This window comes from Pedobacter sp. KLB.chiD, from assembly GCF_047040275.1.
Classification (GTDB): domain Bacteria; phylum Bacteroidota; class Bacteroidia; order Sphingobacteriales; family Sphingobacteriaceae; genus Pedobacter.
The window spans coordinates 4,035,786-4,093,456 of record NZ_CP178207.1; the positions used below are offsets into that span (position 1 = coordinate 4,035,786).

Consider the following 57,671-nt stretch of genomic DNA (forward strand, 5'->3'; position numbering starts at 1 on the left):
AGCAGATGAAAGTTTATTAATTCCCACTCTTCAAACAATACCAACCAACCTGAACGGCAAAGAGATTGACCTTAATGTAACAATGGGTTTTGCTTTGTCAACCTCCAGTATTTTTGGTTTGATTGATTTGTGGTTGGCGAGTCAGCTGGAGATTTTACAGCGCGATAAAGTAAGTTACAAAAATGTAGAAGCTTTTTTAACCCATCCCCTAACTGGTCTTACCCAAAAAATGCGTGATAAAATTTTAACCGCACTGCTGGAAGAAAATCAGGTAGAGATTGATCATCAACGGCTGTTACGTCAGAGCGGCCTATTTGAGGCTTTTTATAAAAAAACCGACGATCCACAACATGTGGTTACCAATCTGTTGGATGTACTGGATTATGTACTCACCCGATTATCAAATGCAAAAACGCTCAAAAAAATCGATGCGGAACTGTTTGTAAAAACCATTCAGGAGTTGAACCGTTTGCACGATACTTTTAGCAACCACATCGGTAAAGAAGAAATTCCGTTTGTCATTTATCTTGTTCAAAAATCAATGCAGGCCATTGCGGTACCACTTTCAGGCGACCCTTTGAATGGAATCCAGGTAATGGGATTGCTGGAAACCCGGAACCTGAATTTCGACAAAGTGGTAATTTTAGGTTTTAATGAAGGCATTATCCCGAAATCATCTATCGGTAACAGCTTTATTCCAGATTCAATACGTCGTGTTTATGGATTGCCGGTTCTTGAAAATCTCGATGCCATTTCTGCTTATATGGTATACCGTCTATTACAGCGGGCCAAGAATATCAATTTTGTCTATAACAGCCTGACAGACGAATCTACCTCGGGCGAAGCCAGCAGAATACTAAAGCAACTGGAGTATGAAAGTGGTTTCGAATTCACTTATAATGAACTAAATCTTGAAGTAAAAACGGAACCCTTTAAAGAAGTAAAGATCGAGAAAACAAATAATGCCTTCATTCAGGCAACACTCCAAAAATACCTTGATAAGAAAAAGGTGCTTTCCCCTTCAGCACTCACCCAGTACATTTCCAATCCGATAGATTTCTTCTTCAATTACATTGCAGGCATTAAAGAACCGAAAGAAATCAGTGCAGTGGTAGAAGCTAATGAGATCGGTTCGATTTTGCATAAAGTGATGGAATATTTTTACGAAGATTTAAGATCTGATGAAATTACTATAGCGCGTATTAAAGAAAAACGCAAACAGGTTCCTAAACTGATACAAAAAGCCTTTAACGCGGTGATGTTCAAAAATCCTGATATGATCATGGAATATAAGGGCATGCAAAAAGTTATCTTATCCATTGTAGAGGCCTATGTAAATATCATTTTAAATCAGGATGAAGCGCAAACCCCTTTCACCATTATCAGTCTCGAACAAAAGGTAGAGGCCGAGATCAGTTTCCCGCTAAGGGGAAAAGAAGCCAGTATCAAAATTTTTGGTTTTATCGATCGTGTTGATGTAAAGGATGGCGTAACCAAAATTATTGATTATAAAACCGGTAGCGATAAGCTCACGTTCAAAGATATTCCTGAGTTGTTCAATTCTGATGGTAAACACATCAATAAAGCGTTGATCCAGACCCTATTATACACCTATGCCTATGAACAGTTTTCGGGCAAAAGTTTTGTAGAACCAAATCTATACGTAGTAAAAACCATGAGTGCAGATGGTGTCTGGTTTAAATCAGGCAGGCAAAACCTTTCAGGAGCCTATTTAGAAGAAATTAAACCGGAATTTCTTGCCGAATTGAGAAGAAAACTGACTGAACTTTTCGAAGCACCCTATTTTATGGCCAGCAAAGTGGAGGAGAATTACAAATATTCTATTTATAAAACTTTATTTGGAAAATAGTAGTGACCGCAAAAAAGCGAACTAACCTTAAAGGGCGCTAAATCTGCAATAAAAATAACCAGCGGGCAAACTGAGGAAAAAGCACAGCAGAAGCCGAGCTTCATTAAAACTTAGCTTAATCACCCTCTGCGTAAATCGCTGTGTTTCCTCCGGTGAAACAAAACTTTCCATACATTGCGAAAACATTGCATGCTTTGCAGTTAATCTCTTAAATTTAAAAATGCTAACCTTAAATTTTACAAATTTCCCCGTACTCGAAACCGAGCGTTTGATCCTGCGCGAACATGATCTTGCCGATGCCGAAGCACTCTTTGCCATGCGGACCAACGAAACTGTAATGAAATATATCGACAGGGAAAGACCGAACGATATTTTTGAAGTCAAAGACTTTATTTCCCGAATTAGAAATAGCTATGAAAATGGAGATAGCCTCGCCTGGGTAATTGCCTTAAAGGATAAGCCTAAGCAAATGATTGGTTCAATCGGATACTGGCGTACTGATTTTGCCAATCACCGCGCAGAGATAGGTTATATGCTACATCCTGATTATTGGCGGCAGGGAATTATTTCAGAAGCCCTAAAACGGTCAATTGATTTTGGTTTTAATGAGGTTAACCTGCATACCATCAGTGCCAACATTAATGTAGAAAACAATGCTTCCAGACAGATACTGATCAAACACGGCTTTGTAAAAGAAGCACATTTCAAAGAGGATTATTATTTTAGGGGCCAGTTTCTGGATAGTGAAATTTATGGATTGTTGAACCCGAATCACTAAATCTAAACAAGCAGATCATCCAACTCGACTGAAACGAAACGGGATGCCCGCCTGTGCTGGCAGAGAGATCTAAATAGATTTAACGAAGCACCGAATGGTTCTTGACTTCGTAGCTCCACGCGAAATCAAAGCAGGTGGATGGGGTGGCTATATTTCGGAAAAAGCACAGGCATTAACATAAAACGCTTAACAAAAACTCAATTGCCCAATAATATTTCTCCTTACAAGGAATTAACAAAAAATTACGCTTAAAAAAACGTTAAATAATCAGGCAAATCACTTATAATTATTACAAAACATAGGCATTTTAGCCTTTGGTTTCAAAGCGATTAATAATTATATTTGCCACCGTTATTAAAATTTACAATGAGAGAAATCCAATTTAGAGAAGCACTTCGCGAAGCCATGAGCGAAGAAATGCGTAAAGATGACCGCGTTTTTTTATTAGGTGAAGAAGTAGCAGAATATAACGGTGCGTACAAAGTAAGTCAGGGTATGCTTGATGAATTTGGTGCAAAACGAATTATCGATACCCCAATTGCCGAATTAGGTTTCGCCGGTATTGCAACTGGTGCAGCTACAGCTGGACTTATTCCGATTGTAGAGTTCATGACATTTAACTTCTCTTTAGTTGCGATCGATCAGATTATCAACGGAGCGGCTAAAATCTTATCAATGAGCGGTGGTCAGTTTTCATGCCCGATGGTTTTCCGTGGCCCAACAGGTAACGCAGGACAGTTAGGTGCACAACACTCTCAAAACTTCGAGAACTGGTACGCTAACACTCCCGGCTTAAAAGTGGTAGTTCCGGCTACACCTTACGATGCAAAAGGTTTATTAAAGCAATCAATCCTTGATCCCGATCCGGTAATTTTCATGGAATCGGAAGTAATGTATGGTGATAAAGGCGATGTTCCGGCAGAAGAGTATTATATCGAACTTGGTAAAGCTAAAGTAACCAAAGAAGGTACAGATGTAACCATTGTAACTTTTGGCAAAATGTTAACCCGCGTGGTAAATCCTGCGGTGGAAGAGTTAGCCAAAGAGGGAATTAACGTTGAAGTGATAGATTTACGTACTGTACGCCCTATCGATTATGCGACTATTATCGAATCAGTTAAGAAAACAAACCGTTTGGTTGTGGTAGAAGAGGCCTGGCCATTGGCTTCGCTTTCTGGCGAAATTGCCTTCATGGTACAAAAACATGCATTCGACTATTTAGATGCACCAGTTTTACGTATTACCTGTGCAGATGTTCCACTTCCATACTCACCAACTTTAATCGCAGCAAGCTTACCTAATGCGGAGCGTGTAGTTAAAGCGGTAAAAGAAGTAATGTACGTTAAAAAATAAAATGTCATCCGATAGTTATCGGATCTGAGCATAGCGAAGATGCTTTTTAGATATCAATCCTCCAAAGTAATTTGGGGGATTTTTTATTCCCATACTATGGAGTGGTACCCTAAAATGTTGCAATGTACAGATACTAAAAACCGTAGAAAATCAAAAAAAATGAAGCTATAATATTTCTGTTTTTTATATGATACATGTGGTCAGTTTGTAGAAAATAACTTAGTTTAACATGTGCTTGGTAAAACCTGAAAAATGATTGAACGCTGATCATTGGCTCTTTTTTTTCAAAAACTTACTCACAAATTTCGGTGGAAAACTTCATGTTAAAAATCATTAAATCCCACAAATCCTGATTAGCTTTGCTTCCTTTATTTTACCCTTTAGGATATGTTAACCCACCATAAAATAATTGCAGCAGAACTAAAAGTTGCAGAGAAACAAGTAACCGCAACCGTAACCCTGTTGGATGAAGGCGCAACCGTTCCGTTTATTTCCCGTTACCGTAAAGAGGCAACCGGTAGTTTAGATGAGGTTGAGGTAGCCGCCATCCGCGATCGGGTTTTGCAATTACGCGATTTAGATAAACGCCGTGAAGCGATTTTAAAATCGATGAACGAACTCGGTAAATTAACGCCCGAACTGGAAAAAAAGATCAGTGAAGCAGAAAGCATTTCGCTTTTAGAAGACATTTACCTTCCATTTAAACCCAAGCGTAAAACACGTGCATCGGTTGCAAAAGAAAAAGGCTTGGAACCTTTGGCGCTGCAGATATTTGAGCAGCACAGTTTCGACCTTGCGGATGAGGCTGATAAATTTATCGATGCCGAAAAAGGTGTAAACTCGCCTGACGAAGCTTTGGCCGGGGCAAGGGATATCATTGCCGAACTGATTTCTGAAAATGCAGAGGCCCGTAACAAAATGAGAACCTATTTCCAGGAAAAAGCCGTCTTTAAATCGGAAGTGATCAAAGGAAAAGAAGAAGAAGGGATTAAATATAAGGATTATTTTGAATGGAGCGAGCCGGTCAAAACAGCTGCATCTCACCGTGTACTGGCCATGCGCCGTGGCGAAAAGGAACTGATTTTAAGATTAGATGCACTTCCACCTGCAGATGAGGCCATTGCTATACTGGAAAATCAGTTTATTTTAGATAATAATGCGGCTTCTAAACAGGTTCAGCAGGCTTTAGAAGACAGCTACAAGCGCTTATTGGAGCCAGCAATGGAAACCGAACTCCGTGTTTTTACCAAACAAAAAGCAGATGAAGAAGCCATCCGGGTTTTTGCCGAAAATGCACGTCAATTGTTACTAGCGGCTCCAATGGGGCAAAAAAATGTACTGGCCATCGATCCGGGATTCCGTACAGGCTGTAAGGTGGTTTGTTTAGATAAGCAGGGTCAGCTGTTAGAAAATACTGCCATTTATCCGCATACCGGACAGGGTAATATTAAAAATGCTGAATTTACGATCCAACAGCTTTGCGAGAAGTACGAAATTGAAGCCATAGCTATTGGTAACGGTACTGCCGGTAGGGAAACTGAAGCTTTTGTGCGCGCATTAAATTTACCACACATTACGATTGTAATGGTTAACGAAAGTGGTGCGTCAATTTATTCCGCATCAGAAGTGGCCAGAGAAGAATTTCCCATGCATGATATTACTGTGCGTGGAGCTGTTTCAATTGGTCGCCGTTTAATGGATCCATTGGCCGAATTGGTTAAAATTGATCCAAAATCTATCGGTGTTGGCCAATATCAGCACGATGTTGATCAGAATAAATTACAGGCAAGTTTAGACGATACCGTAATCAGTGCAGTAAATTCGGTAGGGGTGGAATTAAATACGGCTTCAAAACAGATCCTGGCTTACGTTTCTGGTTTAGGACCAACTTTAGCGAAAAACATTGTCGATTATAGGAACACACATGGTGCTTTTAAAAACCGCGAAAGCTTAAAAAAAGTACCTCGTTTGGGCGATAAAGCATACGAGCAGGCAGCAGGTTTCTTACGTATCCGCAATGCCGAAAACGTTTTGGATACCAGCGGTGTACATCCTGAACGTTATGCCGTAGTGGATCAAATGGCTAAAGACCTGGGTACTACCGTTTCTGCGCTAATGAAAGACACACAATTGCAAAAACAGATAAAACTACAGCAATATGTAACAGAGGAAATCGGCTTGCCAACATTGAATGATATTTTAAAAGAACTGGCGAAGCCCGGCCGCGATCCACGGGAACAGTTTGAGGCTTTCAACTTTACCGATGGTGTGAATGAAATTTCTGATTTAAGAGTGGGTATGAAACTACCGGGAATTGTAACCAATATTACCAATTTTGGAGCCTTTGTTGACATTGGCGTACATCAGGATGGTTTAGTCCACACCAGTCAGCTGGCTAACCGTTTTGTAGCTAATCCAAATGACGTGGTGAAAGTGCATCAAAAGGTAGAGGTTACGGTAATGGAAGTTGACGTGACCCGGAAAAGGATTTCCTTATCGATGAAAACTGAGGTGGGTCCGAAGTCTGAAGTCCGCAACCGGGAGTTGAAAGAGCAGAAACCCAGGCAGAATTTTAAACCGAATAACAATAACAAACAAAACTTCAAGCCGCGTAATGAACCAAAAGATGCAGATGGCGATTTACAGGAAAAATTGGCAAAGCTTAAAGGGATGTTTAAATAATATGGTTAATGAGCGGCACAGGTAAACTTGTGCCGCTTTCATTTAGGAAATTACCAGAGCGCGAATTAATAATCAAATTGATGGGTATAATCTTTATTAACGTCGACGGTAACACCATCATCATTGGTAACCACTTTACCATCTATCTCCGCTTTATAGCTGATCTGATAGCTGGCATTAAAGTTAATGCACTGCGCGCTAGCCGTAATTACATCAACTGGTAATATCGTCTCAATTACATAAGTTTTGGTACTTCCGGTAAAATCGTCTTTCCCTAAAGAAATAGCAGCTTCATTGTTCCTGGTCACACCATTTACCTTCCAGATGGTTTTAGTACCTTTAGTATCACCCCCTACAATCACGAACGAAACGTAGTCATCAGTTGCATTCACGCCGTTTGCAGTGATGGTAAATTTTGCAGTTTTACCACTTTTTGAAGGAGTAGTTTCCGAATCTTTTTTACAAGAAAATAATAGCGAAAAAACGAGAGCAAGAGATAATAATGTTGAAATTTTTTTCATAGATTTTTTATCATTTTCTTAGCACATATGCGAATAAAATGCCAAAACCAGTAGCTATCATTAAAATACTATATTTCAGGTAAACAGAACTACCTGTTTTTAAGTAGTTTTTAGATTGTATTTCATTTTTTAATGCCTGCTATGATAAACAATGTCCTAATTCTTGTTTTCAAGAAAGATTTAAAGAAAAGATAACATTTCCAAAGTCCTTAATCTTACCTTACAAATTGGATAGCGGCTTAGCTTTATTAGATTGTGGCTACTACGAACCCTCAAACCTGTCTCTGAGTTCAAATCTTTTTTTCGGTAAACTATCAGGATAGTTATTCTGAATAAATGCAATCATAGCTTCTCTCACGTAACACCTCAAATCAAAAGCTCTTGATGAATTGGAGGCGCTCATCAGAAAACGCACCTCAATGTTCCCATCTTTAGTACTGTCTGTAACCTGTACCACATTTACCCTTTTATCCCATAAGGGGTTTGCATTCAACAATCTGGTTAATTCCTGTCGCATAGGTTCAATAGGAATAGTATAATCAAGATATAAAAAAACTGTCCCAAGCAGATCAGCAGAAACACGTGTCCAGTTTTGGAAAGGCTTTTCAATAAAATAGGTAATCGGCAAAATCAAGCGTCTTTGGTCCCAAATATTAACAACTACATACGTTAGCGTAATTTCCTCTACCTTACCCCACTCGCCTTCCGCTATCAGCACGTCGTCAATTCTGATCGGCTGTGTAAAGGCAATCTGAAAACCCGCCAGTAAATTGCCAAGTGATTTCTGCGCAGCAAAACCGATGATAATCCCTCCTATGCCGACACCGGTAAGCAGCCCCGCTCCGATTTTACGCATACTTTCGAAACTCAATAAAATAATGGCAACAGTAATTAAAATAATGAGCGAAACAATAAATTTTCGAACAAATTGCAATTGTGTTCTGATTTTACGCTCTTTAAGATTGTTTTCTTTATTTAAATCATATTTCAGGTAGAAATAATCTTCCAAAACGTTAATCACACGCACTAAAATAAACGCAAAAACAATCGTTAAGGCTATTTCCAATGCTTTGCTTATTGGAAGTCGATATGTTGGAGACATTTCCATCAGCGTTAAAGAGAAGTTGAGGAACAATAAAGGTATTAAAAAAGCAATAGGCCTCCGCAAGTGCTTAACTGTCGATTTTATAATGATAAAATCCCACCACCGGGAAAGCAGGATAAAAGTTTTGTGAATGATGAACCTAACAAAAATACCAAGAGATATCGCTATCAAACCAATAATGAGGTTCTTAAAAAACAAAGGAATAGGATAACCGAAAATCTGGTCGAGATATTGCATAAAAGAAATTTGCTGGTTACTGAATGTGGCGCTTGGCCATTTGACATTTTAATAACAGCTATATTTTTGGATTGTTTGCCGTTAGAAAACCAATAGATGAAAATAAATTATTTACATTAGCATTTATACGTTACCAATAAATACACATGGATTTTTTCGATGCTCAAAGTATATTTTTCATAGCTCTTGGCTATAAAATGAGTTATTTGGAATTCTTTGCTGTAATTACAGGGATTATTTCAGTAATACTTTCTGCAAAAGCCAGTATTTGGAGCTGGCCCATGGGTATCGTAAATGTATTTTTATCAGCTTTTTTATATTATCAAAATCAGCTCTACCCAGATATGTTTTTAATGGCTTTCTTTTTTGTAACCAACATCATAGGCTGGTGGCGATGGACAAACCCAAAGTCGGGAGAGGAAGATAAAAATAAAGAGCTTAAAATCAGTTTTATGCCGTTAAGGCAATTTCTGTATTTATTATCTATTGGCATTATTGGTACATTATTGATCGGTACTCTGGCCGCTCGGCTCCACAACTGGCTGCCCCTATTATTTAATTTACCGAGTGCCTATCCTTTTATTGATTCATTTATTTTTGTAATGAGCATAATCACCACTTTTTTAATGATTCAGAAAAGAGTAGAATGCTGGATAATCTGGTTGATTATTGATATTGTAGCTACTTATCTCTATTTCCTAAAAGGAATTAAATTTATGGGAGTCGAATATTTCATTTTTACCATTATTGCAGGCTTTGCCTTATGGAACTGGATTAAGGAATACAAGGGTTACAGTAAAACAATATCGAATACTGAAGATTTATAGATCTGATTTCGACTTACAAAACATTTTTTTATCTTTAACTTAGATCCTAAATGATATGACAGCGAAACAGATGCTTCCTATCATCCCTGATAATATAGTACTTAATAAAATTTACGGGTTAAGAGGCCTAAAAGTGATGCTGGATAGTGATCTGGCGGAGTTGTATGGCGTAGAGACTAAACGTGTCAATGAGCAGGTTGGTAGAAATCCTGATCGGTTCCCAGAAGATTTCATGTTTCAACTGACTGATGAAGAGTGGTTAAACTTGAAGTCGCAAATTGCGACTTCAAGTTGGGGCGGTAGAAGAAAACTTCCTTTTGTTTTTACCGAACATGGCATACTGATGCTGTCAAGCGTATTAAAATAGCAAGCAGGCTATCCAGGTAAATATCCAGATTGTCAGGATTTTCTCCCGAATACGGCAATTTATTATTGACAGCGGTGAACTTAAACTTGAAATCGAAGAAATTAAGCAAAAAGTAAGCAATCAGGATAAAAACATCGAACTGGTTTTTACCTATCTGGATAAACTCATTGATAAGAAAATCGAGCCAAGAAAAAGAATTGGATATATGCCGGATGATCTGTAAGCGATAACATGACATCTATTCACTTTACACATAACCTTTAATAATTGTTCTAACCAGTTTTCTAACGGAATTAAGCGATATCCTTTTAAATTCTCAACAGCTTTACTCACAATGTGATTCCAAGAGGTAATTTATTTATAAAATCGATATAAATGACAGTAGAATTTAATGTGAAAAATCTCCCCAGGGACAATCATTGCAAGAAGGCTTTTTCTGCCAATAGCCCGCCCCGTTTCTTGTGGAAGCAATCTTTAGAGCAAAGAAAACGAGCATGATAGATTGCTTTACCCAAGCTTGCGGATTCCTCCTTGCAATGACGACCTTTTTTAGGAAGGTCTGTCCATCTTATGCATGAAAAATATACAGCCGATGAACCTATTGCTTGCTACCTCAACATCATAACTGCATTTAAACGGTATAAAAACTGGATTGAAGCCCCTGGAAGAATTGCAGGTTTTACTTTACAAAAAAGCAATAATCAGATTGCCTCATCGCTACGCTCAGCGCAATGAAAATATTTTATGCCAAAAATTTCACCACAACTATTTGATAATAAAAGTATTCTATCTATCTTTGCAGTCCCAAATTTAATGGGAATAATAAATTGTTTAATAAATTAAATACAAGCAAGTGAATACGTTAAGTTACAAAACTGTCTCGGCCAATGCTAAAACTGTAAACAAACAGTGGATTGTTGTTGATGCGGAAGGCGAGATTTTGGGGCGCTTGTCATCGAAGATCGCTATGATCATCCGTGGTAAAAACAAGCCTGAGTACACCCCACACGTAGACTGCGGTGATAATGTAATTGTTATCAATGCAGACAAGGTTAAATTGACAGGAAACAAATTCGGCGAAAAGCAATATGTTTCTTACACTGGTTATCCAGGTGGTCAACGTTTTATTTCTCCTAAGGAGTTAATGGCGAAACACCCTCAACGTGTAATCGAGAAAGCGGTACGTGGTATGTTACCGAAAACTAAATTGGGTAAAAAATTATACACCAATCTTTTTGTGTATGCTGGTGCAAACCACCCTCATGCAGCTCAATCTCCAAAAACCATTAAACTTTAAGAAATGTCAGTTACTAACACTTCAGGAAGAAGAAAAACAGCTGTTGCACGTATCTACTTAAAAGATGGTGCTGGCGCAATTACCGTTAACGGTAAAGATCATAAAGAATATTTCCCTACTTTACCTTTACAATATATCGTAAACCAAAGTTTAGAAGTTGCTGAACTTGCTGGCCGTTACGATATCACTGTAAACGTACAAGGTGGCGGAGTAAAAGGACAAGCAGAAGCTGTTCGTTTAGCTATTGCTAAAGCGATTGTTGAACTAGATGCGGAGAAAAAACCTGCATTACGTGCTAAAGGCCTGATGACGCGTGATATGCGTATGGTTGAGCGTAAAAAACCAGGACGTGCTAAAGCCCGTAAGAAATTCCAATTCAGTAAACGTTAATCACAGGAGGCAACAACAATGGCAAGAACAACTTATCAAGACTTATTGGATGCAGGTGTACACTTTGGTCACCTTACCCGTAAATGGAATCCAAAAATGGCTCCTTACATTTTCATGGAGCGTAATGGTATTCACATTATAGATTTAAATAAAACTTTAACTAAAACTGAAGAAGCTGCGGCTGCGATTAAACAAATCGTAAAATCAGGTCGTAAAGTATTATTTGTTTCAACCAAAAAACAAGCAAAAGGAATCGTAGCTGAACAAGCTAAAAAAGTAAACATGCCTTTCGTAACCGAGCGTTGGTTAGGTGGTATGTTAACTAACTTTGCTACTGTTCGCAAGTCAATCAAAAAGATGTCTAACATCGATAAAATGACTAAAGACGGTACTTATTCGATCTTATCTAAAAAAGAGCGTTTAATGATTCAACGTGAGCGTATTAAATTAGAGTCACTTTTAGGTGGTATTGCTGATTTAAACCGTTTACCTGCAGCTTTATTCTTAATCGACGTTAAGAAAGAGCATATCGCGGTAACTGAAGCGTTAAAATTAAACATTCCTACTTTTGCGATGGTTGATACTAACTCTGATCCTTCTAACATCGATTTCCCAATTCCTGCGAATGATGATGCTACAAAATCTATCTCTTTAATTACTGATGTAATTATCAAAGCGATTGAGGAAGGTTTGGAAGAGCGTAAACGCGAAAAAGATGATGAGGCGGAAAAAGAAGCAGTAGCCGCTAAAGCAGCAGCTGATGCTCCTGAATCAAAAGAGCCTAGACGTAAAAAAGCTGCCGAGGCAGAAGTTGAAGCGTCAGCATCAGAAGAAACTAAAACAGAAGAATAGTAATATTTTTTAATTGCAGGTTACTGGTTTCAGGTTTTAAGTTGGCTTAACATGAGTTTAACTTGGCGCTTGTAACTTGTAACCTGTAATTGTTATAACAAGATTGTAAAATTTAAAAAAGGAAATAAAATGTCTACAGTACAAATTACTGCCGCAGATGTAAATAAACTACGCCAACAAACTGGTGCTGGTATGATGGATTGCAAAAAAGCACTATTAGAAGCTAATGGCGATTTCGAAGCTGCTGTTGATTTATTACGTAAAAAAGGTCAAAAAGTATCTGCTGCCCGTTCTGGTAACGCTACTTCTGAAGGCTTGGTATCAATCGCTGTTTCAGCAGATGGCACTAATGGAAAATTAGTTGCTTTGGCTTGCGAAACTGAACCAGTTTCTAAAGTTGAAGATTTCCGTAATTTAGCTCAGGCTGTTTTAGCTGCAGCAGTGGCCAACAATCCTGCTACTACTGAAGAATTATCAGCGATTACCTTGGAAGACGGACGCACAGTTGCTGAAACCATCACTGAATTAACCGGCAAAATCGGAGAGAAAATTGTGATTCAGGAATATGCAAATATCTCTGGCGAAAAAATCGTTTCCTATATCCACTCTAACGGTAAAATGGGTGTTTTAGTAGTATTTGAAGGTGCTAATGGTGCTGATATTACTGAAGCGGGTAAAGATGTTGCCATGCAAATTGCTGCAATGAACCCGGTTGCTGTTGATAAAGACGGTGTTGATCCGGCTACTATCGAACGCGAAATCGAGATTGCTAAAGATGTTATCCGTCAGGAAGGCAAACCAGAAGAAATGGTGGAAAAAATTGCTGCCGGTAAATTGAATAAATTCTACAAAGACAGCACTTTATTAAACCAGGAATTTGTTAAAGATAGCTCAATGGATGTGCGTAAATTTTTAGATAATACTGCTAAAGGTTTAACCGTATCTGCTTTCAAACGTGTACAATTAGGTGCATAAGCATTTATAAAAACATATTTAGAAGCCTCAAGAAATTGGGGCTTTTTTTATGCATTGTAATTTCAAATGGCGCATATCAACCGGCTAATAATTGTGTTCAAGGTTACCATCAGGAATTAAAAGCCTCATTATTTCGTTACAATATTTAACTTTGACCGTATAAGCTTACTCTATTCAAACATTTTGATATGCCGAAAGTAATCTCTAACGCCTCTTATTTTAAAGACAATAGCTTGGTAAAAAATCAAGACATCGCAATCGATGGAGCGATCATTTCAGGCATTAACGAAAGTAGTAATCAAGAAAACGAATCTTCGCTGGTTTTGCCTGGTTTTATTGATTTACAGATTTATGGTGCAGGCGATAGGTTATTCTCTGCAGATCCGACAGCAGAATCATTAACCATCATTGAAGATGACCTGCTTAAAAAAGGGACCACAGGTTTTCTGGCCTGTATGGCAACAAATTCTCAGGAAGTTTTTGATGAGTGTATCAAAGCAGCCAAAGCACATCGGTCAACTGCAAAAAATTGCCTGGGACTACATCTGGAAGGGCCATTTTTGAATCCAAAACGCTTAGGCGCACATGTGCCTGCGTTCGTACGGAAGGCATCGCTTGATGAGATTAAGAAATTAATTGATTTTGGAGATGGTGTAATCAAAATGATCACCATTGCACCCGAGCTGCAGGATGATGAAGTAATTCAATTCCTGCTAGATAATGGCGTAATTATTTCACTTGGCCATAGTAACGCAACATTCGATGAAGCTACTGCGGCCTATAACAAAGGTATTCAGACCACTACACATCTTTTTAACGCCATGAGTCCGATCCATCACCGTGAACCAGGCATACCTACTGCTGTTTTTAATCATGATAAGGCAATGGCCAGTATCATCGTCGACGGGCAGCACGTAGATTTTGAAGTTGTTAAATTTTCACACAAAATATTAAAAGAACGTTTGTTTCTTATTACGGATGCTGTTACAGCCTGTTCCATAGGGCCATATCAACATCTTAAAAAAGGGAATAAATTTGTGATGCCTGATGGTACACTATCAGGTTCCTCACTGACGATGTTGGAGGCCGTTAAAAATTGTGTATTGTATTGTGGTATCAGCTTAAATGATGCAATAAAAATGGGAACACAATATCCGGCCAAATTAATTGGCGTCGAAAACCTAACCGCAAGCATAGCAATTGGGCAACAGGCAAACTTATTGATCATTGATGATCATTTCAACTTAAAAGAGGTTATTTTTAAAGGTGAAACGATATAATTTATCCAACATGTTTAGAAGAATTCTTACGGCATTCATCTTATTAACGGTATACGTCATTAATCTTCGGGCACAGGAAACAAAAGAAGCCTTTAATATCATTCCGCTCGGCGTAAAAGGTGGCGATGATGAAAGCAATTTATCATCTTATATGATTGCTCCAAAGGGAAGTGATAACTACGTGTGCCTTGACGCTGGCACCATCAATGCCGGCATCCAAAAAGCAATCGACCATCAATCGCTAAAGGGCATAAGTGAAACAGTTCAACGTAAACAGATTAAAGGGTATTTGATTTCGCATGCGCATTTAGACCATGTAGCTGGTTTAATAATCAATTCGCCAGCTGATACCGCAAAAAACGTCTATGGTTTGCCTTCCGTGCTCAATATATTACGGGACAGATATTTTACCTGGGATGCCTGGGCTAATTTTGCCAATGAAGGCGAAAAACCACAGTTAAAAAAATATACTTATTTTCCATTGCCCGAGGGAAACTCCTATCCGCTTGAGGGCACAGAAATGAAGGTAAAAGCTTTTGAATTGAGTCATGGCAATCCCTATAAAAGCACTGCTTTCCTCATCAGCCATGACGATAGTGATGTACTTTATCTGGGAGATACAGGTGCCGATGAAATTGAGCATTCAGACAAACTCTTTAAGTTGTGGCAAACAATAACACCGCTTATCAATTCGGGGAAGTTAAAAGCTATATTTATGGAGGTATCTTTTCCGAATGAACAGCCCGACAAACAATTATTCGGACACCTAACACCTAAACTTTTCTTTAGCGAACTGTCCCGACTGGAATCTTTAACCAATAAACAGGCACTTAAAAAAGTTTCTTTTATTGTAACTCATATCAAACCTCCAGAGCATCAGGCAGAAAAAATAAAACAACAGCTGCTTTCCGGGAACCTGAAAAACCTAAAATTAATCTTCCCGGAGCAAGGGAAGCGCTTAACAATCAATTGAAATTGGGGGCAACATTTAAACGTATTGTTCCTTTCTCATAAAATCAGTATATCTATTTAAATATTTACATCAATTATTAAAAACCATAGCCAGGTATTAAAAAATTGTTAATATTTTTGGGGCCATGAAATATAAACGCATCCTACTTAAGCTTAGTGGAGAATCACTAATGGGCGACAAACAGTATGGGATTGATAATGAACGCGTTAAACAATACGCTGAAGATATTAAGACTGTACACGATAAAGGCTTAGAAATCGCAATCGTAATTGGAGGAGGAAATATTTTTAGAGGCCTGAGTGCCGAAAAAAGTGGGATGGACAGGGCACAGGCTGATTATATGGGCATGTTAGCTACTGTAATCAATTCTATGGCCCTGCAAGATGCTTTAGAGAAAGTTGGCATTAAAACACGTTTACTAACTGCCATCAAAATGGAACAAATCTGTGAGCCATTTATCCGCAGAAGAGCTGTTCGACATTTAGAGAAAGGCCGTGTGGTTATTTTTGGTGCAGGAACCGGAAACCCATATTTCACAACCGATTCTGCTGCAGCTTTACGCGCTATTGAAATCAAAGCTGACGTGGTGCTGAAAGGAACGCGTGTTGATGGAATTTATACGGCAGATCCTGAAAAAGATCCATTGGCCACTAAATATGAGGAAATTTCTTTTAGAGAAGTTTACGATAAAGGGCTTAATGTAATGGATATGACAGCCTTTACCCTATGTGAAGAAAACCAATTGCCAATTATTGTGTTTGACATGAATAAACACGGCAATTTCATGAAAATCGCAAGTGGTGAACCTATCGGAACCCTGGTTAAATAAGGAATAAAATTTATTATTTTTGTAGAAATACACACAATTATGAACGACCTCATACAATTACAATTAATGGATGCGCAATCTGCAATGGAAAGAGCCATCGATCATTGTGAATCTGAATTGACTAAAATCAGGGCTGGTAAAGCATCAGCTGGAATGTTGGATGGTATTTTCGTAGATTATTATGGCACAGCTACAGCATTATCACAAGTAGCCAGTATCAATACCCCCGATGCCAGAACAATCGTTATCCAACCTTGGGAGAAATCACTTTTAACGGCAATTGAAAAAGCTATACAGGTAGCAAATATAGGTATCAACCCACAAAATGATGGTATTGTTATCCGCCTGGTTGTGCCACCTTTAACTGAAGAACGCCGAAGAGAATTAGTAAAAAAAGTAAAGGAAGAAGCGGAAAGAGGGCGAATTACCGTTCGAAATATCCGTAAAGATGCCAATACCAAAATTCAAAAATTAAAAGGAGAAGGCGTTTCTGATGACGAAATTAAAACAGGTGAGGGCGAAGTGCAAAAATTAACTGACGCTTATATCATCAAGGTTGACAAACATGCCGAGGCTAAAGAAAAAGATGTCATGACAGTTTAATCTGTATAATATAAAAAATCAGGGAATAGACTTCTGCTATTCCCATTTTAATGTTCTTATTTTTTTGCGCTTGAACCTCTAACGTTTAATATGGTAGGTAATGAAACCTGCATATTTCCGATAGACTTACCACCCTTTTTAAGTTTGCTCAATAAAATTTTCATCACGTTTTCTGCAATGGCCTCCAGAGGCTGAGCTATAGCCGTAACCGGAGGCTCGCAAAATTCAAGAATTTCAAAATCATCAAAGGAGACAACGGCTATGTCTTTGTGGATTTGAATACCCGATTTTCTAAAAGTTCTCAGTCCATCCAAACAAATATAGTTAGCTGCAAACACCACGGCATCAAGCTGCTGCTCCGTTTTGAAAAACTTGATCATTTCCTCAATTGATTCGGCAGAGCTCACATATTTTATTTTCTTTACAATTGCCGGCAGTTTATATTTTTCGATAGCCTTTTCATAACCAGTAAGGCGGTCAACCATCTGTTGCTGAGCGGTATCAATAGTTACGAAGCCTATATTTTTATAATTATTTTTGATGAGGTGTTCAGTGGCCTTATATGCGCTGTTCTGATTATCGATGATAACATAATCTGTTTTAACATCCTGTACGTACCGATCAAATAATACTACGGGAGCTTCTGTTTGAATCAATTTTTTAACCTCTTCTTCCAATCCTTCCGGCAAGGCCATGATATAGCCATCAACATGCCTGTCTTTAAAGATATGCAGCAATTCTATTGCTTTTTCGGTATCGTTTCTGGTGCTGCTGAACAGGATTTTATAACCAAGGCTCGAAGCAATTTCATCAATGCGGCGTGCTATTCCAGCAAAAAAAGGCTCAGAAATATCATCAACCAAAAAACCTATGATTTTCGTTTTTCCTGTTCTTAAACTTTTGGCAAGGGCATTGGGTTGGTAATTTAGTTCAGCCACAAGATCTAAAACCTTTTTGGTAAGCGATTCACTGATATTCTTTTCTCTTGCCTTTCCATTAATTACAAAAGATACTGTGGTGATGGAGATATCTAATTGTTTAGCGATATCTTTAATTGAAATGCGTTTCTTTATCACAGGCTTTAGACGAATAAATTTGATGGGTAATATAATAATATATCATATAAAAAATAGTCCTAAAATAAAAAAGAGCAACCTATCCAGGATTGCTCGATTAACTAACTTATTATTCATAAAAAATGCTGTTGGGGAAGGAGTCGAACCTTCAAGGGGTAGTTAGCTACAGTTCAAAAAATTAATTTGTGGTCAACCCAATAAACTGCGTTTGTCCCATTATTCCCCACCACCGAGACAAGGAGGCGTGTCTGCCAATTTCACCACCCAACATTTTAGTCTTCAGTCCAAAGTCTGCAGTCGTAAGTCTACTGAAGACCATTGACTCGTGACTTAAGACTAAAGCCGCTGTAGGGGAAGGAATCGAACCTTCAAGGAGTGGTTAGTACCGAAACCGGTATATTCCCATTATTCTCCGCCACCGAGACAAGGAGGTGTGTCTGCCTGTTTCACCACCCTACAGTATGTTCAACAATTTTGAAAGAACGTTTCCTTTTTGTTAATTGCTTGATACAAATGTAAAGGAACAACCAATACCTTGCAAATATTTTAAACAATTAATTTTATTTTTATAATATTGATAAATTTTATTAAATTCGCTTATCATAATTCAAAAATATGCTTAAAAAAGACAATTCCAATTTAGAAATTGACAACCTTGATATCGATATATTAAAGCAATTGATGCAGGATGCCACTAAACCATACACAGAAATCGCGAAGGATTTAATTGTTTCTGGCGGAACGATACACGTTAGGATGAAGAAACTGCAGGAAATGGGCATTATAAAAGGCTCTCACCTCATCATTGATCCACAAAAGGCGGGATATGATATTTGTGCGTTTTTAGGTATTTACCTTGAAAAAGGAATCCAGTATAAAGATGCAGTTGCGCAGTTGAGCAAAATTAAAGAGGTGGTAGAATTACATTATACTACCGGGGCCTACAGTATGTTCGCCAAAATTATCTGCAGAGACACCAATCACCTCCGCCATGTGTTAAACGAAGAAATACAGGCAGTAAACGGCATACAGCGTACCGAGACTTTGATATCACTGGAAGAAAGTATCAAGCGGCAGATCGAGCTGGGATAATCGAAATGATTAGGGTGAGAAACCAGGATCTTGGCAGTCATAACCGAGCTTGGATGAGCGTACATGTCTTACATAGTAAAGTGATCTTTTTTACTTGAAATTAATGCTCAATAGGATTTCGGGAACAGCAGTCCCGTTATCCGCTATAGTCCCGATGAAAAATCGGGAACTGCCACTACTACCGGGTTTAGAAACAAAGGTCTATGCAATAAACTGTAATGTCGCCTATTGATTCCCTCGACTACGCACAGGGCGACATAACCGCGTAGATGTAAAGATTCCGGGAGAGAATTTATCTTTTAGATTTGGCTCCGCTGAGCACTGCGTGGTTCCCGACTTCGTTGCACTCCGTTCAAAATGACATACTTATTTATTTATTTCAGCAACTGATAAGCAAGCAACGCAGCAACATAAGCCATAGCTGTCATGTAAGCCAACTGGATTATCGGCCATTTCCAGCCTTTGGTTTCACGGTAAACGATCGCAACTGTACTCATGCACTGCATAGCGAAAGCATAAAAAAGCATCAGCGAAATACCAGTGGCAAAAGTATAAACGGGCAAACCAGTTCGGTTATTAACCGAGGCCGACATACGTTCTCTTATCGTTGAGGTATCTTCATCACCACCATCAACGCTGTAAATGGTGGCCATTGTACCAACAAAGGCTTCACGGGCCGCAAATGAGGTAATTAAACCAATGCCAATTTTCCAATCATAACCTAAAGGGCTGATGGCTGGTTCAATCCAATGCCCGAGAATACCCACATATGAGTTTTCAAGTTTCTCGGTAGCTATAAGGGTGTTAATATGATCGGTATTTTTTGTCGTATCTGCCAGAGCGGATTCGTATTTTTTTTCAATGCTTTCAAAGCGGTTGCCCGGTCCGAAAGAAGCCATTACCCAAAGGATGATGGAAATGGCGATAATTACTTTACCCGCTTCGAACACAAAGGTTTTCGATTTTTCGTACATGGTGTAGAATACATTTTTCCACCTTGGCATGCGATAAACCGGCAACTCCATAATAAAATAAGATCTTTCCCTGGTTTTAATGATAAATTTCATTACCCAAGCTACAAGTACCGCAGCAATAATACCCACCAGATACATTACCATTAGCGCTAAACCCTGCAGGTTAAAAACGCCAAGGACAGTTTGGGAAGGGATGATTAAGGAAATGATTAAAATATATACCGGGAGCCTTGCCGAACAGCTTACCAATGGCGTAACCATGATGGTAATCATTCTGTCTTTCCAATTTTCGATGTTCCGGGCAGCCATAATAGATGGTACGGCACAGGCTAAACCACCGATCATCGGTACTACCGATTTACCGTTAAGGCCAACCTTGCTCATAATTTTATCCATCATAAAGGTAACCCGGGCCATATAGCCCGTATCTTCCAGAATAGATATAAATGCGAAAAGAATAGCAATCTGCGGGATGAAAACAAAAATACCGCCCAAACCTGCAATTACGCCATCCAACAATAAATCGGTAAGCATACCTGCGGGCAAATACTCATGTCCAATGCTGGTGATAAAACCAAAACCGGTTTCTATCCATTCCATTGGATAGGACGACCAGGCAAATATCGCATTGAAAATGACAAAAAGAATCAGCAGGAAAATGGCAAATCCCCAAACTTTATGGGTTAAAACGGCATCTAATTTATCACTGAATGAAAATTTCTTTTCAGTGCTTTTGTCGATAACCACGTCAGCTAAAATGGTGCTGAGATGTTTATATCGGGCAATGGTTTCTGCCGCTTGAATTTTAGAAGATTCAAAATGGTGAGCCTGCTCGATATTTTCAATTTCTTCCTGTTCTTTTTCGGTAAAGAAGGTTAAGTGTTCATGCTGATGCAGCACCTGTAGTGCATAATAATCGTTGTCGGATTCAAGCTTGGTTTTTATGGCATTAATTGCTTCCGGAGCCAGAAAGTTCACATCTACATCCCGATACTGCGTGGCAATTTTATTGGTATGGGCAATAGCCTGTTTTAGCTTATCAATTCCGATGTTGTTCCTCGCCGAAATGGAAACCACCTGGATACCCAGTTTTTCAGACAGCTTGTCCAGGTTGATCTCAATCCCCTGCTTAGCGGAAAGATCAATCATATTGAGCGCTAAAACGATCGGGATTCCTAAGTCTGCCACTTGCGAATACAAAAGCATGTTGCGCTTTAAATTCGAAGCATCAGCGATGAGTACAATCACATCAGGATGGCTGTTATTTTTTTTATCGGCAAGCACCTGAAAAACGATGCTTTCATCAGCACTTTTCGGATACAAGCTATATGTTCCGGGTAAATCGATGATCTCGGCTTCTTTGCCATTTGCAAGTTTTGTAAAACCTGTTTTCTTATCAACAGTGATACCTGGAAAGTTTCCAATTTTTTGATTTAATCCTGTTAAACGATTAAATAAAGTAGATTTACCTGTATTGGGATTACCAACTAATGCGACTTTAATATCCAAACCCAGTTTTTTTATTGAATAATAACAACATCAGCTTCACTTTTACGCAAACAAAGCTGATAACCAGCCACACGGATCGCCATAGGATCGCCGAGCGGAGCAAAACGTTCTACCTCTACTACCTCCCCCGGTAAGCAGCCCATTTCCATTAACTTTACAGACATATCTAAATCTGTAAAGGCTACAATTGTTCCCTTTTCTCCGACTTTTAGGTGCGACAGCTTCATGTGCTAAATTTGGCGCAAGTTAACCTTTCTTTAGATTTATTCCAAATAAGATAACCGGTATGGAAGATAAATGATATAGCTTTACCGAAAAATGATTTAATTCCTTTGTCTGCCTCCGCCAAAGCCACTGCCACCGTTGCCACCCCGGCCTCTGCCACTATCCCCGCCTGCTCTAATCATGTTTTTGCCTCCCATACGGTTTAAGGAGTAGGTAAACGAAAACATGAAATAACGCCGCAATACGTTGTAGCTTTCATCACGTATCGTGTTGTTATTGGCTGTACGGCTTACACCTTGGTTTTCATTTAGCAAATCATTTACAGCTGCTTTAAAAGTGCCACGGTTTTTAAAAAACTGCTTACTGATGTAAGAGTTTACCAGCGTAAAATGGGTATCAAACCCCTCTCCCCTACCTGTATTCTGATTATAATCGGCATCAACGGACCAGCGGATATCGCCAGGGAATAAATAGCTCACGCTGATATTGGGACTAAAAGTATAAAAACGGGTATTAGAATTGGGCTGCACAGAATAAGTTGCACGGTTAACTGACCCGTTTACACCCGCAGTTAAATCAAGTTTATCTAAATTGGAAACCAAACGGTAACCATTATTAATCGACCAGCTGTTGGTGATATTTTTGAGTGAATTGGTAAAATTTACATCCCGATCGTAATTGCCACTCACATTGATATGGAAATTCAATTTATTCTCGGCCATAATCGGTAAACTTAAAGAAGAGGAAACGGATCCTGAATATACACCACTAACGTTTACCGGTGTAACAGCAAGCTTTCCCTGATCAGGACCGGTTTGAATTAAACTGGTGCTGTTGGCAATGCGGTTAGTGGTTTGGGTAAGATTTAAATTCACAAATAACGACCTGTTTTTTCCTACGGTAAAAGTATTATAAGCCAAGCGGAGGGTATTATTAAATTCAGGTTTCAGATCAGGGTTACCAACCGGAATACTTTGGGTATTGGTATTGTTCCGGATGGGCTGCAACTGCTGAATGGTTGGCTGATTGGTACTTCCCCTATAGTTAAATACCAAACGTTTGCTGTTACTAAAATTATACCTGAACATAGCTGACGGCGTATAATTAAACACATTTTGTTTTAGCACATATCCGCCGCTGATGTTGTTATTGGTCCTATCGGTGTTTTGAACAGCCATACCCACATTCCAATTGTATTTTTTGGCCATTTTATTCAGGCTGAAACCAGCTGCATTGGTTAAGATAGTATTTTCGTATGAATTGCTAAAAGTCTGATCCAATAAATCATATTTCAGCGTGAGCGGATTAAAATTATAGGTGAAACGATCGGAAGTATTGTGGTTATAGCCGTTCTGATAATTAAATTCCAGGCTCAAAGTTTTACTTAGTGGTTCAGTATACACCAACCGTGTATTCTGATTAAGCGATTCACTTTCCTGATCATTAAACTGATCGGTAATTTTTTGGCTTTCAACTCCGTTTTCTTTACGCGTTTCGGGATTGTTATTATAATTACCGGCGTCGTTATTGTTAATGTTCGTATTAAAATTAAGCGACAATGTTCTTCCGCGGCGCATAAACTTCTTACGCAACAAAATATTGTTACCAATGGCGGGCGCGGTATTATGGTTTCTGAGCGATTGAGTACCATTAATCATATATGTTTTATAATCTCTGGTATAAGTGCTGCTGTTTAAACTCTGATTATCGGTATAGCTTAAATTAGGCTGTACTTTAAGCGAGGTCAGGGAATCAAGCTTGGTATCGATCATAAAGTTTAAACGATGATTTAAACGGTCTGAATTGTTGATTTGGTCGTTATTAAAAACCGTGGTTACGTCGCCCAGCAGATTTTGGGTTACACTGTTCCTGAGAATCAGATTATCTGATTGATTAACAAAATAGCTGAAATTAATTTCGGTTTGATCGGCATACACGTCCGAGAAATTAACTCCACCAGCTTTGGTATCAGTAATACCACTGCGTCCGCCATTGCCACCTCCGCCTCCCAGGCCACCGCCAAAATTTTGTCTGTTCACATTATTAAACTGGGCCACTACACTCAACCGTTTATCCTGATCAAAATGGTTGATATTTGCGCTTACCTCATAACGGTCGTTAGAACCATAACCGCCTGTGCTGTTTCCGAAATAGCCATTTTTCTTTTCTTTCCTGGTGGTGATATTAATAATTTTGGTTCTTGAGCCATCATCAATCCCGGTAAACTGTGCCTGATCGGAAAGTTCATCAATAATCTGGATTTTATCGATCATATCCGCAGGCAGGTTTTTAGTAGCCAGTAAAGGATCGTTCCCAAAAAATTCTTTACCATCCACCCTAACTTTGGTAATGGTTTCTCCCTGGGCTTTTACCGTTCCAGCTTTATCTACTTCTACACCCGGCAATTTTTTCAATAAATCTTCCACTACAGCATTCTCTACCACTTTAAATGAACTTGCATTAAACTCAAGGGTATCCTTTTTCACCACAATCGGCGGAATTTCTGCTTTAATGTCAACCGTCTCAAGATCAATCGCCCCGCCCTCTAAAACAATGTCGGCCATGGTGATATCTAGTTTATCCACAGTAATGGTAAAATCTCTGGTCGCATTTTTTAAACCCAAAAATGCAGCATACAGCCTGTAGTTGCCTGGCTTTAGGTTTTTAATGACGAATTTTCCATCTTCTGCAGTGTTTACCGCACCTACCATGCTGGAATCTGTCAGGTTTTTAACAGCCAGAGAAGCATAATCAATTGGTTTTTTATCTTTTGACTGGATAACCCGTCCGCTGACTGAGCCGGTTTTCTGAGCACAAGCAAAAAAAGAGGAAAAGACAAGAAGAAGCGTAAAAATCTGTTTCATTCAGTTAGTTTGGTATACAGCATAAAAGACAACCCACCTTTATAAAGGTTTATTTTGCTTAAGTAACATTTGAAATACATAATTGTCAATTGTACATTTAATATGAAGATCTTTTTAAAAAATAAAAGTCCCGATTGAGATCCGAACTTTTATTTCCGTTTAAAACGGATTGAATATTAAATATTTGCATTTACAGCACAATGGTTGCTTAAAGTTAAGCTTACATCCTCATGCGGCCTCCACCACCCCCATTACCACGTTGACCCGGCATCTGCATATCGCCGCTCATGTTTCTACCACCTATACGGGTTAATGAGTAGGTGAAGGAAAACATATAATAACGTCTTAATACATTAGAAGTTAAATCTACAATTGAAGTGCCGGTTGCGGTTCTGCTCACGCCGGTATTCTGGTTCAACGCGTCGTTTACTGAAAATTTAAATGTCCCCCTGTTCTTGAAAAACTGACGGCTGATATAAGGATTAAGAATGGTATATTCCTGATTAAACAGATCGCCACCACCAAAGTTCCTGAAATAATCGATATCGATTGCCAACCTGATATTGGCAGGCAATACATAACTGATATCAAAACTAGGATTGATGGTATAATACTGAGTATTGGATGATGGCCTGGCAGAAAAATTAGAGTTGGTATAACTTCCGGTTATACCCCCTGTTAAATCGAATTTATCAACATTGGTAACTAATTTATAGCCATTTGAAATGGTGTAACTATTGGTCACATTTTTTACCAGGTTAGTGCTCCCTTGTTCTGCGATAAAATTCACATTTCTGTTATAAGATCCGTTACCAGAAATATTCAGCGTTAGCTTACGTTCTGCCATCAATGGTAAAGACCAGGTGGCATTGGCATTACCTGCATAAACACCATTAACATTAATGTAGCTTATCTGTTGAACACCTCCTGATAAAGGCACAACTGTATTTCCAATGGAGTTAAATGTTTGGGTAAGGTTTAAACCAGCGAAGAAAAACCGGCCATTTTCGATATTAAAATTGTTAAAGTTGATCCTTAGTTGGTTATTAAATGATGGCTTTAATTCCGGATTACCGATATAAAGGGTCTGGGAGTTCGTATTATCAAGAATCGGCTGGATCTGATCAATAGTTGGTTGATTGGTTGATCCACGGTAATTGATGAATAAGCGCTTGCGGTTACTAAAATTATACCTGAACTGTGCAGACGGCGTAATATTGATAAAATTCTGCGTCCGCCTGAAACCGGTAGTTAAATTGGTATTTACCCTATTGGTCTGTTGTGCAGCTACGCCGATATTCCAGTTGTATTTTTTCTCTGTTGTTGTTAAACTTACACCAGCCGCATTGGTTAAAGTACGGTTGTTATAGATGTTTGAAAATTTATTATCTATAAGGTCGAATTGTAGTGTTAACGGGTTGTAATTAAACACATCCCTTTGTGAATCGCTGTTCAAATAACCATTCTGATAGTTTACCTCAACGCTTAGGGTTTTATTTATCGGCTCGGTGTAAACAAGCCTTGTGGTATTGTTTATGGAATGGCTGTTTGTATTATTCAATTGATTGGTAATGGTATCTCTTGTTATTGCTCCTTCCGTAATTTTGTCGTTTCTATAGTTAAGGTTCGTCCCGTCGTTATCGTTTATATTCGTATTTACATTTAACGAGAGCGTGCGACCTCTCCGCTTAAAACTTTTGCGGATTAATAAATTATTACTCACGGTAGGGGTAGCAGCAGTTGTAGTGTTGCGTTGCGTACCAACGGTTGAGCCATCATCAAGCGTTCTCGTATATCTATTCACATTGTTTCCATCTGTTTCCGTATAAGCTAAATTCGGCTGTATTTTAACAGATAAAGATGGATTGATTTTAGTATCTACCATGAAATTGAAGCGATGGTTAATCCTGTCGGAAGTATTATTTATCGCTTCATCAATGTTATTCGTACCTCCTGCGAGGTTTTGGGTATTGGAGTTCTGGATAATTTCTGAATTTGCTTTATTAAAGAAATAACTGCCCTGAAACTGGGTACCATCTTTATAGGTATCGGCAAAGTTTAATCCTGCCGCATTGGTGTTGGTGATGCCCCCACTTCCGCCAGCATTACTTCCTCCGCCGCCACCAAAGCCACCACGGCCACCACCGAAGCCTCCAAAGCCATTGCCTATGCCACCACCCTGTCCAAAATTCTGCTTGTTAACATTGTTAAACTGACCGATAAAACTGATCTGTCTGTCATCGTCAAATTTGTTAACATTCAGGCTTGCATCATAACGGTCGTTGGAACCATAGCCTACGGTACTGTTCCCGAAATAACCGTGTTTCATACCATTTTTGGTGGTGATATTCAGAATCTTGTTTCTTGTTCCATCGTCAATACCGGTAAACTGCGCCTGTTCAGATAATTCGTCAATAACCTGAATTTTATCTACCATATCAGCCGGAAGATTTTTGGTTGCCAGTAACGGATCATTGCCAAAAAATTCTTTACCATCAACCTTTACTTTGGTAATGGTTTCGCCCTGAGCTTTAACACTGCCATCCTTTGCTACCTCAACGCCCGGTACCTTTTTCAGAAGATCCTCTACCACGGCATTTTCACGCACTTTGATCGATTTTGCATCAAACTCTAGGGTATCTTTCTTTACCACAATCGGGATAGTAGCAGTTACATTAACGGTATTCAAATCAACGCCATCATCGCTCATGGCTATTTCTCCGGCATTTACTGCTGCTTTAGTTACTTCTATATCTTTAGTTGCTGTTTTTAAACCTAAAAAGGCAGCATAAATCCTGTACTTGCCTGGTGCTATGGCTTTAAAGGTAAAACTTCCGTCAGGATTGGTTTGACCAGATGCCACCACACTCGAATCTTTTAAACTTTTAACCGCAATTGTTGCAAAATCAACTGGCTTTTTATCTTTTGCATTAATTACTTTTCCACTTATCGAACCCGTATTTTGAGCCTGAACGATGTAAGTACAAAATAGGAGCGCCAAAAATATTGCCCTCTGAACGTTTCTTTTCATTAAAAAATAAGATATTATGATATAAAACTAAGCTATCAGACTGTAGAAAAGTCGAAAGGTTTGTTAAGGCATGTTAAAAGCAAGGTAACATTTTAAATACAGCCTAAGGAAAATATCGGGATCGGAAAGAAAGACCGATCGGTAAGAAGATTATTTCTGCGATGAAGGATAGTTTTGGTAATATACTTTAGGGCAATTGCAGTTTTTTTTAAAAATACTGCAGCTACTTACAAATATTGCTAAAATTACACAGACAATACTAACTTTCCTTCTCATTGAAATTAAATTTATGGAGCAATATATAACTAAAAACCGCCATAGATGCGCCCAACATATCACAGCCAAAATCCCACCATTCTGCCGAACGGTAGGTAAAAACTTTCCATTGCAATAACTCTATTCCGCCACCAATGATGGCATTGATAAGTAAAATTTTAAAAATGGTTAATTTTTGGATCGCGTAGTGATGTTGATAATTAATCTTGCCAAAAAACAGCAGAACGGATAAGACAAAGAAAAAGCCCATATGGGTCATTTTATCAAAGCCTTCAAAGAAAAAGCCACTTTTCCCAACAGAATCGGAAATTTGCATATTACAAAACACTAAAACAACAACCGTCCAAAGAAGGGCCCATTTCTGCTGTTTTAGTGTCTTGTACAAAATATCAATATTAGGCTCCTACCAGTTCCTGATAAGCTTCTGCTGTTAATAAACCATCTAATTCAGCTGCATCCGCTAAAGATACTTTAACCATCCAGCCTGCTCCATAAGGATCAGAATTCACTAATTCAGGGTTATCGTTTAATTCTGCATTAACTTCCAGCACTGTTCCGGTAACTGGCATGTATAAATCAGATACGGTTTTAACGGCTTCTACAGTACCAAAAACTTCTTCTTTTGCAACCTCGCTGCCTACAGTGTTAATATCAACATAAACGATGTCGCCCAATTCGCGTTGTGCAAAATCAGTTACGCCAATAAAAGCTTCGTTACCTTCAACTCTAACCCATTCGTGGTCTTTAGTGTACTTTAATTCTGATGGAAAATTCATTATTTATATGTTTTGAAAATAAGTTATCGGTTAAATTCCGTTGGCTAAATGTTTATTACGGTTTATGCTTCAAAAATACAATTTAGTTTATCCATTCGCAATGGCTGAGAAATTAACTTATCATAAAAGATTTAATCTTGCTTTTAGGGTATGTTTTCATTAGCCGATGTAACGGACAGATTTATGATTTTTTTTATATTTACCTAACAAATTAACACTCCATATGAAACCGACACAAATTTATACCTTAAAAGTATGTCTCGCGACTCTGATTGTTTCCGTTCCTGTAACCATGGTAATTGGACTTTGCTATATCGGGCTAATTACTCTTATCAAACCTGCCAATTATACTTTTAATTTTAACCTTACTTATATACATCTATTCATCTTTGTAGCAATAGTTGCTGCAGTTATGACGATAAACCATTACCTGATTGAAAAGTCAGGATATAAAAGATTTGTCAATGACAGGCCAATAGCACATTCAATTGTTGTTTTTTTGTTTTATTTGCTCATCAGCGGGGTTATGCATTTTGCAAGTTTTGATCATTTGCTGTTTAGTTATGGCCCGATGTTCTTCACCGCATACGCATTTAGCAAAATATTCCTGGCGCAAAAGAACAAGGCTTTACCTTCAGCCTAAGCAGCCTAATTTATTAATTTAACGTAAACCTCAAGCTAAAACCGAAATTACTGAAAGACGTATTAAAGGTTTGCGAGGTATAAGGTTTTGTGATATTAGAATCGTAAAATAACTTGATATTGAATTTCTGATTTAACACATAATCTACACTTGGCCTTAAGGTAATAATCTTCGAACCTGAAGATACTTCTGCTTCGGCTACATCAGCTCGATAGATCACTGTTTTACTGTCACGAATGGCCACATCCAATTTAAAATCCATATTGTTATCCATTTTGAGGCTTTTAAACCACCCGAACGGAAACCGGAATTTATTGGTGCGGTAGCCAAGGCCCAACACCATATTGTTATCTGATAATTGCGCCAACTGGCTATTTGATAGGCTAAGCCCCAACAAACGCGACCGGTTTAATTCGAAAGAAGCAGTGAGGTTATTTTTAAACCTGGTATCAACCCCAACCAACGGAGAAAAATATTCAGAAATGGTTACCTGAGCAAACTGATATTCGGGTAAAAAATTATTATTTACATCTCTGCTGCTAACCGCACCGTTCGTTTCCTGATAACGCAATAAGGTATTAAAGCCATTGATATTGTAGGTAGAACGATAGCCATGACGGATATCGACTGATGAAAATTTATCAGCAATAAAAGGAATACGGGTTAAACCGCCATAGGTAAGGCTCCAGTTTGGAAGCGGTATCTTAGGGAAAGCATTCATTTTTGTTTTACCTGCATCCTTGCCCGAATAAGCGGCCATAAAAGCAGAGATAATTACATCCTGGCTCTCCTTACTGTACCCATCTGCATAGCCTCCGCTGATACCAGCCGAATTTGGGTTTTCGGCTCCCAGCCTTCTGGAAATAATCATTCTATTGGCCATGAACTGATTAAATAGCCCAGAGATAATTGCAGAATTGCTTTCTTTAAATGCCGTACCCAAAGCGATGTATGATACACTATAATCGCCAGTGGTAATTGCGCTCAGATTTTCAAACGATGATACGCTGGCCACATACCTAAAATTAGTGCTGAAATTTCTGGTTTGTATTTTGTTGGCTTTCAAGGTAATCCGTAAATCTTTAACGGGTTCTACCAACCCGGTAAACTGAAAGTCTTCACGGAGTGTATTTACATATAACTGGTTCTGTAAGGTATCGTTTGTTAACCAGCCATTGCCCAGCGCCATCTCACGGATATCACGCTGACTACCAAAAACGAAACCCAAACCTGGTGCGCCGGTAGCCCTATCAAGGCCAAAAAACTGTGTTGTTGGCATATAACCTGGCAGAAAAATACCTTTTGTTTGCACAAAACTGGCATTCACATTTTTTAAACTGGTTAAAATATTAATAAAGAAGTTCTTTGCTTTGTTCCCATCTTCATTACCGGCACTCCTGATGAAGCCAAATTTGTTATACAGCGTAGTCAGGTTTAACGTTGGATTCACCTGAACAGTTCTGCTGTTCTGTATCGTGTTACCCAAATTTATATTCGGATCGCGCAAGGTAGAAAGCGGCTCTGTCTGCCAGTTAAAGTTGGTACCATAACGGGTTTTTACGGTCACCCAGTTTAATCCCGGTATTTTATCAATCGGTAAATTATAGGTTACGTTTAAATTGTGGTTATAATCGGTTGTGCGCCCTAAGCGTTTTAGGTTCTGCCAAACGGTATCACGTTTTATACCATCAATTCTTCCATCCGGTTCGTCGATAATCGAATAATTTGTGGCATTAAAATCCAACTGTAACGAACGCGTAAGGTTCCATGCAATGCCATAAACCCGGCTCATGGTAAAGTTTTTGTTGAATGTAGTTCCGTAGCCGTTCTGGTAAAGCCCAATGGTATTATTCGGATCATTGTTCCGCAAGGTATTTTCTGAATATAAACGGTCAACATCTATCCGGAAATTAATAGCACTGGGAAAAATGCTGAAATTGAAATCCTTTAATAAAGCCAGCATGTTCGATTTGATAATCTTTTCAAAAGGTGCTATTGTTTTGGCTTCTCTAGCATAACTGTATTGTAGCGAAGCCCTGTAGGTATTCTGAATGCTGTTTTGATTAATAAAATCGCGGTGATTGTATTGGGTATATGCATAACTTGCCGCAAAATTTTCAATATCCCAAAGTTGGGCAGGTTTACTGGTGTTGGTCCGTTCTTTCCTAACATTGGTAAAGTTAATGCCCCTTCTAACAGTATAATCCTGTGCGAAATTTAAAATCGAATCTTTTTGTTCTTTGGTAGATTGCGATAAAGCATTTTTGAGTTCGATATCTGGTGTTCTTGGATTGAACTGCGGGGTAGAAACCTGTTTAGAGTAATTCACAAACATCGGAATTTTCACACCCGATTTCTGAGGCAGGAACTTGCCCAGTTCTACCGCCGAAGAAACATCAAGCAATACATTGTCTGCACGGTTCCGCTCGCTCACTTTCGAATCAATAGTCCCAAAACCAATTGTAGATTTACTTCCTGAAATATTTACATCTGCAAAATCGGCCAACTTTAAGTTCAATCTTCCTGTCGCTGCCCAGCCGCCTCTTTCATCAAATTCAGTTAATCTTAATTCATTAAACCAAACCAGTGCACTTTTATCCAGGCCATCGTCATTTCGCTCATCATTGGCAGCACGGAGCGGATTTTTAACCCCCACCATGTATATCCTAACCTTGCTCATATCAGGTTGCCCCTTAACGATAATTGTTCTGGTTCCGTCAGTGTAGGTAAATGGCACATTTGTAGGCCATGGCTGGCCGTTAGCTTGTTTGGCAACGTTCCGGGCTAATTTTGCATTCTGGAAAAGCGTTAAGTTAATATCCATTCTATTGGCTTCAGGCCAAATGGCATCGGCATCTCTGGTACCTGGATTGGTAACCTTTAACGGAATTACATATTCATAATAATTGTCTTGATTATCGGTACCGATCCGCAAGAATGCCGCAACATCATTGTCATTTAAAACTTGGTTATTAACTGCTTCCGCATGAATAAACATTTCTAAATGTTTGTAAGACCGGAAATCGCTATAGGCTGTTTTAAACGCCGCTCTACCGTAACCATCTCTTAACGACTTTACAGTAACCGATAACGATTGCTCATTTAAACGTGTATCGCCACGATAATTGCTATAGTCGCGCTCCCGAAGAATACCTGGCGGTGTTACATATGGAATTGGTGACCGCTTTCCATTTTCTTCGATGTTTACCGTCGAAACTTCAATAGTAGAATTATCAGGAGTGAGTGCAGGTAAAGATGGATCTACTATTACTTGTGAAGCCTGGTTGGAAGCATTATACTCTCTCCACTCTCCGCGGATTAACTGCAACTTCGCAAAACGCATTACGGCAGTATCCGCAAAATTGGTCATAAACATTCTAAAGAAACGGATAGATTTAAAATCCTGAATACCACCTACCCGATCCTGGTACTGGCTGATTGGAATTCTGAATTGATACCATGAAACAGCCTGTGTATTTCCATTGGCCAGTTTTACCTGTGAGGTCACCTTATCTGTAATAAAATTCTGGCCCACATTTAAATCACCCGGACGCATCGAAACTTTGTACTGAAAATACTCGTCACTTTGCGTCATGTTATTATCCCGGTTGATGTCTTCCCCATCAGGCAACGAAGTAGAAGCGGAGTTTTCAAGCCCTAACTCTTCTTGCGACTGCTGAGAAGTTTTAGAGTTTCCTTCGGTTCCGTTATATTTTTCGTAACGTTTAAGAATACCTGCATTAATCTGATCCAGCGCCGGCCCCCTGAAATAAGTATAGTTATCAGACGATGGATCGGCATCGAGTGCTGCCGAAGCTGTTGCATTCAATTGTGATTTGATCTGAGTAATTGCCGCAGCAAATTTTACTTTTTCATCAGCATCTGATAATCCGTCCAAACCTACATCCTGAGCCCTACGCGAACCGGGATTGTTATCGAAAGCCTGCACAACGGGTTGCAGTTTCGGCACACGCCCCCAAACGGTTTCATCATATTTGCTCGGATCGTTTGTAGCAGGCAAACCATTTTCCAATGATTTTCTCCCATCTTTAAGAATATCTTCTGATATATTGCCCAGGTTGAAATAAATATCACCACCTGCAGAATTCGGTTTATAAATAAACGGATCCATCACCCAAAACTCAATAAAGCCAACATTTAAGGCTTCAAAATCATTGGTTTCGATCTTACGCTGAAAACCGCCCCAACTGTTTCTGGGTTGAAGCAAACTTCCATCTGGCCTAAAGTCAGTTGTACGGAAATTATATGGCCCTCTAACAGTTGGATAATAGGCCACATCTAAAGTGGTAATATTTAAAGCCTGCCCGGTTGCCGTTTCCTTAAATGGAAAAACTTCCTGCTCAATTACCTCTCTTACATAGTGATTGGAAAGTTCGTTCCGGTTGCCCCTGATATTGGCAGGAGTAGTAGAAGCTGCTGAATTATAAAAAGTTGGATCAATATTGTAAAAAGCGATCCTTGCCCGGTTATAACCATATGATAAATCGTTGGATTTATTAAACTCCGGGAAAAGCTGTGGTGTACCGGATAGCTGCCAGGCAATAGCACTCTTTAAATCGATTACCGATCTTGATGCTTCAAAATCATCTAAATAACTTACCCCGTTTTTACTGCCTGCAAAATTCAGTGCTCTTGGATGACCAGGAATGAGTTGCGCAAATTCACCATAAAATGTTACACTTGATGGTGCTTTGGTTGAAATGAACGGAAGCTTATCCACCAGTTTTGTTAAAAAGCGTGATGGTGAGCTATAGTTAATATCTGCTCCCCAAATGGTATTCGAAATGGGTTCTTCTCCAATATTTACCTTTTGGGTTAAAGGTTTTTCGGTCAGGTTCATGATCGTACCCCCAAGGTTTAGCTTATTGTTTACACGATAATCTAAACGGGTTCCGAAGAGCGACCTTTGCTGCAAACCAAAGGTTTCACTGTTTTCTGTGGTAATCCTGATCGGTTGGCCGGATACCAAAAGTGCCTGGTTGATGATGCTCACACGACCGCCTTGATAGTCAACTGTAAAATCTACCCCCTCCGTAAGTGGCATCGTACCTGCAAACACCTTTACTGATCCTTCCGGAACATTGATGGCATTTAAGCTGAATTCAGAAGAAATATCAGACTGGTAGCTTACCTTAATGGTATACCTGTTCTGGTTTTGAAATAGTTGCCTGGCAATGGTTTGCGTTGAATCATATAATGCGGTAAATGTATATTTGTTGATCAATGCCTGTTCGCTGGGTAAAAACTTTGCAGCCAGGTCTTTACCAAAAGGTTCGATCACGGGGAAAATAATCCTTCCATTTGCCGGATCGATAGTGATATATCCCGAATTGGTATTGGTAACCAACGAGGTTTGCCCATTGCTGCCCACACCGAACATACTGGCCTGGTTGGCATTGCTTGCCGTAGAATAAGATCCGAAAGCATTATTTGCCGCCACAAAATCGAAAACCCCATCAGGTTTCCGCTCGTTCTGCTGGTTCAGACGATCGAATTCAGTTAAGGCAATCCACTGTTTGTTAGCGGTATTCTGACCCTCGGTCATTACCGGATTATCTACCCCCGTTTCATTATCGATGCGATAAATATCCAGTTTAAAATTCTGACTGCTGATCTGGTACCCGCCGATAGAGTAAATATTTTTCATCATCAGGTCCCAGATTGGCAACTGGATCTTGGTCGTTTCGTTCTTAAGCAATTTAGCATAAAGCACCTTAGGGTTGGCCGCATCAAAAGGCACATCGGTAGAAAACTCACCTACCTGATACTCCACACCGTTATAGGTGTAGCGGTAGGCAACAGCCAAAACCTCATCGGCATTAAGCGGGTTGTTTAACGATAAATAACCTAACTGCGGCTGAAAGGTAAATTCACGGTCTGTCAACTTCCTGGCATAAACCAATTTGGCAAAGTTATCGGTATTGCTGCTGTTGGCTGGCGTTGTTTGGAAGAAAGAAAGGACGGCATTCGAATTTGTTTGCCTGATGGCCCCGCCCTGGTAAGCATCTAACTGCGAAATCAGGTTGTTTGATTGTTGTGGAAAACCCGTGGCGGTGGTTCCTGCCGGCAAGCCAGAAGTTCCCCCATTAATTAAAATATTGTTAAACGGGACATTTTCACCCAAATCCATTAAACCCAGTACATCCCTGGAGTCGTTTGTATTCCCTGCTTTATTGGTAATCCATACTTCAATTTTGGTAATCTGAATCGGGGAAGTAATAATGGGCGCATTGGCCAGGTTTCTGTTATAGTTATTCCTGAAATATTGCGACAGGAAATAGTGTTTATTCGCCTCGTAGCTGTCGATACTTACTGTAGTTGTATTTTGCTGTGCGCCATTGGTAATTTTAATCTCTCTTGATTGTGATTTTTGTTGTGTATAAACACTGGTTACATTCAAACGCCCGAATTTAAGTTGCGTTTTTATACCAAAAAGGGCCTGTGTACCGGTAATTAATGACGTATTTAAAGGCAAGCTTACGTTACCCGCTTCTATTTTTTGAATAATATCATCTACGCCGCCAGTATAATCCAATTTGATCTGATTTTCAAAATCAAACTGTGCTTCGGTATTGTAATTACTTTTAATTTTTAGTTTGTTACCAATATTTCCAACCAGGTCCATCTGTATCCTTTGGTTAAAATCGAAATTGGTTTGTACCCTTTGTCTTTCGTTAAAAAGAGGATTTTCATTTTTATTTATCCTGCCCAAAAAAGTAAGTTCGGCCTCTCCACGTGGTTGGATATCAATGGTTGTGCCACCGAAAAGTTTCTCAAAAGCTTTACTATTTACCTGAATTTTCGGAATAATACCGGTACTTCTGTAATCACTCACTTCGGCATTGGAAATGCTGCGCCAATTCCCCCTTTTTATTTCACTGTTTACCAGGCGCTGGTACTCATCAATAGTTAAATATTGCGTATTTAGAACAAAATTTTCACCGATTAGTTCCTTAATTATATAACGTTTATTTTTCGCATCGTATTCTACAACACGTTTTAAATTACTTGGAGATGGAAAAAATGGATTAACTGCCGGATTAAGTCCCAGTTGTTCTTTTTCCCGTAGGCTAAAATTATTTTTCGGCTTAATAGTATCCGCTTTGCTTGGAACAACCTGGGCGTAAGTAGTTTGAAAAGCAATTAGAAAAAGAGGAATGAGAAACAGAAATGTAGATATTCTCTTCAAAGGCGTTAAGGCTATAAAGTTTTCAAAGCTTGTTTAATTAGTTGCTCTACCGAAAGGCTTCCCTCTGTCACTTTTAATATCTGATCAATAGTTTTTTCGGCGGTTTGTTTGGCAAATCCGAGCATTACCAAAGCTGATAACGCTTCATCTTTAACAGTATTGTGTTGAGGCATAGAAATTAATGAATCTGCCCCTTCTTTTTTCAATTTATCCTGAAGTTCTAAAACCAGACGTTGTGCGGTTTTAGCGCCTAAACCTTTAATGCGTTGTATTAGTGGTAAATCCGCTTTAATAATTGCAGTTTGAATCTCTACGGGTGTGATGGATGACAAAATCATCCTGCCGGTGTTTGGACCAATACCCGATACCGAAATTAAATGTAAAAATAAACGGCGTTCGCCTTCATCAGCGAAGCCGTATAAGGTGTGGGCATCTTCTTTTACATGCAGCCAGGTATATAATTTGCACCTTTCCACATCGCCCAAAGCGCTGTAAGTATTTAATGAAATGTTGATATGATAGCCTATACCTCCGGCTTCAACCACAACATAAGCGGGGTTTTTAAAGGTCAATCTTCCATCAATATAGGCGTACATGCAATATTACTTTTTAGTTGTTTTCCCAAATATACCTTTTCGTTTCGATGTTGCAATTTCCTCTTTTGCTTGCACATCTACAACAGCTATAGTAACCATATTAACGATTTCGCGTACGGAACTACCTAATTGAACAATATGAACAGGTTTATTCAGTCCTAACAGGATCGGACCAACTGCTTCGGCTCCGCCGAGTTCTTGTAACAATTTGTATGCAATGTTTCCCGACTCCAGATTTGGGAACACTAGAGTGTTTGCCGGGGCATCGGCCAAAGTGCTAAACGGAAAATTATCTTGCAATAATTCGTTGTTGATGGCAAAGTTCCCCTGCATTTCTCCATCCACCACAATTTCGGGATGATTTTTATGAAGAAGACTTACGGTTTCCCTTACTTTATTTGGCGTTACCCCATCATTAGAACCAAAGTTTGAATATGATAATAAGGCAATGCGTGGTTTAATATTGAACTGTTTAACAGATTTATCAATCAATAAAGTAATATCTACTAATTCTTCTGCGGTCGGATCTACGTTTACAGTGGTATCGCCAAAAAAAACAGGACCTTTTTTGGTCATCATCATGTACATGCCCGCAACACGTTTAACACCTGGTTCAACACCGATTACCTGCAAGGCAGGTTTAATGGTAGCGCCGTAATTTTTGGTCAAACCCGAAATCATAGCATCAGCCTCACCAAATTCAACCATCGAAGCACCGTAATAGTTACGGTCTCGCAATAACTTTGTCGCATCGCGCATAGAAGAAACACCTTTACGCTGGCGTTTTTTGAAAAGTGCTTCGGCATATTGCTTGGTCTTTTCCGGATTCTGCATCTGATCGATGATCTCAACTCCCCCAAGCTCTAAAGCATGTTCATCAATAATGGCCTGTATTTTCTCTCGATTACCCAATAGGATAGGAATGGCAATATTCTCATCTTTTACAATCTGAGCAGCTTTTAAAATTTTATAATTATCAGCCTCTGCAAATACCACCCGTTTAGGATCCATTTTCGCTTTGGTTGTTACCGCTCTCATAATGGCATCATCCAAACCTAAACGTTTCCGTAGTTCTTCATTATACGCATCCCAATCGGTAATATTTTTTCTGGCTACACCACTTTCTATGGCAGCTTTTGCCACAGCAGTTGATACTTCGGTAATTAACCTGAAATCAACAGGTTTTGGAATGATATAATCGCGCCCGAACTTTAGGTTGCGTGCATTGTAGGCTAAGTTAACTGCTTCAGGAACTGATTTTTTGGCCAATTCGGCAATCGCCTTAACCGCAGCAATTTTCATGGCTTCATTAATACTGGTTGCCCGTACATCAAGCGCTCCACGGAAAATATAAGGAAAACCCAATACATTATTCACCTGATTCGGATAATCAGAACGGCCTGTAGCCATAATCAGATCTTTACGGGTTTTAATGGCCAGTTCATAGGCAATCTCAGGGTTTGGATTCGCCATGGCGAAAACAATTGGGTTTTTGGCCATACCCATTAACATGTCAGGGGAAATGACGTTCGCTGCCGAAAGTCCGATAAATACATCGGCCCCTTTCATGGCTTCGCCAATATTCGCGATATCCTTTCTGGTGGTAGCGAAGCTCATGCGGATATCATCCAGATCGGTACGGTGGATATCAATTAAGCCATTGATATCGAACATCACCAGGTTCTCTTTTTTAACGCCTAAGCTCAGGTACATTTTAGAGCAGGACACCGCAGCGGCACCCGCGCCACTTACCACAACCTTGATTTTATCTATCTTCTTCTTTTGGATTTCGCAGGCATTCAATAAGGCTGCACCAGAAATAATGGCCGTTCCATGTTGATCATCGTGCATTACCGGGATATTCATCTCCTGTTTTAAACGACGCTCGATCTCAAAACACTCTGGAGCCTTAATATCTTCCAGATTGATTCCGCCGAAAGTTGGCTCCAAAGCTTTAACGATTTTTACAAAATCATCTACATTTTCGGTATCCAGCTCCAGATCAAATACATCAATATCGGAGAATATTTTAAACAAAAGGCCTTTGCCTTCCATTACCGGCTTACCTGCTTCAGGGCCGATATTGCCCAGCCCCAAAACGGCTGTACCATTACTGATTACTGCAACTAAATTACCTTTAGCGGTATATTTATAAACATCCTCTGTATTGTTTGCTATCTTTAAACAAGGTTCTGCAACTCCTGGAGAGTATGCGAGGGTTAAATCCCTTTGCGATGTTGTTGGTTTAGTAGGTACTACTTGTATCTTGCCCGGACGGCCTTGCGAATGGTAATCCAACGCATCTTGCTTTCTATTCGTATTACTCATTAAGTAACTTATTAGTGACGGCGCAAAGGTACAATTCTTTTTATGAGGCTTAAAATAAAAAGCCGTTCAAAAAAAGTTAAATGAGATATGAAGCTAACAGGTGTTAACTTGAAAAACAGTTTAGCTGATGCCTCAGGTTCAATATTTTAAATTACCCTTTACTAATTTTCAGGATCATCCCAACTTGCAAGCCTGCTTTTAACAAATTATTATCTTTTCTGATACTTTGAACGGTTGCCCCGTCAAATTTTTCTGCAATTTCTGACAAGGTATCGCCTGTTTTTACTTTGTAACTTAAAAACGATGATGGCGCTTTTAATGGTTTACGGTTTTTGGCATAAATCTTCAATCTTTGTCCGGGCACCAGGGTTTTGCTTTTTAAGCCGTTCCAAACCCTCAAATCTTGTACTTCCACACCAAATTTATCAGCAATTGATGTTAAACTTTGTCCAGAAGTAACTTTATGGTAAACTACAGCTGATGTAGCTATACTTTTATTCTTTTGCTTTCTTACACTCCGAACATCATCAGTACTGGCTGCCACCACTTTCATATCAACATCTAATTCGTGGTTGTTCAGCACGTCGTAAATCCCTGCATAATCAATATCCCTTAACTTAGGCATTACAATACGCTTAGGTTCATCATCTGTGCCGTTAACGATTTTTTTCTTGTATGAGGGATTTAAAGCCATCATAGCCGACTCTTCTATATTAAGCACTTTGGCGAGGGTAGCCAAGGATACAAAACGGTTAGTCTGCACCGTATCGGTTTTCAGGAACATATTGGAAGCCTGTGCCGTAATCTGATGTTTATGGGAATAGTTCATCACATAAACCGCAGCAATAAAAGCCGGCACATAATTTCTGGTTTCCTTTGGCAAAAACTGCCTGATTACCCAAAAATCTCTCGATCCCGCCTTATCAATGGCGCGGTTCACATTTCCTTTTCCGCAATTATAGGCAGCAATGGCCAACAGCCAGTCGCCAAGCTCTTCAAAAGCATCTCTAAAATAGGCTGCCGCAGCATAACTCGCCTGTATCGGATCTTTGCGTTCATCTACAAAATTATCCATCTTCAGGCCATAGGCTTTGCCCGTGCCGAACATAAACTGCCAGATGCCTGTTGCGCCCACTCTCGAAATTGCATGCGGATTCATCTGCGATTCTACAATAGTGAGGTACTTTATTTCCTGCGGAATATTATAATCCTTTAAGGCTTTATCAAAAATCGGAAAGTAATAGCTCGATAAGCCGATCATTTTACCAAACATATCTTTACGCTTGGCATAAATATCAATATACTGCTGAACGTATTCGTTGTAAGGAAGGGGTACCGTTTTAGCGATAGAATCGAGCCTGAGTTTGTAAATAAAGTTCTGCCCCATACTCAATGGGTTTTCCGAAACAACCGGTACGGCTACGGTATCGGTATTGATAAAAATGTTGTTACGAATCTTTGGTAGGCTGTCCAGTTTGAGCGTTTGCTGCGCAGAAGAGGAAGAAACATATCCTAAACAAGCGCAAATTGAAGCAAAAAGTATTTTTTTAATCATGGGCTATTGGTTCAAATTTTTATTAACCATGGCTTGTGTTCCTACAATCCTTTTTACAAATTCACGCTTCTTTCCTCATATAGGAATTAAGCGAAACCTGCAAACCTTCCAGACGATGCCTGGAAACAGTTAATAAAATGTCACGCCATACTTAACTGTAATGCTTTTGCATTAAATTACTCGTATTTAAATGACAATAAAACTATGATAAAAATGCCTGAGAAAAAGCCAAAAGCTTATCTTCCTCAAAATGTCTGGCTGTAAATTGTATACTTAACGGTAAACCTGCTGTATTATTGCCTATTGGTAAAGCAATTGCCGGATTTCCACTTAAAGAAGGTAGTACGGTAAAAATATCGGCCATGTACATCACCAAAGCATCCTGCAGATGATCACCGATTTTGAAAGCTGCTGTTGGTGCCACAGGAGAAAGAATCAGATCGTAATCCTGAAACAAAACATCCATTTTTTCTCTGATCAACCGGCGAACCTGCTGTGCTTTCTGATAATAAGCATCATAATATCCTGCACTTAAAACAAAAGTACCTAAAAGGATACGACGTTTAACTTCTTCACCGAAGCCCTCGGCGCGGGATAATTTATAAAGTTCATTTAAGGATTTCGCTTCCATGTTACGGTGTCCGTAATGAACGCCATCATAACGGGAAAGATTTGAAGAAGCTTCGGCCGTTGTTAAGATGTAATAAGCCGGAACCAGATAATCCAACAGATCAAAAGAAACATACTCCACAGTATGCCCATCGGCCTTGAGCTGCTCAATTGATTTCAAAATAGCAGATTTGATTTCAGGGTCAAGCGCCTCGCTTTCAATAGTTTCTTTCAATACCGCTATCTTATGTTTTTTATGTTCATTCAACTGAACAGGATAATCAGGCACTATAAAAGGGGACGCGGTAGAATCGTACTCGTCTGCACCGGCTAAAACCTGTAAAAGTAAAGCTGCATCTTCTACTGAAGAAGTAATGGGGCCAACCTGATCGAAAGATGAAGCATAAGCAATTACCCCATATCTTGAAATACGACCGTAAGTAGGCTTAAGCCCTATCTGTCCGCAAAATGCAGCTGGTTGCCTTACTGATCCACCCGTATCGGTACCCAGGGCAGACAAACACATATCGGCCTGAACGGCCACTGCCGAGCCGCCTGAAGATCCACCCGGAACAAGCTCTGGATTTGCAGCATTTTTGACAGCCCCGAAATATGAGGTTTCGTTAGAACCGCCCATAGCGAATTCATCACAGTTTAAACGCCCTATAATAATGGCATCTTCCTGTAATAAACGTTGCACAACTGTAGAAGAATATGGAGATACAAAGCCTTCGAGCATTTTTGATGATGCCGTAACGATGTGACCTTCATAACAGATATTATCTTTAATACCAATTACCATCCCCGCAAGTTTACCTGCAGTGCCATTTTCTATTTTTTGCTGTACTGCTTTCGCTTGAACTTCAGCCGATAAAAAAAACACCTCATTAAATGCATTGAGGTGTTCATTATTTTCAATTTGCTTAAAATAATAAGCCAATAAATCGGGTAAAGTTAGTTGCTTTTGCGAAATGAGTGTTTGAATCTCTTTCAGAGAGCTGTATTTCTTCAAAACCAAAAATTATTGCAATTAAACAGTTTTATCACGGTTAGATGGATCCACCTGCTCTCCATCAACACCATCTTTACCATCTTTAAATTCTTTAACACCTTTACCTAAACCCCTCATCAGTTCAGGAATTTTTTTACCACCAAATAATAACAATACCACTACCGCAATAATGATAATTTCTGGTGTTCCAAGCATTGCTGCTATTGTTGTATTTAACATAACTTTTTGTTTAAACTTTTTCTTTGTCGGTTATAATTTTTTCGTCAGCAGGTTTAGTTGCTTCAGTATGCGTTGTATCTGGCGTTACCTTTTCATCAACGGATGCTTCTTCTGTTGGATGATGGCGCTGACTATGGTTTACCGCTGTTTCTTCTGCTTCTTCTTTATCGAGATCCATCGCATTGATATTTCTATGGATTTCACGTTTTACACCGTCAGAAGCATCTTTAAACTCCCTGATCCCTTTCCCTAGTCCTCTTGCCAGTTCGGGTAATTTTTTACCGCCAAACAACAATAGAACTACCACTAAAATGAGTACGATCTCCGATCCACCCATGTTTAAAAACTCTAATAACGTGCCTTGATACATCACTAATATAATTTATACAAATATAGACATTTTAAAAACTATTCTTTTATTTACTGATCCAGGCTTCCGGATTTAAAGCCGCCTGCCCCCTTCTGATCTGAAACTTCAGAACAGCATCATCACCGGTATTGGCAACAACCCCAATAGTTTGTTTAGTATCAACAGAATTACCGACACTCACACTTACCGATTTTAGGTTCTGGTATACTGTAAAATATTCACCATGGTTGATCAGCACAACTGTTCTACCCATTACTACCTGAACGGCGGCAACTTTACCTGCAAATACGGCCCTAACTGCTGCCCCGTCTGTTGTTGTAATGTCCACCCCATCGTTGGTATAACTTGCCTGATCTAACTTGTGCAGACCAAACCTTTCTGTTATTGTTCCTGTTGCTACAGGCCAAGGTAATCTTCCCCTGTTATTTTCAAAGCCTGCCGATAGCCTAGCCGTTTCCGGGGTTGCCGTTAACAATTCCCCTGTCGATTTGGCTTTAGCAGTTGGCGTAGTCGGAGTTGCCGGTACAGGTTTATTTTCTGCCTTGGCTTTAGCTGCCGCAATTCTTGCTTCTTCTGCCGCTTTTCTTCTTGCCTCTTCAGCCGCCTTTCTTCGCGCTTCTTCAATGGCCCGCTGAATTGCAGCGCTGATGGCCCTGTCTATCTGCGCCTGCTGTTTTTTGCGGCTGTTAATATCCTGTCTAAACTGCTTTTCGTCTTTGCTCAGCTTATTTAACTGAACGGATTGTTTACTTTTATCTTTACTTAAACGTTCACGCTCTCTTTCCTGTTCTTTCAAAAGATCACTTTTTTCTCGAAGTGTTTTATCCAACACCTTAATCTTTCCGTTCAGATCTTGCTTTGTACTTTCAATATATCCAGCCTGTTTTTTACGGTATTGACTGAATTGCTGTAAATATTTTATCCGTTTGTATGCCTGGTTAAAATCCTTCGCTGCAAAAATGAACATCATTTTATCGTACGAATTCCTATTTCGCTGCGCAAAACGGATCATGCCTGCATATTCTTTTTTAAGATCACCTAACTGACCCTGCAAAGTATGTACGGTATTTGTGTTCTGAGAGATTTGGTTATCCAGATTTTTTATTTCAGAGTTAATGGTACCAATTTTATCCTGGCGCAACCTAATCTGGGCATTTATGGTGTTAATCTGCTGTATGGTAAGCTTTTTACCATTAGCAGTTTTATTCAAATTCTTTTGAAGCTGTTCGATTTCGCGTTGTATAGCTTCTTTTTTCCTTCTGAGCTGGCTTTCAGTTTGTGCAACCGCCGAAAAAGTTAACACACTTAAAAAAAGGATAAGTAGGAGTTTTTGTAGCTTCATTAAGCCAAAAGTATAAAAATTTTATAGGAAAAAGTATTAAAATTGAGATACTAAAGTCATAATCACCTATTACAGAACCATCTTCACTTAATCTTCATCACATGCCAAGTTTGCCGGATCATTACCAATATCCACCTGCAATTATTATTATTTCACAACTGTAAATCTCTTTGGTACATTAAACGGAAAATCAACCGGAACATTGCCATCAATTTTTACGTATTGAAGATCGATACTGATGGTTTTCGCTTTGGATAGCGTTTTGATCTTTAGCGCACCAGGAAATAAAAATTCGTTTAATTTTTGATAATCAGTATAAGTAACTTTTAAAGCCTGACCATTGTTAGCATCATTTAAATTGGTTTCAGCCACTTTAAAAAGTGTGTTAAAAAGTAGTCTGTAATCTAACCCTGATTTACTTCCAGAAACCACCCAAACACCATTTTCCTGTTTAACATCCGATTCAGCAGTTAAAAACTCACCCATGGCATTACCAGTTAAAATGGATTGCAGCGTATTAAAATTAACCTGTTTGTTGGTAAAATTGTAAATATAACTAAATGGTTTCTTGAGGTACTCGTTTTTCATCCGGTTCATGATCTTGATGCTATCAGGCGTAATTAAAGCCCGTGCCACCTCTGCCATTCCACCTAATGCCGTGATGCTTACCCAAATGGTTTCCTTGTCTTTCATTTTAAAGTTCATGGTTACATCATTTGCATCCCCGGCAATATCCAGAGTTGCTTTTGCTTTAAGCGAAAGGGTATTAAATTTAAGTTGTTTGCTATTTAACAGCGCTAAGGCCTCTGCTTTAGAATTATCTGTTTTAGTTTCGGTTTTGGTAGGAGGAGCTACCACAATTTCTTTTTTAGGTTTACATGCCGAAACAAAAATCACCGCTCCCAACAGGAATACACTATTTAAAATATTTCTTTTCATTTATCTTTTTCATTAATACTTCCGATCCGTTTCCGGCCTCTTTTGCTTTTTGCCATTGGATTAACGCAGCATCCTTTTCACCTTTCAGGAAAAGTATATCTCCATATCGCTCCAGGTAAACACCATTTTTACTGCTATTGTTTTGTAAAGCCTTTTCGATCCATGTTTTTGCCAGATCGTATTTTTGCTGTTTAAACAAAATGAAGGCATAAGTATCCACAATTGAGGGATTATTCGGCATAGCATGTGCCGCTTTTTCGGCATATTCAGCCGCCTTTGTTAAGTCGTCATTTCTTAATGCCAAATAATAGGCATAATTATTCATGATGAGATAATTATCAGGCTCTATTGCAATGGCTTTATCGAAGGCGGTTTTAGCCTGCCCGAAATTATTTTGATTGATGTACACATCACCCTGAAGGGCATAAATTTGCGCTTGCAGGCTTTTGTTTTCTACATCTAACTGTGCAGAGGTTTTCAAATTGTTTTGGGCAGCCTCATATTTACCGGTTTTAAATTGGGCATAAGCCATATAATAATATAAACTGGCTTGGTTGGGATAAATACTTAATGCCTCATCGCCCACTTTTATGGCTTCATCATAGTGCCCAAGCAATGTTTGGATATTAATCACCTGTTCCCATACCACATAAACCTGTTCGTTAAGTTTCAAAGCAGCCTGATATTGGACCAATGCTTCTTTTAAATTGTTTTGCTGATAAAGTACGTCGCCATAAAGTGCCAATGCTTTTGCTTCAGCCGGGTTTTTCTCTGCAACCAGCTTACTCAATTCAGTTACATTTTTAGCAACAACAGGCTGGTTTAGCCTAGGGAAAAGTGCGGCAATAATCTTTACCTTTTCTGTAAGTGGCATTTCATTGCTTTGGAAAGCCAGTTTTAAGGATAAGAAGGCTGCTTCATCATTTTTCTGTCTATGGTAGATATCGGCCAGAGCCAGGTTTACTTCAAAATTATCCGGCTCCAGTTGCTGTGCTTTGATCAATACCTTTAATGCTTCCGGATCGTTCCCCTTTTGTAAAAGTAAACCTGCAGCGTATAAATAGTTCTTTACATCGGCCTGATTACCTTCCAACAACTTCACAATATCACTTTCAGTAGCATTGCCATTAGATTGCAGCCGCTTTCTGGCATTTGCCAAATCCCTTGAATCGCCAAATTTAAATTCAATTTCCTCGTAAGTCTTTTTGGCAGCATCCAGCTGATTAGCTAAAAACTGGGCATTGGCCTTATCAAAATAATAGGCATCGTTATCAGGATCAAGATGGATCAACTGGTTAAACACCCTGATCAGTTCAGGCATATTATTGCTGCGTTTATAAACTTCTCCAAGTAAACGCCAGTACCATAAATTGCCAGCGTTTATTTTAATGGCCTGTTTGATGTGCTTTTCAGCTTCCAAAAGCTTATCTAAACGCAGGTCTGCATTGGCCAGTTCGAAATAAGCAGCATGGTTATTAGGATCTAACCCCACAATTTTATTGAAATTGGTAGCGGCTAGAAGATAATTTTCAGACATTTTCTCCCGAAGACCCGCAAAGAACAACTGCTTTACCATATTGCTATCGCGATTGGTAGCAGGCGTAACGGTCCCCTGCCCAAAAGCCTGGAACCCGGCCAAAGTAGCCCCAATAAGAACATGCAATTTATACTTCATATCACCCAAAAATTAACTCCGAACTCCAAACTCCGAACTCCAAACTCCAAACTCCAAACTCCAAACTATCTCCCCGTATGTCCGTAACCGCCTTCTCCGCGAGCCGTTTCGCCCAGTTCTGTAACCGGCTGCCAGTTCACGGTTTCGTGTTTGGCCACTATCATCTGGGCAATCCTTTCGCCGTTAACAATTTTAAAATCCGTATCTGATAAATTTACCAATAAAACTTTTATTTCGCCCCGGTAATCGGCATCTATTGTACCAGGTGAATTTACAATACTGATGCCATGTTTATAGGCCAGCCCACTTCTTGGTCTGATCTGTGCTTCGTAACCAACCGGTAACTCGATAAACAAACCTGTTGGCACTAACAGACGCTGTAAGGGCTTAAGTATTGTGTCCTCTTTGATAGCTGCCCTTAAATCCATTCCTGCTGCATGTGCAGTTTCATATTTCGGTAGCGGATGTGCTGATGTATTGATGATTTTTATTTCCATTTTACTAGATATGAGATTGGAGATGCCAGATATGAAATGACCATCTGCCAATTATTTCTTTAACATCTTCATTAATTCATTTTTCTCAAAGTAAGCAATACCTGCTACAAAAGCAATCAGCATTACATTACCAATATAAATGTTTCTGTTAAATACAAAAAATGAGCAGAATACAATTATCGTTGAAACAATTAAATAAGATAAAATCTTTTTAAGGTTATAAGGGATTGGATAATATTTCTGCCCGAGAATATAAGATAAGACCATCATTACAAAATAAGCCAGCATACTTACCCATGCAGACCCCATATAACTAAAACGTGGAATTAAAATAATATTGAGCACGATGGTAATTACCGCTCCGGCGACAGAAATATAGAGCCCAAAACGAGTTTGATCAGATAGTCGGTACCAGATAGAGAGATTCATATAAATACCCAGGCAAACGTAACCCAATAACAAATACGGTACTGCCGGTAAACCTACCCAATACTCTTGTTTTCGGATGAAAAATTTCAGCAGTTCGATATTGGCAATAATGGCAATAAAAAGAACGGATAGGGCAATTACGAAATATTTCAAAATCGTAGCATAGGTATCCCTTGCATTTTTCTCTTTTGCATGGCTAAAGAAAAACGGTTCGGCCCCCAGTCTGAACGCTGTGATAAAAATACTTAAGAATATTGCTATTTTACACACTGCCCCATAAATCCCAACCTCTCCATCGGCTATTTCAGGTGGCAATAGTTTTTGAAGCACTATTTTATCCAAATTCTCATTTACGATGAATGACAGATTTGCTACTAAAATTGGCCAGCTGTAAGAAAACATATTTCTGAAAAGCTTACTGTCAAAACGTAATTGCAATTTCATAAATTCGGGCAGCAAATAAATCAGGGTTGCAACAGAGGCAATAAGGTTAGCTACAAAAACATAACCGATCCATTGATGCCTATACCATGAAGCAAACCATTCTGCACCTGCCCAATTGTGTTTTATAATGGTTGGAATAAGGTAAATGAATATAAGGTTGAAACCAACAAAGCAGCCAATATTTAAAAATTTGGCAACACTGTATTTAAATGGCCTACCATCTGCCCGTAATTTCGCAAAAGGGATTACGCAAATGGCATCAATAAAAAGTATCCATAAAAAAAAACTTACATACTGTTTATAATCGGCAATTTCGGTTGCTTTTGTTGCCAGGTAACCAGCAATTGAAGCGGAAAAAACTAAGCCTGTAATTAAAAAAAGTGATGAAATAAAAGCAATGCAAAGAAATGAATTGTTATATACCTGCTGCTTTTTATCTTCAAATTTATTTAAATACCTAAAGTAGGTACTTTCCATACCAAAGGCCAAAACTGCATTGATTAACGATGCATTGGCGTACATATTGGTAAAAATACCATAAACACCTTTTTGATAAACACCGGTATAGATAGGTGTGAGGATAAAATTAAACAGTCTGGAAAAAACGGTACTGATACCGTAAACCATGGTTTGCCCAAGAAACTTTTTATATACAGACATTTAGTATCTAAATAAAAGTATCAGGTATCAAGATTATACACCGATAGCGAACTTGATACAAAATACTTTTTACTTTTTAAAGATTTCAAAATTACGATAGTTTTTTACTTCGCCATTGCTTACCTCCACATTTTCTACACGCGATCGGTCAGGCCCTTCATGGCACCAGTTTACAAATTCTTCCAGAAAAATGTCTTCGCCTTCTGCTTCGATATAAACAGATCCGTCTTTTTCGTTCCTTACAAAACCATTTACCATCATCTGGTTGGCAATCATTTTAGTGGTTTCTCTAAAACCAACGCCCTGCACTTTACCTGTTACTTTTATATTGAGGTGTTTCATTTTTTGTTGTAAAGTTGAAATATAGCTGTAAAGGTAAATGAATTATCATAATTCTTTAGCAACTGCTAACAACCGCATCTACCTGATTAACGATAATTATCAGGCGGAATCATTTTTTAAATTGACCATATCTTTTAAAACTACCAACCTGGAGCATAAAATACGAAACCAATTGTTTCTATATAGTCGGGTTTCAGCCTTAGGAATTAAAAAGTGGGAGAAATAACCATTACCTAAAATTATAATTAGACTGGTTATCATTAACACTATTTTTTCCAGAATAGGTTAACATTTAGGTAATTTGAATTTTAAAAGGGAGACAATAATGAGTGTACATATAGGATTGATGATCTGGAAGGAAATGAAGACCAAAGAGATTCCTATTTCCATATTTGCAAAAAAAATGTCTATTAGCAAGATCAGGGCTCAGGAAATCATTAACAGTCCTACGTTAGATGTTTCTTTACTTGCCAATGTGAGTGAGGTGCTTGGGTACAATTTTTTTAGTTATTACGAGAAAGGCAAGGCATTTTCCGAGTTTAGCAAAAAAGAAACACAGGCATCAGCAGAAGAAATTAAAAGATTAAAAAGCCTGCTCACTGAAAAGAACAAAACGATCGAACTTAAAGATAAAATCATTCAAAACCTCTCACACACGGTTTCTTTGCTCGAAAAAGTCCAGTACCGTTAATCTGGGATAACAAATTACTTTGGCTCCATCCTGTTTTAAGACAAGCCTCACATTGCAAAACATGTTAATCTAACTGTCCCATTCATTTTGCTGCTGTGCAAGCTTTACCGTATTTATTTTAAATTCCTGCCATATTTCTTCCAGGATAAGCCTCGCAGGTTTGATGTCTTTTAACATTGCCGAAACCTGGCCGATTTCGAGTTCGCCATTTTCTATATCACCTTCAAACATTCCCAGTTTTGCCCTGGCATGACCCAAAAGTTCCGCCAGTTCGTTCCGGCTTGCGCCTTCTGCTTCAGCATTGGCGACAGCTTCGGCAAATTTATTCTTCAATAACCTTACCGGAACCAGCTTTTTCATCGCTAATTTAGTATCTCCTTCAGTAGCAGCAATAATTTTATATTTAAATGATTTGTGAGCAGACGATTCTTCGGCTACTGCAAAAGCCGAACCGATCTGAACGGCATCAGCACCTAATGCAAATGCAGCCAGCATGGCTTTCCCACTTCCAATGCCACCAGCAGCGATGACCGGAATTTTAACCTGCTCTTTAATCATCGGGATTAAACACATGGTCGTGGTTTCTTCTCTTCCATTATGTCCTCCCGCCTCAAAACCTTCGGCAACAATGGCATCGACACCAGCATCCTGAGCTTTTATGGCAAATTTGGTATTCGCAATGACATGGACAACGGTTATACCTTTTTCTTTCAAAAAACTGGTCCATGTTGCAGGATTACCAGCGGAAGAAAATACAATTTTTACCTGCTCCTCGATCACTACATTTATAATTTCCTGAATATTAGGATAAAGCAATGGAATATTAACACCAAACGGCTGATGAGTAGCTAATTTACATTTTTGGATATGCGATCTTAAAACTTCAGGATACATCGAACCTGCCCCAATAATGCCCAGGCCACCGGCATTCGAAACCGCTGAAGCCAGTTTCCAGCCGCTACACCAAACCATTCCGGCCTGAATAATAGGATATTTGATATTGAATAGTTTACAGATTGGGTTCATAGGTAAATTATAATGATGGGCGAATTACTGAGTATTAATTTATGCTGAAAGAATTCTATATCATTCTAAATTAAGAAAATAGTGGCCTTTGCCTAAAATTCTTTTTTCAAGAATCACCATCTCTGTTAATCGTATTAAAAAGATTGAAATAGAGATTTTGTACATTAAAAATTTTTGTTTTTTAATGTACAAGGATCAAGTAACCTCAAAATACGGGCGAAATAAGTTTATACTTTAAAAAACAATTTTTTAAGGTTATTAGAAAATGAATAATTCTTAAATCAATCGCTCAACCCGGACACTCTCAATTGTAAAATCAGCCGACAGTTGGATTAAATTCAATCCCGGCTTTTTGCCAGCTTCTATTGTTCCCATTTGCTGATCAAGTTCCAAAAATTCTGCTCCGTTTATAGTTGCCCAGTTTAACAGCTTTTCAAAAGGAACCTGTTTGTATTTCTGCAACGTCAGCATTTCTGACAGGATATTAAGATGGTTGTTGCTGGCCAAACTATCTGTTCCCAAAGTGATTTTTAATCCTTCATCCATTAACAGGTCAACATCAGGCAAAGCATTTTCGATATATAAGTTGGCTTGCGGACAAAGGCACCAATATAAATCGGGATTGCTTCGTTTAGCAAATTCAATATCTGCCCTATTCGTAACCGTATTATGTACGAGTAAGGTTTTTTGTTTTTTAATATAAGGCAGCCAGGTTTTTAATGAAGTTTTATTTGTTGGGTCAAAAAAGGAGAGATCCATTCCCAAAAATTCATAAAGCTTTAAAAATCCACCTGTTTTACTTTCAAAAAAAGCATTTTCATCATCGGTTTCCTGATTGTGTACACTGATAAAAGCATTTTCTTTTTCAGCCTCCTGCCTGATTAATTCAAATAGTTGAGGTGAAACGGTGTAAGGTGCGTGCGGAACTATAGTTGAAGGCAATGGGTTAAAATCATGCTTAACTTCCCTTAAATGATCCATTATCACAACTGCACGCTCAGGGTTAAAACCTAAGGCCTCTATAAAAGTATGATAATAAATCTTGCTTGTTTCTTTTACCTTTTTAGAAGAAATCTGGTTGGAAATATCGCCGACAGCGACAATTCCATTGTCAAACATCTGTTGATCGGCTTTTTGCATGGCTAAATCGATCAGGTCGGCATTGCCCTGTCTCCTCTTAATAACATGCTGTACAAATTCTACCAAGCCCGTTTGTTCAGGGATTCGATTCAACATATGCGATAGCTCTAAATGACAATGGGTATTAATAAAGCCTGGAACGATTGCCCCTTTATACTTCGTAAGGTCCAAATCGAGACTTGCGTAATCTTCTTCGGCAAGCACCTCTTTTATGTCGCCATCAGGATTTATTGCTACCACTCCGTTTTTAATTGGCGGGGAAGAAACAGGAAAGACCCAATCAGCTGAAAAATATTTTAACATACCGCAAAATAATGTAATAATCGGGGCAAATAAAATATTTTCCGCCCTGCTTTAATATGGTAATGAAGTTAATTTGAACTGTTATTCTAAGAATAGCGGAATTAGGAAAGAAAAGAGCCTCCTATCGGAATCGAACCAATGACCTACTGATTACAAGTCAGTTGCTCTACCAGCTGAGCTAAGGAGGCTTTAATCGGGCTGCAATGATAGAAAAAATTCTTCATTTTTAAAAATTGAAAATTATTTTTCTGTGCTGTCAGATATTTCCACGTTGACAGCTAATCCTGAATATTTGTTAAACCCATCAAAATACTATCAAGCCGGAATGGAACAGTCAGCTGGATTCATCGGCCATAAAGGCCATAACCTGTAGTTCTTCACCACAAACTGTAGATAAACTCCACAACTTAAAAAATTTGGCACACAAACAATTAACTGATTATCAATTACTTAATTAAAATATTCCATTTGGCATCATTATGAAACATTAGCAAGTATTGTTACACAAATTAAATTTTAAAATATATACTATGAAAAAGTTCGTTTTAGCAGCTACAGTACTGGCATTAGCAGGATTCTCAACAGTAAAAGCAAGTGAATTAAAAGATTTTAAAACTACTGCAATTGTTGCAGTTCAAGATAGCGCAGTAAAAACTCCTGTTAAACTGGAAGAATTGCCTGAGCCGGTAACCACCGCATTAAAATCTGATGCTTACAAGGGATGGACCGCTACTGAAGCCTGGTCGGTGAAAGAAGGTACCAAAGAGTATTATTTAATCAATGTGAAAAAAGAAGCAGAAACTGGTTCTGTTAAAATCGACAAAGACGGTAAACCCGTTCAATAAATAAAAAAATTAGCGCTCTACAATTAACAAGTATTTAACGTAACTGAGGTTACAAAACATATTTAAAACACAATATCATGAAAAAGATCATTTTAGCCGCTACTTTAGCATTCGCAGGATTCACAGCAGTACAAGCAAGTGAAGTAAATACAATCAAAAACGCTGCAATTGTTGCAGTTCAGGATAGTGCAGTAAAAACTCCGGTTAAACTGGAAGAATTGCCTGAGCCGGTAACCACCGCATTAAAATCTGATGCTTATAAAGGATGGACCGCTACTGAAGCCTGGTCGGTGAAAGAAGGTACCAAAGAGTATTATTTAATCAATGTGAAAAAAGAAGCAGAAACTGGTTCTGTTAAAATCGACAAAGACGGCAAACCCGTTCAATAAATAAAAAAAGTTAGCGCTCTACAATTAACAAGTATTTAACGTAACTGAGGTTACAAAACATATTTAAAACACAATATCATGAAAAAGATCATTTTAGCCGCTACTTTAGCATTCGCAGGATTCACAGCAGTACAAGCAAGTGAAGTAAATACAATCAAAAACGCTGCAATTGTTGCAGTTCAGGATAGTGCAGTAAAAACTCCGGTTAAACTGGAAGAATTGCCTGAGCCGGTAACCACCGCATTAAAATCTGATGCTTATAAAGGATGGACCGCTACTGAAGCCTGGTCGGTGAAAGAGGGTACTAAAGAGTACTATTTAATCAACGTAAAAAAAGAAGCAGAAACTGGTTCTGTTAAAATTGATAAAGACGGCAAACCCGTACAATAACCCAAATAATTACATCTACCTATAATAAGAAAGCCAGATTATGTCTGGCTTTTCTTATTTTTGTTGTATGGCGAGAATCCTGATTTTAGAAGACGATACTACCTTTGCTCAAATACTTGATGGTTTTTTAACCAAAAACGGTCATGAGGTTACCCTTGTAACCCAAGTAAAGCAATCACTTAAGCAAGTTGAAACCAATACGTTCGATTTACTTTTAATCGATTACCGCCTGCCGGACGGAACCGGATTTGAGGTGCTTACCCACCTTCGTGATTTGGGACTTTCTATTCCATTAATCATCATGACCAGTTTTAACGATGTTCGTACAGCAGTCAAATCTATTCAATTGGGTGCCTTTGATTACATTACCAAACCTGTTAATCCAGATGAGCTGTTAATGGTGATTAAAAATTCTTTAACCAAGAAGGACTTAAAAAGCATTGAACCGAAAGGGGTAAACAGCGATTTTATAAAGGGCAAAAGTGCAATTGCCGATAAACTGTATGAGCATATCAATTTAGTAGCACCTACCGACATGTCGGTAATTATACAGGGCGAAAGCGGGACAGGGAAAGAATTCGCCGCCAGAACCCTTCACCAGCAGAGTAAACGTGCCGGTCAACCTTTCGTTGCTATAGATTGCGGTGCGTTATCTAAAGATTTAGCTGCCAGCGAATTATTCGGGCATGTTAAAGGTGCATTTACCGGGGCATTAAATGATAAAAAAGGCCAATTTGAGGCTGCCAATGGTGGAACTTTGTTTTTAGATGAAGTGGGCAACCTGAGTTATGAGGTACAGATCAAGTTGCTAAGGGCTTTACAGGAAAGGGTGATCCAGCCTTTGGGCAGCACCAAACAGATTCCTGTTAATGTCCGTATCATCACCGCTACCAATGATGATTTGGCCAATAGCATACAACAGGGGGAATTCAGAGAAGATTTATATCATCGTTTAAATGAATTTAAAATCCAGCTTCCTCCGTTACGGGAAAGAGGTGGAGATTTAGAGTTGTTTATTAACCACTTTATAACTTTATCTAACCGGGATTTGGGCCGTAATGTTAAAAGTGTTTCCCCCGAAGCAAAAGCATTATTGTTGAGTTACGATTGGCCAGGAAACCTCCGCGAGCTTAGCAATGTGATAAAACGAATGGTGTTATTGACACAGGGTGACGTTGCTCAGATTAACGCTTTACCTGATGAAATGATGATTTCTGTCCACCAGCAATCGGCCCCTGGCAATTCTTCTGATTTAAAAGCTGTTAATGAACAGAACGAAAAATCGTTGATTACGGAAACGCTCATCAAAGTGAGGTATAACAAATCAAAAGCTGCAAAGATCTTAAATATCGACCGCAAAACGTTGTATGCCAAAATGGAACGCTACGGGATAGAATAATTATTCGACATTGGCATAGCCGGTTTTTCTATAAAGGCAACTAAGCTATCCAATGCACTAAGCTGTAACAGCACCTCAGATTTAATATATTCTGTTAATCCCTTTTCGGCTATCTCTACTTCCAGGTTTCTAAAGGCATTGGCCAACGTCTTTGAACCCATCTGCCCAGTGCGCCCTGCCAGCCGGTGAACCAATAACCTACTCTCGTCCTGATTGTTTTCATCCAGATGTTTTTTAAGTTCGGCTGCATCATCAATGGAATCCTGTTTAAAACGGGTAAGGATTTTTTCAAATAGCTCCTGATCGCCAAAAGTCATTTTTTCGATCGAAGAAAAATCAAATTCAGGCTGGTTTGTCAATATTTCTATTTTATCAAAAATAGATAGGATATCAATCTCCCTAAACGGCTTCATAATTAATCCATCAAAACCCTCACTCAAAACCATTTCGCGCTCTTCCGGCAAAACCTGTGCGGTGATGGCATAGAATTTAGTATCCTGAGGCAGCTTCTTTTTTAATAAGTGGCAAAGTTCGAAACCTGTCATTTCGGGCATACGCATATCAATCAAAACATACTTTAAATCAGGATCGGGTTCGGTATGAAGAATATCGGCCACCTGGGTAAAGCTCCTGTAAGGAATTTTATTTTTTTGAAAAATCATTCCGCATAAATCCAGAATAAGTTTATCATCATCAATTACCCAAACGGTGCCCGGGTTTACCAGGGCATAATGCGTGAAGTCTAGCGCATCGTTTACACGTTCAGTCGTATTTTCATATTTGATGTAAATATTAAATGTGGTGCCCATGCCAGGTTTACTTTTTACATAAATTCTTCCTCCCTGCGCTTCAATTAAAGATTTAACAATAGGGAGGCCCAAACCTGTACCGGTAGGATTAATCACATATTTCTCCGGAGATTCTATCTGCTCAAATTCATTAAAGATCTTCGGCATATCTTTTTCTTCAAAACCAATTCCCGTATCCGCTACCGTGAAATGAAAGTGCAGATCCTCTCCTTGCTTTTTGTAAGATACTACAAGCTTAATTTCACCTTTCAGCGTAAATTTTACCGCATTCCCCAATAAATTAAATAAAATCTGTTTTAGCCTAAAAACATCGCCTTTTACAAATTCCAGACCGGCAAGGTCAAATGCTGTATTTAACTGGAGTAACTTCTGCTCTGCCAATGGACGCATTACGGAAACCACCTCGTCCAAAGCTTTTCTGATATTAAATACCTGGTTATTGAAGCTAAATTCTCCTGAAGTGATCCGGTTGTAATCCAATACTTCGTTTACAATCTGAAGGAGGTGGATAGAGGATTGATAAATGGCATCCACATCTTTTTTATTGGGAACATCCTGCTGGGTAATCAGTTCGGCATAACCTAAAATAGACTGTAAAGGTGTTCTGATCTCATGGCTCATGTTTGACAGGAACCGCTGTTTTGCTTTACCATGGTATTCGGCCTCATCTTTAGCCAGTTCCAATTCTCTTCTATATCTGTTGCTCTTTGTAATATCTGCCATAATCAAATACAGCAAAATAACCGTTAACAGAAAGAAGATAATGATTATGGTTGTGATCTGGGTAATCCCATCATTAACCACTTCTTTTGCCTGGATGCCGTTTAAATCTACCTGGGCTACAGCTTGTCCTTCAACTTCTCTTAAAATCTGTAGTATTTTGGCCGTTAAAGCATTGCTTGCACTCGATAAATCAGCTTCCCGTTTTAAAAATTTCTGGCTTTTCTGACGTTGTTCCTGCTCGATATTCTTTAACGAGCCCGTCATGCTTTTCATAATACTATCCTCAGCCTTTGCATTTAAGGTATCACGCTTAACTTTAAATTC

At 38.9% G+C, this 57,671-nt stretch carries 46 protein-coding genes and 2 tRNA genes (2 of these 48 cut by a window edge); 21 read left to right on the plus strand and 27 right to left on the minus strand.

Annotated elements, in window-relative coordinates:
• The 4 genes from ACK1I8_RS16535 to ACK1I8_RS16550 all read left to right on the plus strand — a co-directional run.
• Nucleotides 1-1,870: the 3' portion of a PD-(D/E)XK nuclease family protein gene (locus ACK1I8_RS16535; protein ID WP_412466413.1), read on the plus strand. 986 nt of this gene lie to the left of the window's left edge; only the last 1,870 of its 2,856 coding nucleotides appear in the window; its start codon lies off the left edge, out of view; the stop codon is at nucleotides 1,868-1,870.
• A 220-nt stretch (nucleotides 1,871-2,090) separates the two neighbouring features.
• Nucleotides 2,091-2,648 (plus strand): GNAT family N-acetyltransferase, encoded by a 558-nt coding sequence (locus tag ACK1I8_RS16540; RefSeq protein WP_412466414.1) that lies wholly within the window; start codon nucleotides 2,091-2,093, stop codon nucleotides 2,646-2,648.
• Nucleotides 2,649-3,014: 366 nt separating this feature from the next.
• Entirely contained in the window at nucleotides 3,015-4,001 is a 987-nt protein-coding gene (locus tag ACK1I8_RS16545; RefSeq protein ID WP_090982977.1) for a pyruvate dehydrogenase complex E1 component subunit beta, read from the plus strand.
• A 387-nt stretch (nucleotides 4,002-4,388) separates the two neighbouring features.
• Nucleotides 4,389-6,683 (plus strand): Tex family protein, encoded by a 2,295-nt coding sequence (locus ACK1I8_RS16550; RefSeq protein ID WP_412466415.1) that lies wholly within the window; start codon nucleotides 4,389-4,391, stop codon nucleotides 6,681-6,683.
• A gap of 65 nt (nucleotides 6,684-6,748) precedes the next feature.
• Here the strand turns inward: ACK1I8_RS16550 and ACK1I8_RS16555 are convergent, their stop codons facing one another.
• Both ACK1I8_RS16555 and ACK1I8_RS16560 read right to left on the minus strand, forming a co-directional pair.
• Nucleotides 6,749-7,204 (minus strand): hypothetical protein, encoded by a 456-nt coding sequence (locus ACK1I8_RS16555; protein ID WP_412466416.1) that lies wholly within the window; start codon nucleotides 7,202-7,204, stop codon nucleotides 6,749-6,751.
• A 262-nt stretch (nucleotides 7,205-7,466) separates the two neighbouring features.
• Entirely contained in the window at nucleotides 7,467-8,306 is an 840-nt protein-coding gene (locus ACK1I8_RS16560) for a mechanosensitive ion channel family protein (RefSeq protein ID WP_412466417.1), read from the minus strand.
• A gap of 437 nt (nucleotides 8,307-8,743) precedes the next feature.
• On the opposite strand from ACK1I8_RS16560, the gene pnuC reads away from it, so the two are divergent.
• From pnuC to frr, 10 genes are all read left to right on the plus strand, one after another.
• Complete coding sequence (pnuC, locus tag ACK1I8_RS16565; RefSeq protein ID WP_412466418.1) at nucleotides 8,744-9,373, plus strand: nicotinamide riboside transporter PnuC; 630 nt, start codon at nucleotides 8,744-8,746, stop codon at nucleotides 9,371-9,373.
• A 55-nt stretch (nucleotides 9,374-9,428) separates the two neighbouring features.
• The gene (locus ACK1I8_RS16570; RefSeq protein ID WP_412466419.1) at nucleotides 9,429-9,740 is read left to right on the plus strand and encodes an ORF6N domain-containing protein; all 312 of its coding nucleotides are present in this window, start codon (nucleotides 9,429-9,431) and stop codon (nucleotides 9,738-9,740) included.
• Between the two features lie 853 nt (nucleotides 9,741-10,593).
• On the plus strand, nucleotides 10,594-11,037 hold the full coding sequence (rplM, locus tag ACK1I8_RS16575) for a 50S ribosomal protein L13 (protein ID WP_412466420.1): 444 nt from the start codon (nucleotides 10,594-10,596) through the stop codon (nucleotides 11,035-11,037).
• A gap of 3 nt (nucleotides 11,038-11,040) precedes the next feature.
• Complete coding sequence (gene rpsI / locus ACK1I8_RS16580) at nucleotides 11,041-11,427, plus strand: 30S ribosomal protein S9 (protein ID WP_039481187.1); 387 nt, start codon at nucleotides 11,041-11,043, stop codon at nucleotides 11,425-11,427.
• 18 nt (nucleotides 11,428-11,445) lie between these two features.
• A complete protein-coding gene (rpsB, locus tag ACK1I8_RS16585) occupies nucleotides 11,446-12,279 on the plus strand; it encodes a 30S ribosomal protein S2 (protein WP_090982964.1) in 834 nt (277 codons plus the stop codon).
• A 129-nt stretch (nucleotides 12,280-12,408) separates the two neighbouring features.
• Nucleotides 12,409-13,254: a translation elongation factor Ts gene (gene tsf / locus ACK1I8_RS16590; protein WP_293743265.1), complete on the plus strand. Its 846-nt coding sequence runs from the start codon at nucleotides 12,409-12,411 to the stop codon at nucleotides 13,252-13,254.
• Nucleotides 13,255-13,442: 188 nt separating this feature from the next.
• On the plus strand, nucleotides 13,443-14,534 hold the full coding sequence (gene nagA, locus ACK1I8_RS16595; protein WP_412466421.1) for an N-acetylglucosamine-6-phosphate deacetylase: 1,092 nt from the start codon (nucleotides 13,443-13,445) through the stop codon (nucleotides 14,532-14,534).
• Nucleotides 14,535-14,544: 10 nt separating this feature from the next.
• On the plus strand, nucleotides 14,545-15,507 hold the full coding sequence (locus ACK1I8_RS16600; protein WP_412466422.1) for an MBL fold metallo-hydrolase: 963 nt from the start codon (nucleotides 14,545-14,547) through the stop codon (nucleotides 15,505-15,507).
• A 124-nt stretch (nucleotides 15,508-15,631) separates the two neighbouring features.
• Nucleotides 15,632-16,336 (plus strand): UMP kinase, encoded by a 705-nt coding sequence (gene pyrH, locus ACK1I8_RS16605; RefSeq protein WP_293788656.1) that lies wholly within the window; start codon nucleotides 15,632-15,634, stop codon nucleotides 16,334-16,336.
• Between the two features lie 39 nt (nucleotides 16,337-16,375).
• Nucleotides 16,376-16,939, plus strand: a complete 564-nt coding sequence (gene frr / locus ACK1I8_RS16610) for a ribosome recycling factor (RefSeq protein WP_293788655.1) — start codon at nucleotides 16,376-16,378, stop codon at nucleotides 16,937-16,939.
• Nucleotides 16,940-16,995: 56 nt separating this feature from the next.
• Here the strand turns inward: frr and ACK1I8_RS16615 are convergent, their stop codons facing one another.
• Both ACK1I8_RS16615 and ACK1I8_RS16620 read right to left on the minus strand, forming a co-directional pair.
• Nucleotides 16,996-18,015 carry a LacI family DNA-binding transcriptional regulator gene (locus ACK1I8_RS16615; RefSeq protein ID WP_412466423.1) on the minus strand — a complete coding sequence of 340 codons (1,020 nt, stop codon included), beginning with the start codon at nucleotides 18,013-18,015 and terminating at the stop codon, nucleotides 16,996-16,998.
• A 125-nt stretch (nucleotides 18,016-18,140) separates the two neighbouring features.
• A tRNA-Asp gene (locus ACK1I8_RS16620) sits at nucleotides 18,141-18,285 on the minus strand.
• A 345-nt stretch (nucleotides 18,286-18,630) separates the two neighbouring features.
• Between ACK1I8_RS16620 and ACK1I8_RS16625 the strand changes: the two genes are divergently transcribed.
• Nucleotides 18,631-19,107, plus strand: coding sequence for an Lrp/AsnC ligand binding domain-containing protein (locus ACK1I8_RS16625; RefSeq protein WP_025145395.1), 477 nt, complete (start codon nucleotides 18,631-18,633; stop codon nucleotides 19,105-19,107).
• A 374-nt stretch (nucleotides 19,108-19,481) separates the two neighbouring features.
• Here ACK1I8_RS16625 and feoB read toward each other — a convergent pair whose 3' ends face one another.
• The 6 genes from feoB to gcvH form a co-directional block, all read right to left on the minus strand.
• Nucleotides 19,482-21,596, minus strand: a complete 2,115-nt coding sequence (feoB, locus tag ACK1I8_RS16630) for a ferrous iron transport protein B (protein WP_412469385.1) — start codon at nucleotides 21,594-21,596, stop codon at nucleotides 19,482-19,484.
• A gap of 5 nt (nucleotides 21,597-21,601) precedes the next feature.
• Nucleotides 21,602-21,817, minus strand: a complete 216-nt coding sequence (locus tag ACK1I8_RS16635; RefSeq protein WP_039481214.1) for a FeoA family protein — start codon at nucleotides 21,815-21,817, stop codon at nucleotides 21,602-21,604.
• A gap of 96 nt (nucleotides 21,818-21,913) precedes the next feature.
• Nucleotides 21,914-24,679 (minus strand): outer membrane beta-barrel protein, encoded by a 2,766-nt coding sequence (locus ACK1I8_RS16640; RefSeq protein WP_412466424.1) that lies wholly within the window; start codon nucleotides 24,677-24,679, stop codon nucleotides 21,914-21,916.
• 220 nt (nucleotides 24,680-24,899) lie between these two features.
• The gene (locus tag ACK1I8_RS16645) at nucleotides 24,900-27,710 is read right to left on the minus strand and encodes an outer membrane beta-barrel protein (RefSeq protein WP_412466425.1); all 2,811 of its coding nucleotides are present in this window, start codon (nucleotides 27,708-27,710) and stop codon (nucleotides 24,900-24,902) included.
• A 259-nt stretch (nucleotides 27,711-27,969) separates the two neighbouring features.
• Nucleotides 27,970-28,302: a VanZ family protein gene (locus tag ACK1I8_RS16650; RefSeq protein ID WP_412466426.1), complete on the minus strand. Its 333-nt coding sequence runs from the start codon at nucleotides 28,300-28,302 to the stop codon at nucleotides 27,970-27,972.
• Between the two features lie 79 nt (nucleotides 28,303-28,381).
• Nucleotides 28,382-28,762, minus strand: coding sequence for a glycine cleavage system protein GcvH (gene gcvH / locus ACK1I8_RS16655; RefSeq protein ID WP_412466427.1), 381 nt, complete (start codon nucleotides 28,760-28,762; stop codon nucleotides 28,382-28,384).
• Between the two features lie 223 nt (nucleotides 28,763-28,985).
• On the opposite strand from gcvH, the gene ACK1I8_RS16660 reads away from it, so the two are divergent.
• Nucleotides 28,986-29,405: a hypothetical protein gene (locus ACK1I8_RS16660; protein ID WP_412466428.1), complete on the plus strand. Its 420-nt coding sequence runs from the start codon at nucleotides 28,986-28,988 to the stop codon at nucleotides 29,403-29,405.
• 13 nt (nucleotides 29,406-29,418) lie between these two features.
• Here the strand turns inward: ACK1I8_RS16660 and sprA are convergent, their stop codons facing one another.
• From sprA to ACK1I8_RS16725, 13 genes are all read right to left on the minus strand, one after another.
• A complete protein-coding gene (gene sprA, locus ACK1I8_RS16665; protein ID WP_412466429.1) occupies nucleotides 29,419-36,615 on the minus strand; it encodes a cell surface protein SprA in 7,197 nt (2,398 codons plus the stop codon).
• An 11-nt stretch (nucleotides 36,616-36,626) separates the two neighbouring features.
• Nucleotides 36,627-37,211, minus strand: a complete 585-nt coding sequence (gene ruvA, locus ACK1I8_RS16670; protein ID WP_412466430.1) for a Holliday junction branch migration protein RuvA — start codon at nucleotides 37,209-37,211, stop codon at nucleotides 36,627-36,629.
• A 6-nt stretch (nucleotides 37,212-37,217) separates the two neighbouring features.
• A complete protein-coding gene (locus ACK1I8_RS16675) occupies nucleotides 37,218-39,539 on the minus strand; it encodes an NADP-dependent malic enzyme (protein WP_412466431.1) in 2,322 nt (773 codons plus the stop codon).
• 151 nt (nucleotides 39,540-39,690) lie between these two features.
• Complete coding sequence (locus ACK1I8_RS16680; RefSeq protein WP_412466432.1) at nucleotides 39,691-41,094, minus strand: transglycosylase SLT domain-containing protein; 1,404 nt, start codon at nucleotides 41,092-41,094, stop codon at nucleotides 39,691-39,693.
• A gap of 202 nt (nucleotides 41,095-41,296) precedes the next feature.
• Entirely contained in the window at nucleotides 41,297-42,715 is a 1,419-nt protein-coding gene (gatA, locus tag ACK1I8_RS16685; protein WP_412466433.1) for an Asp-tRNA(Asn)/Glu-tRNA(Gln) amidotransferase subunit GatA, read from the minus strand.
• Nucleotides 42,716-42,733: 18 nt separating this feature from the next.
• A complete protein-coding gene (locus tag ACK1I8_RS16690) occupies nucleotides 42,734-42,934 on the minus strand; it encodes a twin-arginine translocase TatA/TatE family subunit (RefSeq protein WP_029287719.1) in 201 nt (66 codons plus the stop codon).
• Nucleotides 42,935-42,944: 10 nt separating this feature from the next.
• Nucleotides 42,945-43,304, minus strand: coding sequence for a twin-arginine translocase TatA/TatE family subunit (locus ACK1I8_RS16695; RefSeq protein WP_412469386.1), 360 nt, complete (start codon nucleotides 43,302-43,304; stop codon nucleotides 42,945-42,947).
• Between the two features lie 46 nt (nucleotides 43,305-43,350).
• Nucleotides 43,351-44,646: a murein hydrolase activator EnvC family protein gene (locus tag ACK1I8_RS16700; RefSeq protein ID WP_412466434.1), complete on the minus strand. Its 1,296-nt coding sequence runs from the start codon at nucleotides 44,644-44,646 to the stop codon at nucleotides 43,351-43,353.
• A gap of 147 nt (nucleotides 44,647-44,793) precedes the next feature.
• Complete coding sequence (locus ACK1I8_RS16705) at nucleotides 44,794-45,585, minus strand: DUF4292 domain-containing protein (RefSeq protein WP_412466435.1); 792 nt, start codon at nucleotides 45,583-45,585, stop codon at nucleotides 44,794-44,796.
• A complete protein-coding gene (locus tag ACK1I8_RS16710; protein WP_412466436.1) occupies nucleotides 45,563-47,260 on the minus strand; it encodes a tetratricopeptide repeat protein in 1,698 nt (565 codons plus the stop codon). The genes ACK1I8_RS16705 and ACK1I8_RS16710 overlap by 23 nt, the downstream gene beginning before the upstream one ends.
• 65 nt (nucleotides 47,261-47,325) lie before the next feature.
• On the minus strand, nucleotides 47,326-47,757 hold the full coding sequence (gene dut / locus ACK1I8_RS16715) for a dUTP diphosphatase (protein WP_412466437.1): 432 nt from the start codon (nucleotides 47,755-47,757) through the stop codon (nucleotides 47,326-47,328).
• 51 nt (nucleotides 47,758-47,808) lie between these two features.
• Nucleotides 47,809-49,290 (minus strand): polysaccharide biosynthesis C-terminal domain-containing protein, encoded by a 1,482-nt coding sequence (locus ACK1I8_RS16720; RefSeq protein WP_412466438.1) that lies wholly within the window; start codon nucleotides 49,288-49,290, stop codon nucleotides 47,809-47,811.
• A gap of 69 nt (nucleotides 49,291-49,359) precedes the next feature.
• The gene (locus ACK1I8_RS16725) at nucleotides 49,360-49,632 is read right to left on the minus strand and encodes an acylphosphatase (protein WP_412466439.1); all 273 of its coding nucleotides are present in this window, start codon (nucleotides 49,630-49,632) and stop codon (nucleotides 49,360-49,362) included.
• A 325-nt stretch (nucleotides 49,633-49,957) separates the two neighbouring features.
• On the opposite strand from ACK1I8_RS16725, the gene ACK1I8_RS16730 reads away from it, so the two are divergent.
• Entirely contained in the window at nucleotides 49,958-50,323 is a 366-nt protein-coding gene (locus ACK1I8_RS16730) for a hypothetical protein (RefSeq protein ID WP_412466440.1), read from the plus strand.
• Nucleotides 50,324-50,392: 69 nt separating this feature from the next.
• Here the strand turns inward: ACK1I8_RS16730 and ACK1I8_RS16735 are convergent, their stop codons facing one another.
• The 3 genes from ACK1I8_RS16735 to ACK1I8_RS16745 form a co-directional block, all read right to left on the minus strand.
• Nucleotides 50,393-51,349 carry an NAD(P)H-dependent flavin oxidoreductase gene (locus ACK1I8_RS16735; protein WP_412466441.1) on the minus strand — a complete coding sequence of 319 codons (957 nt, stop codon included), beginning with the start codon at nucleotides 51,347-51,349 and terminating at the stop codon, nucleotides 50,393-50,395.
• Between the two features lie 276 nt (nucleotides 51,350-51,625).
• Nucleotides 51,626-52,792 (minus strand): amidohydrolase family protein, encoded by a 1,167-nt coding sequence (locus ACK1I8_RS16740; protein ID WP_412466442.1) that lies wholly within the window; start codon nucleotides 52,790-52,792, stop codon nucleotides 51,626-51,628.
• A 115-nt stretch (nucleotides 52,793-52,907) separates the two neighbouring features.
• Nucleotides 52,908-52,980: transfer RNA gene (locus ACK1I8_RS16745), tRNA-Thr, on the minus strand.
• Nucleotides 52,981-53,322: 342 nt separating this feature from the next.
• Between ACK1I8_RS16745 and ACK1I8_RS16750 the strand changes: the two genes are divergently transcribed.
• The 4 genes from ACK1I8_RS16750 (at nucleotide 53,323) to ACK1I8_RS16765 (ending at nucleotide 55,815) form a co-directional block, all read left to right on the plus strand.
• Nucleotides 53,323-53,637, plus strand: coding sequence for a hypothetical protein (locus ACK1I8_RS16750; protein ID WP_412466443.1), 315 nt, complete (start codon nucleotides 53,323-53,325; stop codon nucleotides 53,635-53,637).
• 77 nt (nucleotides 53,638-53,714) lie between these two features.
• A complete protein-coding gene (locus tag ACK1I8_RS16755) occupies nucleotides 53,715-54,026 on the plus strand; it encodes a hypothetical protein (RefSeq protein WP_090982910.1) in 312 nt (103 codons plus the stop codon).
• A gap of 78 nt (nucleotides 54,027-54,104) precedes the next feature.
• Nucleotides 54,105-54,416 carry a hypothetical protein gene (locus ACK1I8_RS16760; protein ID WP_090982910.1) on the plus strand — a complete coding sequence of 104 codons (312 nt, stop codon included), beginning with the start codon at nucleotides 54,105-54,107 and terminating at the stop codon, nucleotides 54,414-54,416.
• 67 nt (nucleotides 54,417-54,483) lie between these two features.
• On the plus strand, nucleotides 54,484-55,815 hold the full coding sequence (locus tag ACK1I8_RS16765) for a sigma-54-dependent transcriptional regulator (RefSeq protein WP_412466444.1): 1,332 nt from the start codon (nucleotides 54,484-54,486) through the stop codon (nucleotides 55,813-55,815).
• On the opposite strand, the gene ACK1I8_RS16770 is transcribed toward ACK1I8_RS16765, so the two are convergent.
• On the minus strand, nucleotides 55,800-57,671 hold the 3' portion of the coding sequence (locus ACK1I8_RS16770; protein ID WP_412466445.1) for an ATP-binding protein. Its footprint extends 621 nt past the window's final position; only the last 1,872 of its 2,493 coding nucleotides appear in the window; its start codon lies beyond the right edge, outside the window; its stop codon occupies nucleotides 55,800-55,802. The genes ACK1I8_RS16765 and ACK1I8_RS16770 overlap by 16 nt on opposite strands.

Coding starts and splice junctions, on each gene's coding strand:
- ACK1I8_RS16540 (WP_412466414.1), top strand. CDS start 2,091: ATGCTAACCTTAAATTTTACAAATTTCCCCGTACTCGAAACCGAGCGT.
- ACK1I8_RS16545 (WP_090982977.1), top strand. CDS start 3,015: ATGAGAGAAATCCAATTTAGAGAAGCACTTCGCGAAGCCATGAGCGAA.
- ACK1I8_RS16550 (WP_412466415.1), top strand. CDS start 4,389: ATGTTAACCCACCATAAAATAATTGCAGCAGAACTAAAAGTTGCAGAG.
- ACK1I8_RS16555 (WP_412466416.1), bottom strand. CDS start 7,204: ATGAAAAAAATTTCAACATTATTATCTCTTGCTCTCGTTTTTTCGCTA.
- ACK1I8_RS16560 (WP_412466417.1), bottom strand. CDS start 8,306: ATGTCTCCAACATATCGACTTCCAATAAGCAAAGCATTGGAAATAGCC.
- pnuC (WP_412466418.1), top strand. CDS start 8,744: ATGAGTTATTTGGAATTCTTTGCTGTAATTACAGGGATTATTTCAGTA.
- ACK1I8_RS16570 (WP_412466419.1), top strand. CDS start 9,429: ATGACAGCGAAACAGATGCTTCCTATCATCCCTGATAATATAGTACTT.
- rpsI (WP_039481187.1), top strand. CDS start 11,041: ATGTCAGTTACTAACACTTCAGGAAGAAGAAAAACAGCTGTTGCACGT.
- rpsB (WP_090982964.1), top strand. CDS start 11,446: ATGGCAAGAACAACTTATCAAGACTTATTGGATGCAGGTGTACACTTT.
- tsf (WP_293743265.1), top strand. CDS start 12,409: ATGTCTACAGTACAAATTACTGCCGCAGATGTAAATAAACTACGCCAA.
- nagA (WP_412466421.1), top strand. CDS start 13,443: ATGCCGAAAGTAATCTCTAACGCCTCTTATTTTAAAGACAATAGCTTG.
- ACK1I8_RS16600 (WP_412466422.1), top strand. CDS start 14,545: ATGTTTAGAAGAATTCTTACGGCATTCATCTTATTAACGGTATACGTC.
- pyrH (WP_293788656.1), top strand. CDS start 15,632: ATGAAATATAAACGCATCCTACTTAAGCTTAGTGGAGAATCACTAATG.
- frr (WP_293788655.1), top strand. CDS start 16,376: ATGAACGACCTCATACAATTACAATTAATGGATGCGCAATCTGCAATG.
- ACK1I8_RS16625 (WP_025145395.1), top strand. CDS start 18,631: ATGCTTAAAAAAGACAATTCCAATTTAGAAATTGACAACCTTGATATC.
- ACK1I8_RS16635 (WP_039481214.1), bottom strand. CDS start 21,817: ATGAAGCTGTCGCACCTAAAAGTCGGAGAAAAGGGAACAATTGTAGCC.
- ACK1I8_RS16640 (WP_412466424.1), bottom strand. CDS start 24,679: ATGAAACAGATTTTTACGCTTCTTCTTGTCTTTTCCTCTTTTTTTGCT.
- ACK1I8_RS16645 (WP_412466425.1), bottom strand. CDS start 27,710: ATGAAAAGAAACGTTCAGAGGGCAATATTTTTGGCGCTCCTATTTTGT.
- ACK1I8_RS16650 (WP_412466426.1), bottom strand. CDS start 28,302: ATGCAAATTTCCGATTCTGTTGGGAAAAGTGGCTTTTTCTTTGAAGGC.
- gcvH (WP_412466427.1), bottom strand. CDS start 28,762: ATGAATTTTCCATCAGAATTAAAGTACACTAAAGACCACGAATGGGTT.
- ACK1I8_RS16660 (WP_412466428.1), top strand. CDS start 28,986: ATGAAACCGACACAAATTTATACCTTAAAAGTATGTCTCGCGACTCTG.
- ruvA (WP_412466430.1), bottom strand. CDS start 37,211: ATGTACGCCTATATTGATGGAAGATTGACCTTTAAAAACCCCGCTTAT.
- ACK1I8_RS16675 (WP_412466431.1), bottom strand. CDS start 39,539: ATGAGTAATACGAATAGAAAGCAAGATGCGTTGGATTACCATTCGCAA.
- ACK1I8_RS16680 (WP_412466432.1), bottom strand. CDS start 41,094: ATGATTAAAAAAATACTTTTTGCTTCAATTTGCGCTTGTTTAGGATAT.
- ACK1I8_RS16690 (WP_029287719.1), bottom strand. CDS start 42,934: ATGTTAAATACAACAATAGCAGCAATGCTTGGAACACCAGAAATTATC.
- ACK1I8_RS16695 (WP_412469386.1), bottom strand. CDS start 43,304: ATGTATCAAGGCACGTTATTAGAGTTTTTAAACATGGGTGGATCGGAG.
- ACK1I8_RS16700 (WP_412466434.1), bottom strand. CDS start 44,646: ATGAAGCTACAAAAACTCCTACTTATCCTTTTTTTAAGTGTGTTAACT.
- ACK1I8_RS16705 (WP_412466435.1), bottom strand. CDS start 45,585: ATGAAAAGAAATATTTTAAATAGTGTATTCCTGTTGGGAGCGGTGATT.
- ACK1I8_RS16710 (WP_412466436.1), bottom strand. CDS start 47,260: ATGAAGTATAAATTGCATGTTCTTATTGGGGCTACTTTGGCCGGGTTC.
- dut (WP_412466437.1), bottom strand. CDS start 47,757: ATGGAAATAAAAATCATCAATACATCAGCACATCCGCTACCGAAATAT.
- ACK1I8_RS16720 (WP_412466438.1), bottom strand. CDS start 49,290: ATGTCTGTATATAAAAAGTTTCTTGGGCAAACCATGGTTTACGGTATC.
- ACK1I8_RS16725 (WP_412466439.1), bottom strand. CDS start 49,632: ATGAAACACCTCAATATAAAAGTAACAGGTAAAGTGCAGGGCGTTGGT.
- ACK1I8_RS16730 (WP_412466440.1), top strand. CDS start 49,958: ATGAGTGTACATATAGGATTGATGATCTGGAAGGAAATGAAGACCAAA.
- ACK1I8_RS16735 (WP_412466441.1), bottom strand. CDS start 51,349: ATGAACCCAATCTGTAAACTATTCAATATCAAATATCCTATTATTCAG.
- ACK1I8_RS16740 (WP_412466442.1), bottom strand. CDS start 52,792: ATGTTAAAATATTTTTCAGCTGATTGGGTCTTTCCTGTTTCTTCCCCG.
- ACK1I8_RS16750 (WP_412466443.1), top strand. CDS start 53,323: ATGAAAAAGTTCGTTTTAGCAGCTACAGTACTGGCATTAGCAGGATTC.
- ACK1I8_RS16755 (WP_090982910.1), top strand. CDS start 53,715: ATGAAAAAGATCATTTTAGCCGCTACTTTAGCATTCGCAGGATTCACA.
- ACK1I8_RS16760 (WP_090982910.1), top strand. CDS start 54,105: ATGAAAAAGATCATTTTAGCCGCTACTTTAGCATTCGCAGGATTCACA.
- ACK1I8_RS16765 (WP_412466444.1), top strand. CDS start 54,484: ATGGCGAGAATCCTGATTTTAGAAGACGATACTACCTTTGCTCAAATA.